Raw genomic sequence first — 54178 nt, forward strand, 5'->3', positions numbered from 1 at the left:
GACGAGCAGAAGAAGGTCGCCGAAGACACCATCGCCGACGTCGAGGCCTCCGGCCTCTGGCCCGGCAAGGTCGTCACCGAAGTCACCCCCGCCGGCGACTTCTGGCAGGCCGAACCCGAACACCAGAACTACCTCCAGACCTATCCGAACGGCTACACCTGCCACTTCCCCCGCCCCGGGTGGAAGCTGCCCAAGCGCGCCTGAGCGAGCTCGGCGTCGCGGAAGGCGGCGGGCGAGAGCTGCCACCACACCACCGCGGCGCCGACCAACTGGATCAACGCGCTCATCACCCACACCGCGCGCAGACTCACGTGCGCGGCGACGAACCCGCCCGCGAGCGCGCCCAGGGGCGTCAGTCCCCACGCCAGCGCACGGTGGCTGGTGAGCACACGGCCCAGCAACGGCGACGGCGTGAAGCGCTGGCGTGAGGACTGGGAGCAGACGTTCCACACGAGCGTGGTCGCCGTGAGGAACACGAGCACCAGCCCCACGACCGGCGGCCACGGCGGCACCAAAGCGATGGCGAGCTGCGCCACCACGCCGCAGCTCTGCGCCAGCCGCATCGACCACGAGTAACCCAGCCGCCGCACCACCAGGTCCACCACGAACGACGACGCGACCCAGCCGACGGCCAGGCACGCGAGCAGCCCGCCGTAGCCGACGGGGCCGAGGTGCAGCACCTGCGTCGCGAAGAGCACCAGCATCGCGTTGCCCGCGCTCGCCGCGAACGACCCCAGCGCGACGGTGATCGTGATCGACCGCAGCAGCGGCGTGCCCACCAGGTACCGCAGCCCTTCGCCGATGTCGCGCAACGGATGCGCCGGCGACTTCACCGGCGGCGCCGACGGAATCCCGCGTACCAAGGCGAACGCCACGACCGCCGCCGCCGTGGCGCCCCACGCCGGAATCCCCGCCCCGATCCCGAGCAGCACCCCCGTCGCCGGCGGGACGACGAACTGCACCAGCCCCCGGTCGATCACCTGCAACCGCGCGTTCGCCGCCGCCAGCCGGTCGGGCCCCACGACGTCCGGCACGAGCGCGCCGCTGGCGCCGTCGCCGAACACCTGCGCCGTGGTGACCACGAACGCCACCACCGCCACCACGGGCAGGCTCAGTTCGTGCAGCGATCCGGCCGCGGCGAGCGCCACGGCGGCCGCGGCGAGCACGGCGTACGCCCCCGCCAGCACTGCCGTCCGCCGCACCCGGTCGATCACCACGCCCGCGAACAACGACAACAGCAACCACGGCGCCTGCCCGGCCACCGTCACCAGCGAAATCTCCCGCGGGTCCGTCGTGATCGAAACGGCCAGCAGCGGAATCGCCGAGAGCACCAGGCCTTCCCCCGCCGATCCGAACACCGCGACCAGCTGCAACCGCCCCCACGACCCCATACCGGCGAGTCTGGTGGCGGGGTCAAGTGATTTTCTTGCCGGCTAAGCCTTTCCGACGGCGAGAAGGTGCGCGCTGGCGTTGATCAGGTGGGAATCCCGCTCGACCAGCCGGGCGCACTGCAGCGCCGATTCCAGGTGCTCGTCCCGGATCGCCGCGCCCGCCACGTCGAGCGCGGCCCAGGCGGGGCCTTCCACGCCGAACACCTCGACGTCCCGCACGCCGGCGGTTCGGACCTCGCCACCCAGCTCCGCAGCGGTGTGGAAGTGCGCGGGGACGAATCCGACGTGCCCGTCGTACTTTCCCGTGCCGATGACCTCGCCGACGGCGCCGGCCATCCGCGCGTCGAGGCGCCCGGTCGTACTCACCTCCAGAAGGGACAGGTAGCGGCTGATCGCCGCGGCGCACAGGAGGCCACCAGGACGGAGTACGCGCAGCGCTTCGGCCAGCGCCAACGTTCGGTCCTCGGCCTCGACGAGGTGGTAGAGCGGCCCGAAGAGCAGGACGACGTCCGCGCTCGCGTCCGGCCACGTGAGCGCCCGCGCGTCGCCGAGTTCCGCTGTGACGCCGGGGATCCCGGCCGCGACCTCGACATGCCGGGGCACCGCGTCGACGACGTGCACGGAGTGACCGTCGGCGGCGAGCCAGCGCGCGTGCACACCGGTTCCACCGCCGACGTCGAGCACCCGCAACGCCTTCCCGTTCAGCGCCCGCCGCACCAACTCCTGCGTCCGCAGGAACTCCAGCTTCCCGTGCGCCGAGCGGGTCAGCCGGGTGTCCTCGTCGGTATCGTGGCCGTAGAACTCAGTGAGGTTTGCCGCCATGGCACCCGAGGATGATCGCTGCCCACATCGCGCCGCAAACGATAATGGTGCCGCTGGTCAGCTTCCGAAGGCCCAGGCCACCATCAGCGGGAACTCCGCGGCCCAGAACGGGCCGCCGTGATCGCCGACCCGTTCCGTCAGCACGACGTCCGCGCCGGCATCGCGCAGCGCGTCCGCCCACCGCGTCGCGTTCCTCGCGAAGAACGGCTCCAGCGTGCCGGCGACCAGGTAGACGCGCGGTAGCGGGCTCGGCATCGCGACAGGCGGGCGGTAGCCGGCGCCCGGCGACGCGGAAAAGACCGCACCGTAGACGTCCGGATGCCGGAGGCCCATCGCCAGTGAGAGCTCTCCACTCGCCGAGACACCGCACACCGCCGTACGTTCGGCGGGCAAGTCGACGCCGAAGCGCGACCGCACCCATCGGCGGACGTCCCCGGTGAAGAACCTCTCGTGCGCCGCGAACCGGTCCTGGTCGAACGACGGCGAATACTCCCGGATGCGCACCGTCTCGTCCTCGTCGGCGGTCCGGTGGGCGCCGACGATCATCGTCGGCGGCACGTCGGCGGCTTCGAGGTGGCCGCCCCACTGCGAGATCAGCTGACCGTCACCGGCGAACACGACCGCCTCCGGCGGATCCGGCGGCACGTACACCGTGACCCGCCGTCCACCGTCGTACTCGAACATCTCGGTGACCAATTCTCCCGCCACCCGACCGGCCCGCGCCGGTTGCGACGCTGCCGCAGGATCGTTGCCGCCCGCAGCCGCTCGATCGTCCATGCCCCACACCTCGATCTTCAGCCCTCGCCGGCCGGTCGACAGCACTTTGCAAGGTAGTCCTGAACGGCCGTGCGGCGAGCGAATCCGGCTCAGCCCACCGGCGACGGCGCCGTCGTGACCCAGCCGCCGTCGACGGTGAGGGTCTGGCCAGTGATGTACGACGACGCTGGGGAAGCGAAGAACAACACGGCGGCAGCGACATCGTCCGGCTCGCCGACCCGGCCCAGCGGCACCGTCTCCAGGTACTTGGCCCGGGCCGAGTCGTCGTCGACGATCCAGGCGCCGAGTGTGGTGCGGACGGCGCCGGGGCTGACGGCGTTGAAGCGGACGCCGCGGGAGCCCCACTCGGCGGCCAGCGCGCGGGTGGCGGCTTCGGCGCCGGCGCGGAGTCCACTGTAGACGGACAAGCCGGGCAGGCCCTGGTGGGCGGCGCCCGACGACAAGGTGACGACACTGCCACTGCCGCGCGCGGCCATGCCCGCGGCGGCGAGGCCGGACAGCACGATCGGGGCGCGCAGGTACACCGCCCAAGCCTCGTCGACGTCGGCGAGCCGTAGCCGGTCGGCAAAGCCCGCGCCTGTGCCGCTGCCTGCGTTGTTGACGAGGACGTCGACCGAGCCCGCCGCGGCGAGGATCTCGGCTGGGGCCTCCGGGCACGCCAGGTCGGCGGCGACCACGTCGGCGTCACCCGGGAGCTCGCGCGCCACCGCGGCCAGGGTCTCCGCGAACCGGCCGACCAGCACCACCCGCGCGCCCGCCTCCGACAGCACCCGGCTCACGGCGGCGCCGATCCCGCGGCTCGCTCCGGTGACGAGGGCGGTCCTGCCGGTCAGGTCGAACAGTTCGGTGATCTTCATGCGACCCACGCTAGAACCGCCGAGCCGGACGAGTGTTACCTTCGGGTCCGCAATCGTTGTCTGATCGTCCAGGAGCCCCCATGGATCCGGTGGAGGACGTGCTCACCGCGATGCGGATCGAGCAGTCGCGGTACGTGCGGATCGAGGCCGGCGCGCCGTGGGGCATCGCCTTCCACTCGCCCGAGACCACCCGCCTCGTGCTGATCGCCTCCGGTTCGTGCGTGCTCACGGGCGACGCCGTGGGCGAACCGCGCCGGCTCGCGGCGGGCGACTGCTTCGTCGTCCGCGCCGGCGCGCGGTTCACGCTCGAGGACGAGCCCGGCCGGGACCTCGTCGAATGCGAATCCCTGTTCACCGACCCGGAACGCACCGTCGCGACGCACGGCGGGAGCGGTGAACGCACCGACATCGTGTCCGGCCGGTTCTCCTTCGACGCCACCGCGGCCGCGCCGCTGTTCGCGATGCTGCCCCCGCTGTTCCTGCTCGACCTGCGCGGCGAGGCCGGGGAGCAGCTGCGCGCGACCTTCGACCTGCTCGCCCGCGAGGACGCCGCCGCGGGCCTCGGCTCCCGGCTCGTGACCAGCCGGCTCGCGGACGTGCTGTTCATCCAGGCCGTCCGCACGTTCTGCGAAACCGGAGGCGGCGACCTCGGCTGGCTCGCCGCCCAGCGCGACCCCCGCCTCGCGGCCGCCACGCGCGCGCTGCACGCCGACCTCGCGCACCCGTGGACGGTCGAAACGCTGGCCCGCGAGGCCGGCCTTTCGCGCTCGGCGTTCGCGGCCGCCTTCCGGGCCGTGGTCGGCGAGACCCCGCTGGGCTACCTCACGTCGTGGCGGCTGCACCAGGCCAAGCGGCTCCTGCGCGAGACCGACCTCAGCGTCGCGCAGATCGCCACTCGGGTGGGTTATGAGTCCAACGCCGCACTCACCCGCGTGTTCAGCCGCCGCGAAGGAACGACGCCCGGGGCGTGGCGGCGCCGGTGACCGGTCGCCCGCAAGGGAAACCGATCACCCGCGAGATCACTGCACGGCCAGCTCCAGCGCCTCTCGCTCGACCGCTGCCTTCACTTTGTCACTGTCGACCGCGAGGTTCACGGCCCAGTAGAACACCGCCAGGCTGAACACGATCACCACCAGCAGGTCGATCCACTCCGGCAGGGCGCTGATGTTGCCCGACTCGCCGTAGCGGCCGAAGTAGCCGATGAGCACGTGGCCGGCGAGCAACGGCACGATCCACTGCGCGGCCTTCCAGTCGATCGGGATGCGTTCCAGCTTGGGGCTGGTCACACGGGCGATGAGGAACAGGCCGAAGCCGATCACCACGGCGATCATGATCTTCCACGTGGTGTCGAAACCGCTCCAGTAGATGATCAGGTTCGCGGCCACGAAGCCCGCGGGCGCCAGCACCTTCGGCATCGGCGCGCGGTACGGGCGCGGGCGGTCCGGGTCGCGCCTGCGCAGCGCGATCATCGAGACCGGGGCGAACGCGTACATCAGCGCGGTGGCCGAGGTGATCACGCTGACCAGCGACTGCCAGCTCGGGAACGGCAGGAACGCGATTTCGCCGACCACGAACGACAACCCGATCGACCACACCGGCACCCCGCGCACGTTGAGCTTGCCCAGGCCCTTCGGCAGCGTGCGCTCGCGGCCCATCGCGTACGACAGGCGCGCCGACGTGCCGAGGTAGAGCATGCCCGTGCCGGCCGGGGAGACGAAGGCGTCGGCGTAGAGCACGTACGACAGCCAGCCGGCGCCGGCGAGGGTCGCCAGCGTGGCGTACGGGCCGAAGGAGCCTTGCGCGATCGGGTTGTCCCAGCCCTTGAGCAGCGCGGCCGGGTCGAGCGCGCCGATGAACGCGACCTCCAGCAGCAGGTAGACGATCGTGCCGATGACCATCGCGACGATGATCGCGCGCGACAGGTCCTTCTGCGGGTCGCGCGCCTCGCCGCCCACCTGCACGGCCTGTTCGAAGCCCTGCAACGCGAACACCACGCCGACCGGCAGCGCGGCGAAGATGCCGTGGGCACCGTGCGGCGCGAAGCCGCCGCCCGCGGTGAAGTTGCCCGGGTGGAAGCGCAGCGACAGCAGCACGACCACGGTCAGCACCGGCACCGCGGTCTTCCAGATCACCGTCGCCGAATTGCTTTCCGACAGCAATTTCACGCCGACGAGGTTGATCATCGTGAAGATCGCCATCAGCAGCGTCGCCCAGCCGAATCCGCTCGCGGTGAGCGTGCCCGAGGGACTCAGCAGATTCAGGTGTTCCTTGATCCAGGTGACGTTGTCGAGGTATTCGAGACTCGCCTCGACCTCCACCGGCGCGAGCGCCACCGCCTGCAGCCACGCGACCCAGCCGCCGACGAACCCGCCGAGCACTCCGTACGCGAGCGCGGGGTACCGGGCCGTGCCGCCGGCGACCGGGTAGGCCGCGCCGAGTTCCGCGTGGACCAGGGCAAGCGTGGCCATGATGACCGCGGTGAGCACCCACGACACGAGCGACGCGGGACCCGCCACCTTCGCCGCCTTGAGCGCGCCGAGCAGCCACCCGGAGCCGATGATCGAGCCGAGCGAAACGAACATCAGGCCGTAGAAGCCGACCGATCTGCGCATTTTCGGCGAAGTGCCCGCAGATGCGGTTTTCTGGGCGGGTTCAACCATGGATGAGCCTCGATCCGAATGTTCGGGAACTTTGTCCGAATGATTCGCGCCAGTACCTGTTTTCAGGATTTACGACAAGCCTCCGAATGCTTTTCTGACGCGATCACAACGCGCGATTCTGGCGCGCGCGCCGCCGGAGTGGAACCTTCGCCCCGTTACAAGTTAGTTTCGGTCCAGGAACCCGGACTTCCCGTGAGGTACCGACGTAGTGCTCCAGACCACACCGGAACCGGAACAATCCCGGCGCCGTCGAGGTTGATCTGCGGCAAGACCCGGAGCCAGGAGGAACTGCCGTGCCGATCACCTCGGAACCGTTGCGCAAGCTGGGATTCCTCACGATCGGGCTGTTCGACGAGGCCGATCCCGCCGCCGGCCACGAGTCGACGCTGCAGGTCATCCAGCTCGGCGAGGAGCTCGGTTTCGACAGCGCGTGGGTGCGCCACCGGCACCTGCAGTTCGGCATCTCGTCGCCCGTCGCGGTTCTGGCCGCCGCCACGCAACGCACGAGCCGCATCGAGCTGGGCACCGCCGTGATCCCCCTGGGCTGGGAAAACCCGCTGCGCCTCGCCGAAGACCTCGCCACGGTCGACGTCCTCTCCGGCGGGCGCCTCAACCCCGGCCTGAGCGTCGGCGAGCCGCGCCACTACGACCACCTCGCGCCCGCGCTGTACCCCGACACCGCGTCGGCCGAGGACTTCAGCTATCAGCGCGTGGAACGCCTCCTGGGCTTCATCCGCGGCGAGAAAGCCACGGACTTCAGTGGCACCGAGGGCATCGAGGAGTACTCGCCCCGCGTCCAGCCGCACTCCCCCGGCCTCGCCGACCGCCTCTGGTACGGCGGCGGCAGCACCCGCTCCGCCCGCTGGGCCGGCGAGCACCGCATGAACTACCTGGCCAGCAGCGTCGTGCGCGCCGAGGATCCCGACGCCACGGAGATCGACTTCGCCGCCATCCAGGCCGCGCAGATCCGCGAGTTCCGCGCCCACCACCCCCTCGGCGCCGACGCCCGCGTGTCACAGGGCCTGGTCGTCATCCCGACCGACAGCGCGAGCCCCGAGCAGCGCGCGAAGTACAAGGCGTACGCCGCTTCCCGCCTGCCCCGCGTCGGCAAGGCCCACGGCCCCGCCCGCATGACCTTCGCGGAAGACCTGGTGGGCACCTCGGCTTCCATCGCCGAGCGGCTCTACGCGGACGCCGCGTTCCGGGAGGTGTCGGAGGTCGCGTTCGCGCTGCCCTTCAGCTTCGAGCACGCCGACTACGTGCAGATCCTCACGGACATCGCCACCCGGCTGGGCCCTGAGCTGGGCTGGAAACCGGCCGCCTGATCTTCGGCGCGAGCTCCCTCACGGGGGTGAGTTGCGGCCGGGACAACCCCGCGCGAGACGACCCGCGACTCACCCTGCGCTATGCTTCGTCGCGCACCGTGCGGGCACTGCTGGTGTCGCCCACCCGGCAACCCGGGCGACAGAACCACCGAACAGCACGAACGACTGATCGCACCCTCGTGGGTGCCGGAAAACCATGGCTGGATCCCTCCTCGCCGAGCCGGGCGGTGACGAAGGAAGGACTCTGCCGTGACTGCTTCAGTCTCTGAGCTCGCCTCGGTGCGCCGGCGGTTCACCGGTGAGACGCGCCAAGAAGCCCACAAGGCGATCAGCGCCGACCTCGCGATCACCGAAGCCGCGCGGGAAAGGGCGATTCTCGCAGCGCATTCGCTGCACCAACGGGTGCTCGAGACTTCGCTCCTGCTTGCCGTCAGGTATTCGGCGCACAGGACCGCCGGGCACCGAGTGTTCAAGAAGGTCAGCCCACGCTGCGATGCCCTCGTGGTCAGCCTTGCCGACGATGCCGCGACCCGATTCTTTCGCGCGCTGCTGGCGCCTCTCGAACCGAACGAACGCCGCGACGGCATTCCGGGCCTGCGCTTCACCTTCACCCAGAACAACCTCGAGCTACGCCTGCTCGATGTGGACGGCAGGGTCACTCCCTGCCGTGTTGTGGTCCGCGGCATCAAAGAGGACGACTGGACCCGAATCTGGGGCGCCATCCGGCACACGGCGTACGGCGGAAAGTGCGTGGACCCGCGGCTCGAGTGTTCGCCGCAGCTGAGCTCGGGCGAACGGCACGGTTACGACTTCCACTGGCAGCACTGTGGTCCGGTCGCGCTCGGCAGTGCCATGCTGCGCCGCATCGGGCTGGTCGCGAACGCTGCCGCGATCGACGTCTGGAGCGGTTTGGGCGGGACCGCGCTCCACCTTGAAACAGCGCAGGGTCCTTCGGTGTTCTCGCTGGTCGAAGATCTGTGCGACCCCGTGGCAGGAATCCTCGGGGAAGGCGTCGTTCTCGATGGGACACGAGGACCGGTCGAGCCTTCAGCGAAATTCGCGCGGATCGTCGACCGGAGCCCGACTCCGGACAGGTTCGTCGGCCGGCTGCGCGACCAGGGCGAGCCCCCTGCGCTCGCTCTGCGCACCGTCGGCCGACCGGGTGCGGCGGCGAACCGGTGACCACCGTCCCCCGGGGCACCGACCGCCTCACCTTCCTCCAGTTGCTCGACCGGGTCCTCACTTCCGACGATCGCACCCGGCGCGCGCGGGATCTGGTCCGGACCGTGTCCCTTTCCACGACGGCGCTGCTCGTAGCCCTCGCAGTGCTTGCGGTCAGCCTCGGTTCCACCGGGTTCGTGCGCGTCGCGACCGCCGTCGTTGCGTTGCTGGGTGCGGCGGTCGGAAGCGTCGTCGCCGTAGTGCGGCGTCAGTGGCGGAAGACGACGGCCTCCCAGGGGCGGAGCTGCGCACCCACCGACGCCGGGCCCGGGTAATTGCCCAGAACGAGCGTGGCGGAAGGCCAACCGGCCACCGCGGACGGTGGTACGTCGAGCGGGGTATGCCACAAGTTGGCCAGCACCAGCAACCCGTGGTCGCCGTCCACGCGGGTGAAGGCGAACAGCCGGCGGTGATCAGGCTCCAGCAGCGCGTACCGGCCCGAAACCACCAGCGGCTCCGAATGCCGCAGAGCGATCAGACGGCGGTAGTGGGAGAACACCGACGCCGGATCGTCCACTTGGGACGCGGCATTGATCGTCGTGTGGTTGGGGTTCACGCGCAGCCACGGCGTGCCCGAAGTGAAGCCGGCCTGGGATGAGGCGGTCCACTGCATCGGGGTGCGGGCGTTGTCGCGGGAGCGCGAGCGGAGGGCGGCCAAGACCTCGACAGGGGACTGCCCCAGAGGGCCAGTCGCCTCGAAGTAGTGGTTGCGGGACTGGATGTCGGCGAAGTCGTCGATCGAGGAGAACGGCACGTTGGTCATGCCGAGTTCCTCGCCTTGGTAGACATAGGGCGTGCCGCGGTGCAGATGAAGGACGGTGGCCAACGCGGTGGCCGACAGCTCACGCCAGGGACCGTCGTCGCCCCAGCGGGAGACGATGCGGGGCTGGTCGTGGTTGTTCCAGTAGAGGCTGTTCCAGCCGCGGTCGGCGAGGCCGACCTGCCAGCGAGCGAGGGTGCGCTTCAGAGCCGCCAGGTCGAACGGCCGCACGTCCCACTTCGAGTGGCCCTGGTCGAGCTCCACGTGGTCGAACTGGAACACCATGTCGAGCTCGTGGCGCGCCGGGTCGGTGAGGAGCTCGGCATCGGAAACGGACGTACCGGGCGTCTCGCCGACCGTCAGGAGCCGGTCGGCGCGGTCGGCGAAGACCTCGCGGTGCATCTCCTGCAGGAACTCGTGCAGGCGGGGGCCGTTGGCGTACAGGGATTCCGCGTCGCCGTAGAGGTCGCCGAGGCCGAGCGGCGCATCGGGCAGTGAAACGGGCTTCGCGATGAAGTTGATGACGTCCATGCGGAAGCCGTCGACGCCGCGGTCGAGCCACCAGCGCATCATCCGGTGGATCTCCCGGCGCAGCTCCGGGTTCTCCCAGTTGAGGTCCGGCTGCTTGCGCGAAAACAGGTGCAGGTAGTACTCGCCCGAGTCCGGGTCCTGCTCCCACGCCGGGCCCGAGAAGCGCGAGCCCCAGTTGTTGGGCTGGCGGCGCCACCAGTACCAGTCGTGCCGGGGGCTCGCGGGGTCGCGCGACTCGACGAACCACGGGTGCTCGTCCGAGGTGTGGTTCACCACGAGATCCATCACCACGCGGATGTCGCGCGCGTGCGCTTCGGCCAGCAGCTCGTCGAAGTCGGCGAGCGTGCCGAACACCGGGTCGATGCCGTAGTAGTCACTGATGTCGTAGCCGTTGTCGTCCTGCGGCGACGGGTACACCGGCGAAAGCCACACCACGTCGATGCCCAGCGCGCTGAGGTGGTCGAGCTTGCCGATGATGCCGCGCAGGTCGCCGACGCCGTCGCCGTTCGAGTCGGCGAAGCTGCGCGGGTAGATCTGGTACACGGTGGCGGTCTGCCACCAGCGAGGCGTGTTCATTCCCCTGCTTTCCCGATAGCTCAAGCGAAAACGACGTCGTCGGCGTCGGCGCGGCCCGCGTCCAGCTCCATGCCCAGGCCTGGCGCGTCCGACGGCGAAAGCACCCCGCCGGCCGGGTTCACCGGCGAAGCCAGGAACAGCTGGTGCACCTGGTTCCACTTCACCAGATCCTCCTGGTACGGCGTGTGGGCCGGTGACTGCGTCAGCGAGAAGTGCAGTGTCGCCGTCGCGGAGTGGCCGTGCGGGATCACTTGGAGGTCGTGAGCCGTGCCGTAGGCCGCGATCTTCAGCGCCTCGGAAAGCCCGCCGCACCAATACAGATCGGGCTGCAGCACGTCCAGCGCGCCGGCGTCCACGAACCGCCGGAAGCCCCAGCGCGTGTACTCGTGCTCCGCCCCCGCGAGCGGCACCGCCAGCCGCTGCCGCAGCAACGCGTAGCCGTCGATCCGGTCCGGCATCACCACTTCCTCGAGCCACCGCGGCCGGAACTCGGCGATTCGCGAAGCCAGCTCCGTGACGTAGGTGACGTCCATCGACTGCCAGCAGTCGAACATCAGGTCGTAGTCCTCGCCGACGGCCTCACGCAGCGTCCGGACGAGAGCGACGTTCGCGCGCAGCCCCTCGTACCCGCTCGCCGGGCCGTGGCGGAAGAACCACTTCTGCGCCCGGTACCCGCGGTCCCGGAACTCCACGGCCCGCTCGCGCACGCGGTCCAGGTCCTGCACCGCAAAGCCGAGCATCGACGCGTACGCCGGCACCTCGTCCCGCGTCGGCCCGCCGAGCAGGCGGTACACCGGCTGCCCGAGCCACTTGCCGCGCAGGTCCCACAACGCGTTGTCCACCGCGCTGATCGCCAGCATCGGCTGGCCGCCGCGTCCGTGCACCTGCGCGCGGTGCAGCTGGTCCCACAGCTTCTCCCCCGCGATCGGGTCGCGGCCGAGCAGCAGCGGCCGCAGCTCGTGCGCCACCAGCCACGCCACCGTCTCCGGCACGGGGCCGGCGCGCCCGACCAGGCCCTCGTCGGTCTCGATCTCCACGAAGAACGTGGTGATCTCGAACCCGCCGGGCCGCTGCACGCCGCCCTCGTGGTCGTCGCGGGCGCGATACTCGGGGTAGACGTCGAGCGGGCGGACCAGCCGTTCCTCCCACAGGTCGCCGTCGGTAGGCAGCACACCCTTCAGCCGCCGCAACCGCACTTCGGCGATACGCACGTCAGACCTCCTGCTTCGAAGGCACAGTCACCAAGGCCCGTCGCGCCGGCCGCCAGACGAGCAGGATCACCGTGACCGCCAGGATCGCGACCACCGCCATCGCGGCAAGCCACAGCAGGCCGCCGTCGAAGCTGCCGGTCTTCGCGTCGATCGCCCCGATCACGGCCGGGTTCACGACACTCGAGAGGTTGCCGAGCGCGTTGATCAACGCGATGCCACCCGCGGCCGCCGCCCCGGTGAGGATCGCCGTCGGCAGTCCCCAGAACGTCGGCAGCACGCCGAAGACGCCGAACGCGGCCACGCACAGCGCGACGAGCTTCACCACCGGCGCGTCGAACACCGCCGACGCGACCAGCCCGACCAGCGACACGCCGAGCGCGATGTACAGGCTCGTCGCCCGCAGCCCCGGCCGGTCGGCCAGGCGCCCGAGCACCAGCATGCCGATGAGCCCGAACACGTACGGGATCGCGGCGACGAACGTGGTCGCGGTGTTCCCGAGCCCGAACGGCTTGAGGATCTGCGGCAGGAACGTCGACACCGCGCCGTTGAGGTTCGTCAGGCCGTAGTACGCCACGGCGAACATGAGCACCTTCGGGCTCAGCAGCGTCTTCAGCACCTTGCGCCGGGTGCTGCCGCGCTCGCCCAGCGCCTCGCGTTCGGCGGCCTCGCGGGCGAGAGTGCCGGTGAGCCAGGCGCGTTCCTCCTCGTCGAGGAACTTCGCTTTGTCCGGGCTCTTCGGCAGCAGCCACGGCATCATGATCCCCATCAGCACGGCGGGCACACCCTCGATCAGGTACACCCACTGCCAGCCGTGCAGGCCGAGCCGGCCTTCGAGGTTGAGGATCAGACCCGACAGCGGCGTGCCGATGATCAGGGCCACCGGGATGCCGGCGGTGAACGTCGCCATGATGCGGCCGCGGTGCGCGGCGGGGAACCACAGCGTCAGGTAGAAGATCACGCCCGGGAAGAAGCCGGCCTCGGCCGCGCCCAGCAGGGCGCGCGCGACGTAAAGGCTCGGCACGTCCCACACCAGCGCGTGGGCGGCGGAGATGATCCCCCAGGTCACGAGGATGCGCGCGATCCACCAGCGGGCTCCGAACCTGGCCATCGCGAGGTTCGAGGGCACCTCGAGCAGCACGTACGGCACGAAGAACACACTCGCGGCGAACCCGAACGCGGTGGCGCCGATCCCGAGGTCGGCGTTCATCGTGAGCGCGGCGACCCCCAGGTTCGCGCGGTCGATGATCGCCAGGAAGTAACCGATGATCAAGACGGGCAGCAGTCTCAGCGACAGCTTCCGCACCACACGTGACTCGAGCATGAATCCTCCGCCCACGAGCAACCGGACGCCTCGGCGCGTCCGCCGGAAACGTTACCGGAAACGTTTCCGGTACGCCAGTGAGTGATCGACCCGCGATACTGTGAGCGACAACCTGAAGGGACGGGGGGACGCATGGGCCGGGTCGGGATCCGGGAGCTGGCGGCCGAGCTCGGCATGTCGATCAGCACCGTGTCGCGCGCGATGAACTCCCGCGGCGAGGTCAGCGACGCCACGCGCGAGCGCGTCCGCTCGGCCGCGGAGCGCCTCGGCTACCAGCCGAACCAGTCCGGCCGCACGCTGCGCCGCGGCGAGACCGGCACGGTCGCGCTCGTGATGCAGACCAACACCGCGCGCACCGCGATGGGCGAGACGTTCTACTTCAGCGTCTGCGACGGCCTGCAGCAGGAGCTCGCGAAACGCTCGATGGACCTGGTGCTGCTGCCGGTCGGGCCGGCCAAGGACCCCTACCGGTACCTGGTCAACGCCGTCGACCGGCACATCGCCGACGCGTACGTCATCTCCAACACCCACCGCGTCGACCGGCGGGTGGAGCTGCTCACCGAGCGCGGCGTGCCGTTCGTGGCGCTCGGCCGCGGCGGACCCGAGGGTCACGCGTGGCTCGACCTGGACTTCGAGGGCGTCGCGGCGGAGACGGTGGAGCGGCTCGTGGCCGCCGGGCACACGCGGATCGCGCTGGCCTACGACGACGGAGACGTCAACAGCACCTGGGAGTACACCCGCGGCTGCCGGCAGGCGCTGGCCGCGCACGGGCTCGAGCCCGCCGCCGAGATCCGCCTGCCCGACACGCCCGAGGGCGGCGGGCTGCTCGCCGAACGCCTGCTGGCGATGGCGCCGGCCCCGACGGCCGTGATGCTGGCGCAGGAGACACTCGCGCTCGGGCTCTACCGGCGCTTCGCCGAGGCCGGTGTGCGGCCGGGCGCGGACCTGGCCGTGGTGGGGTTCCGCAAGAACCCGGTGTGCGATTACCTCGTGCCGTCGCTGACCACGTTCGCGGTCTCACTGGAGGCGTACGGGCGGCGGCTCGGCGAGATCGTGCTCGCCCGCGTCGCCTCGGCGAAGGACCCGGTGCAGGAGGTCTGGCCGATGACGATCTCTCCCGGCGACAGCGACACCGCTCCCCCGCGCGTCGCCGAACGGCTGGGCTGAGCCGGGTCGTCCACTTCGGACGGCCCGGCTCCCCGGCTCGGTCGGCTCGCGTTCAGTCAGCCCAGTAGAGCCGCATCGGGTTGTCCACCAACAGCTTCTGCCGCGCTTCGGCGCTCGGTGCGATGCGGGGCACGAAGTCGACCAGCGTGCCGTCGTCGGGCATGTGGCTCTTCATGTTGGGGTGCGGCCAGTCGGTGCCCCACAGGACGCGGTCCGGGAACTCCTCCACGAGCGCGCGGCCGAAGGGCACCACGTCGTCGTACGGCGGTCCGGCCACCGTGAGGCGTTCCGGGCCGGTGACCTTCACGTGGAAGTTCGGGTGCTCGCGCAGCAGGGTGCGGAAGCGGCCGAACTCCGGGCCGTCGACGGGTTTCGTCACGTCCGGGCGGCCCATGTGGTCCACCAGGACCGTGGTCGGCAGCGAGGTGAACAGGTCCCACTTCTCGGCGAGGTCCGCGGCCTCGAAATAGATCACGATGTGCCAGCCCAGCGGCGCGATCCGCGCGACCAGGTCGTGGTAGTACGCGTCGGGCTTCGGGTCCACGAGCCGGCGGACGAAGTTCAGCCGGATGCCGCGCACGCCGGCCGTGTGCAGCCGGGCGAGCTCCTCGTCGGACTCGGTGCCGCGGATCGTCGCGATGCCGCGGGAGCGCTCGCCCGCCGCGTCGAGCGCGTCGACCAGAGCGCTGTTGTCGGCACCGTGGCAGGTCGCCTGCACGATCACCTGGCGCTCGATGCCCAGGAAGTCGCGCAGGGCGAACAGCTTCTCCTTGCCGGCGTCGGTCGGCGTGTACTTGCGTTCCGGCGCATAGGGAAACTTGTCGCCCGGGCCGAACACGTGCGTGTGCACGTCGACGGTGCCCGGCGGAAGCACGAAGGCCGGCTTCGACGGGTCGGGGTCGTAGGAGAGCCAGCCGGGGTCGGCCGTGAACGCGCTCACACGCCCCTCGCCTTCAGCGCCTGGTCCAGGCGCGGGTAGACGCGGCGCACGTTGCCCTCGTACACCTTCGTCTTGTCCTCATCGGACAGTCCGAGCGCGTCGACGTAGCGGCGGGTGTCGTCGAAGTGGTGCCCGGTGCGCGAGTCGATGCCCCGCACGGCACCGACCATCTCCGAGCCGAACAGCACGTTGTCCACGTTGATCACGTCGAAGAGCAGGTTGATGCCCGGCTGGTGGTACACGCACGTGTCGAAGAAGACGTTCGGCATGACACCTTCGTCGGGCTCCGGGCGGCCGAGCATGTCGGCGAGCCCGCGGTAGCGGCCCCAGTGGTACGGCACCGCTCCGCCGCCGTGCGGGATCACGAAGCGCAGTGCCGGGAAGTCGGTGAACAGGTCCGACTGCAGGAACTGCATGAACGCCGTGGTGTCGGCGTTGAGGTAGTGCGCGCCCGTGGCGTGGAAGCTCGGGTTGTCCGAGGCCGACACGTGCACCATGGCCGGCACGTCGAGCTCCACCATGGCTTCGTAGAACGGATACCAGCTCTTGTCGGTGAGCGGCGGCGCGGTCCAGTGCCCGCCGCTCGGGTCGGGGTTGAGGTTGCAGCCCACGAACCCGAGCTCCTCCACGCAGCGGCGCAGCTCGGCCACGGAGTGCTCCACCGGGACTCCCGGCGACTGCGGCAGCTGGCAGACGCCGACGAACTTCTCGGGGTAGAGCGTGGTGACGCGGTGGACGAGGTCGTTGCACACCCGCGCCCACTCGGTGCTCACGGCCTCGTCACCGATGTGGTGGCCCATCGCCGACGCGCGCGGCGAGAACACCGTGAGGTCCACGCCGCGGTCGGCCATCAGCCCGAGCTGGCCCTGCACCGATTCGCGCAGCTCGTCGTCGCCGATCTCCGGGTACGCCGGAGCGGCGGTCCCCGCGTCGTACGCGGCGCGCTGCGCGTCCCGCCAGCTCGTGTGGGCCGCGGGCACGGTCGTGTAGTGGCCGTGACAGTCGATGATCACTCGGTGTCGCCTTTCGGGTCTTCTTCGGACATTCGCGTGCGGACCGCGTCGAGCAGCGGCAGCAGCCGCGACTCCAGGTCGCCGAGGTCTGCGGGCCGGTGGGCCGCCGCCCAGTCCTGGCGGCGTGCGATCGCTTCCGCCATCACGGGCTCGACGCCGGTCTCGGCCACGGTCACGGCGGCTTCCCGCAGCTCCTCGGCCCGGCGGACGCCGTGCTCCAGCGAGCGGGAAATCATGTATGCGGCGAGGCTCTCCCAGTCGTCGCTGGGCAGCAGGTTCGACAGCGACCCGAGGACGCGTCCCTCCACGCCCCACTCGCGCGCGGCGAGCAGAGACTCGGTGAGCAGGGCTTCGACGCCCTTGATCACCACGGAACGGCAGAGCTTGGTGGCCGCGGCCCGGCCGACGACGTCGGCGTAGACCTCCAGCCCGGTGAAGCCGAGCGGACGCGCGAACTCCGCGAACTCCGCCGCGTGCGGGCCGCCGAGCAGCATCGGGGCCGCGAGCCGCTTGGGGTTGATGGGCGACATCACGGCGGCCTCGACGTAGCGGCCGCCGGCCTTCTCGATCACCTCGGCGGAGGCCTGCTTCTGGCCGGGTGCCGCGGAGTTGAGGTCGAGGAACCAGCAGCCGGCGGGCAGCCCGTCGACGATCGACTTGGCCGCGGTGAGGTCGTTGGCCGCGGTCACGGCGCTGATCACCAGATCGGCTTCGCGAACGGCGTCGTGCGCGTCCACAGCGGACACCAGCCCGAACCGTTCGGCGTTGCGCGCCGCGGCGCTCGACGGATCCGCCAGCGCCACGTCCCACGCCGCGAGGTCCACCCCGGTGAGGTCTTCCGCCAGCACGGAACCCACCTCACCGAGGCCCAGCAACGCGATCGTCGTCACGCTGTCACCGCCTTCGGCTGCGGCTGGCCCGCGGCCGCGACGCCGAGGTCGACGTCCTTGGTCTCCGGGCCGATCAGCGAGCCGACGAACACGAGCGCGCCACCGAGCACGAGCAGGGCCGCGGCGGTGAGGCCCGACGGCATGATGTGCCCGAGCCAGTCCTGGTAGTAGGCGTAGAACGAGGTCAGGATCAGCGGCATGCTGTAGCCGAGACCGAAGCCGCTGCCGCGCACGGCGGGCGGGAACCGCTCGCACAGGTACGACGGCGTGACGGCGAACGTGCTGCCACCCGAGATCCGGATCACGAAGGTCAGCAACAGCACCGCGCCGAAGCCCGACCACCAGCCGAGGCTGATCGTGGCGAACGCGGCGGAGCAGACCACGCCGATGCCGATGCCGGACCACGCGAGGAACTTGCGCCGGCCGATCTTCTCCGACAAGGCACCCAGGAACGGGAACAGCACGGAATGGATTGCCTGCACGATCACGAGCGCCGCCGTCACCTGCTGCGCCGACACGTGCGCCTGGAACTGCAGCGCACTGGGCAGCAGGCCGGAAGCGAGGTTCGAGGCGAACCAGATGCCGCTCATGATCACGAACACCTGGAGGAACTGCTTGCGAGAGGAACCCACGAGCACGTCGCGGATCGGCGTGCGCGACTTCTTCGCCGACTTCCACGTCTCGGACTCCTCGACGGTGCGCGAGAAGTACCAGCAGAACACCGCGCACAGCAGCGCGCCCACGAGGAACGGCACGCGCCAGCCCCACTGGGAGTAGGCCGAGTTCACGCCACCGGAGGGCGCGATGCGCAACATCACGAAGGTCACCAGCGAAATGGCGCAGTACGAGATCGGGAAGCCCATGCCCACGAGGCCGCCGTACCAACCGCGTTTGCCGGTCGGGACCGCCTCCATGGCGAGCGGGGTGGCGCCGGTGTACTCGCCGCCGAGGAACACGCCGTCGATCAGGCGCAGCACCACCAGCAGCACCACGCCGAGCAGGCCCACGGCGTGGTAGCCGGGCAGCAGCGCGATGAGCAGCGTGCAGATGCCGCAGCCGGTGATCGACCACAGCGTCACGCGGCGGCGGCCGACCTTGTCGGCGAGGCGGCCGAAGATCATCGAGCCGAGCGGCCGCCCGAGCAGGGTGGCCACGAAGATCAGCGAAGTGATCACGGCCCGGCTGCCCGCGGAAACGGAGGGCGGGAGGAAGTAGTTCATCGCGGGCGTCAGCGCCACCACCGGCAGATACACGTCGAACATGTCGACGAAGAAGCCGAAGGAGGCGCCGATGACGGCGTTGCGGGTCGAAGTCTTGGCCCACGAGGCGGCGGGCGGTGACGTGGCCGGTCCGGTCATCGTCGTGATCATCTCCTGTCGTGCCGGGCGCGTCATCGCGGCCGGAGTGGTCCGAGGGAAGGTAACTCGTGGACCCAGATCGTCACAAGAGTCGTCTACGAAATTGTTGACAATCTCGTATGGGATGCTTAGCGTCATCCATCGAAGAGAGGAGCCGGGATGCCCACCACGCCGAAGGAAGGGGAGGTCGGCAAGCACGCCGCGCTCGACGCGCTGCGGGCCGCCCTTTTGGCGGGCGACGTCGTCCCGGGGCAGCGCCTGGTGGAGGCCGAGCTGGCCGAAACCTTCGGCGTCACGCGCGCGAGCATGCGGGCCGCCCTGATCGACCTGACCGCGGAAGGCCTGGTGGAGCGTATTCCGCACCGCGGGGCCCGGGTGCGGGTGGTGTCGATCGAGGAGGCCGTGGCCATCACCGAGTGCCGCATGGTGCTCGAAGGCCTGTGCGCGGCCAAGGCGGCCGAGAAGGTAAGCGACGACGAGATCGACTCGCTGCGTGAGCTGGCGAAGCGGCTGCAGGCCGCCGTCGACGAGGGCGAGTCGATGAAGTACTCCGAGCTGAACCGCGAGCTGCACCGCACGGTGCGGGAGATCGCGGGTCAGTCCGTGGCGGCGGAGCTGCTGGAGCGGCTCCACGGCCAGATCGTCCGCCACCAGTTCCGGCTCGCCATGCGCGCGGGCCGGCCGCACGTATCGCTGCCCGAGCACCTGGCGATCATCGACGCGATCGCCCGCCGCGACCCGGACGCCGCCGAGCAAGCGGCCCGGGCGCACCTGCGCAGCGTGATCACCGCGCTGCGCGAGACCGACAACTGAGCGATGGAGCAGGCTGAATGAACAACGTGGTGGTGACCGACGTCCCCCGGGCGCCCGGCGGCAAGATCGACGAGCTGGCCGGCTTCGGGGTCGCCACGGTGCACGAGGCGCTCGGGCGCGTCGGCTACGTCGGCACCGAGCACCGCCCGCTGCACCGCGGCTCCCGCATCGGCGGTTCGGCCGTGACGGCGCTGTGCTGGCCCGGCGACAACATGATGATCCACGCCGCGGTCGAGCAGTGCCAGCCGGGGGACATCCTCGTCGTCACCACCGCTTCCCCTTCGACCGACGGGATGTTCGGCGAGCTGCTCGCCACGTCGCTGGTGTCGCGCGGCGTGCGGGGTCTCGTGATCGACGCGGGCGTGCGTGATGTCGCGGAGCTCAAGGAAATGGGCTTCCCGGTGTGGTCGCGGGCGATCAGCGCGCAGGGCACCGTGAAGGCGACGGCCGGTTCGGTCAACGTGCCGGTGACCGTCGGCGGACAGACCATCCACGCCGGCGACGTGATCCTGGCCGACGACGACGGCGTGCTGCGAGTCGCGCAGATCGACGTCGAACGGGGCATCACCGCTTCGAAGGCGCGTCTGGCCAAGGAGGAAGCCACACGGGCGGCCCTCGCCGGCGGTGAGCTGGGGCTCGACCGCTACGGGCTGCGCGAGAAACTCACTTCGCTGGGCGTGCGGTGGGTGACCGCCGAGGAGTACGCGAAGGAGCAGGCGTGACGACCGCCGACGAACTCCCTCCCGCGGAGGCGGCATGAACGCCGTCCCCTGCCTGCTGATGCGCGGCGGCACGTCCAAGGGCGCGTACTTCCGCGCCGAGGACCTGCCCTCCGACGCGGCGGAGCGCGACGACCTGCTGCTGCGCATCATGGGCAGCCCCGACCCGCGCCAGATCGACGGCATCGGCGGCGCCCACCCGCTCACCAGCAAGGTGGCCGTGGTGTCGCCGAGCACGACGCCCGGCGCGGACGTCGACTACCTGTTCCTGCAGCTCGGCGTGGCCGAGGCGACCGTGACCGACCGGCAGAACTGCGGCAACCTGCTCGCGGGCGTCGGCCCGTTCGCGGTGGAACGCGGCCTCGTGCCGGCCGGCGACGGCGAGACGACCGTGCGGATCCGGATGGTCAACTCGGACAGCACCGCCGTCGCCCGCTTCCCCACTCCCGGCGGGGTCGTCGACTACACGGGTGACACGGCGATCTCCGGCGTGCCCGGTACCGCGGCGCCGGTGGTGCTCGACTTCGCCGACACCGCCGGCTCGACGGGCCACGGCCTGCTCCCGACCGGGCACCTCGTGGACACTGTGGACGGTGTGCCGGTGACCTGTGTGGACAACGGCATGCCGGTGGTCGTCGCGCGGGCCGCCGACTTCGGGCTCACCGGCTACGAAACGCCTGAGCAGCTCAAGGCCGACACCGCGCTGCGGGACCGGATCCAGTCGCTGCGATTGCGGGCGGCCGAGCTGATGGGCCTCGGCGACGTGCGCGACAGCTCGGTCCCGAAGACCACGCTCGTCGCGCCGCCCGTCGACGGTGGCACGATCTGCACCCGCACGTTCATCCCGCTCGAACCGCACACGTCGATCGGGGTGCTCGGGGCCGTCAGCGTGGCCACGGCGCTCCTGCTGGACGGCGCCGTCGGGCACGAGCTGGCGAAGCTGCCCGGCACCTCGCGCATCGACGTCGAGCACCCGACCGGCCACCTGCAGGTCGAGGTCGAGGTGGACCCGGGCGAGACCCCGCCGCGGGTGCGCCGCAGCGGGGTCGTGCGCACGGCCCGGAAGCTGTTCGACGGCACGGTTTTCCCGCGCTGACGCCTTCCCCGGGGGTGCCGCTCAGGCGCCCCTGGGGAAAGCGTGCCTGCGGCCGCCGACCACCGCGACCGCCGCGAAGACCAGCAGCACCAATGAAGCCCACGTGATCGACGCCGTGCCCAGGCTCGCGATCAAGAGCCCGCCGACGAGCCCGCCGAGAGCGATCGAGCCGGAGAAGAACGAGATCACGATCGACTGCGCGACGTCGGCGGCTTCGGCCGTCGCGGTGATCGCGCCGCCGATGAACAGGCTCGGCGAACTGCCGAACGCCAGGCCCCACGCCGCGGCGGCGAGGTAGACGAGCGCGGGCACACCCGAGAGCACCGCCAGGACCAGCACGCTCACCGCGAACAGCAGTGTGCTCGCGACGATCAGCTTGCGCAGGTGGTGGTCGATGTGCGCGCCGACCACGCCCACGCTCAGCACCGACGTGACACCGAAGGCGAACAGCACCCACCCGGCCTGGCTCTCCATGCCGGCAAAGCGCAGGAAGTCGGTCACGTAGGTGTAGAGGATGTTGTGCGCCACCATGTACGTGGTGAGCGCGAACAGGATCGTGCGCAGCCCGGGCATCGCGAGGACCTGGCGGAGCGTGAAGCGTTCGTGGCCCGCTTGGCCGGACAGGTTCGCGAGGTTCACCACGAACCAGAGCATGTTCAGCACGCTCAGCGCCGCCGAGACCCAGAACGCCGTCTGCCAGCCGCCGAAGGTGCTCAGCCACGTGCCCACCGGCACGCCGAGGGCCAGCGAGATCGGCGTGCCCGCCAGCGCGATGGCGATGGCACGGCCCTGCACGCTCGGCGGCGACAGGCGCGCGGCGTACCCGGCGAGCTGCGTCCAGACCAGCGCGGTGCCGAGGCCGGCGACGAAGCGGATCACCATCGTGAGGGTGTAGTCGGTGGACAACGCGGTGAGCGCGTTGGTGATCGCGACGGTGCCCAGGGCGACCTGCAGCACGGTCTTACGCGACCACTTCGCGGTCAGGCGCGAGAGCGGGATCGCGGCGAGCGCGGTGGCGGCGGCGTAGATCGTGACGATCTGGCCGGTGGCCGCGACGCTCGTGTGCAGGGTCCGGCTGATTTCCGGCAGCAGACCGGCGGGCAGGCACTCGGTGAGGATGCCGATGAACCCGGCGAGGAAGAGGCCGAAAAGGGCCTTGCCCGGGAGCCGGTCCCGGCCACGCGCGGTGGCGGGCGAAGTTGTGGTTGTCTCGGTCATCTCACTGATCCCTCTCATTGGTGCCGGGCCGCTCGGCGGGCACTGTTCACTGTGCGCCGGGCCCGAGGGGTTACCCAGGTGCCCGTTTCGCGTACGTCCCGCGTGCCTACTACTGGCAGGGACAGGCTCAGGAGCAGCGATTAGTCGGTTCGGGCGCGATACTGAGGGACATGGCCACGCACCCCCGCACCGAGCAGGCGCTGGATCCACGCGCGGAGCTGAGCGAGTTCCTGCGCTCACGGCGCGCCCGCCTGAAGCCGGCCGATGTGGGCCTGCCCGAGTACGGCCGGCGCCGGCGCGTGCCGGGGTTGCGGCGTGAGGAGCTGGCGCAGCTGGCCGGGGTTTCCGTCGCGTACTACACGCGGCTGGAGCAGGGCAACGGCCGCAACGTCTCGCTCGAAGTGCTGACTGCGATCTCCACCGCGCTGAACCTGTCGGAGACCGAACACGCGCACCTGCTGCACCTGGCCAAGCCCCAGCAGCGCAAACGGCCCGCGCCGCGGCAACGGCAGCAGGTGCGGCCCGTGCTGCAGACGATGCTCGACGCGATCGAGAGCGTGCCCGCGTACGTGTGGGGCCGCCGCACCGACGTGCTCGCCTGGAACAGCACGGCGTCGGCACTCTTCGGCGACTGGGCCGCGCGGGCGCCGGAAGACCGCAACTGGGCCCGCATCGTTTTCCTCGATCCGGCCGCGCACAGCCTGTACGCGGACTGGCGCACCAAGGCGGCCGACGTCGTCGGGCAGCTGCGGCTCGACGCCGGGCAGCATCCGAACGACCCGCTGCTCACCGAGCTGGTCGGGGAACTGTCGGTGAAGAGCGACGAATTCCGCACGCTGTGGGCCGCGCGCGACGTGAAGCGCAAGACGCACGGAACGATGCGGTTGCGGCACCCCCTCGTGGGTGAGCTGACGTTGTCCTACGAGACGTTCACGCTGCCCGAGGACCAGGACCAGGCGTTGTCGGTGTACCACACCGAGCCCGGTTCGAAGTCGCAGGAAGCGTTGCGGCTGCTGGCGAGCTGGGGCCCGGACGCGGCCGCCGCGGTCGATCACGCTCGCGCGTCGGAGGCTTCGAACCACTAGCCTGGACCGCGTGACCTCCGACTACACGTCCACAGTGGACATCGCCCGGCCCGCCGGCGACGAGCGCACCGCCGAGCAGTGGGCGCGAGCCGTCTGGGAAGACGCGCCGGCGCCGCTGCGGGCGTTCCTGCGCGTGGGCTGGCGGTGCCTTGGCCTGCAGACCCAGCCCGGGCCGGGCCGGGTGCTCGGCTGGACGGTCGTGAGCTCCGAACCCGGCAGCGTGGTGCTCGAAGCGCCGTCGGCGTTGGTGACCACGCGCAATTCCGTCGACGTCGGCTCGCGGGTGCGCTGGACCACCACCGTGCGGTTCGACCGTGCGCCGGCCCGGGCGTTGTGGGCACTCGCGGCGCCGATCCACGCGGTGGTCATCCCGTGGCGGCTGCGCGAGGCCGCCCAGCGCGGCAGCGGATGGCACCGGCTGGTGACGACGTTTCAGCGCCGCGTCGGCAACCCCGTGCTGTCGCGGCTGCCCGGCCAGGTCCTGCTGGAAACCACGGGCCGCACGTCGGGTCTCCCCCGCCGCACGCCCGTCGGCGGCCGGCGCACCGGCGACGAGTTCTGGCTGGTGTCGGAGTTCGGCACCCGCTCGCAGTACGTCCGCAACCTGCAGGCCGACCCGCGCGTCCGCGTGCGGCTTCGCGGGCGCTGGCACCGCGGGACCGCCCACGTCCTCCCCGACGACGACGCCGTGGCCCGGCTGAAGTCGTTGCCACGCTTGAACAGCGCCGGGGTGCGGACCTTGGGCAACAACCTGCTGACGGTGCGCGTCGACCTGGAGTGAGCGCTAGCGGGCCAGCCGTTCGGCGAGCCATTTGAGGGCCGGCGGGTAGCGGTAGTCGATGCCGCCGTGGCCGGCGTCGAAGAGCTCGAAGTGCAGGCGGTCCTCGGGCAGGCCGGCCTTGAGGAGCTCGTCGCGGAACGCGGCGGCGCCGAGGTCGAGGAACCACTCGTCGCGGGTGCCGGCGTCGATCCAGACCGAGTCCAGGGAGCGCAGCGTCTCGGCGTGCGCGGGAGCCATGCGGACCGGGTCCCACGCGAGCCAGCGGTCCCAGACGTCCGGTTTGAGCACACCGGTCACCGGGTCGAAGGGCAACTCGGGCGTGCCGTCCGCGCGCGCGGAGAAGCACGCGGCGACGCCGAGGGCCACGAGCAGCGACTCGTCACCCGGTTTGGTGAACGCCGGGCGTGAGCGGAAGTCGTCCCACCAGCGGAAGATGTCGTGGTCGTACTCGCGCAGCACGCGCGCGGCCTTGCCGAACTCGGGCACGTAACTGAGCTCGTAGAGCGTGTCTCCGGCGTGCGTGGCGAGCGCGCCGAACAGATCGGGGCGCAGCATCGGCGTGATCATCGCGCCGAAGCCGCCGGACGACTTGCCGGTGATCGCGCGTGACTCGCGCGCGGGGATGGTGCGGTAGTGCGCGTCGACCCACGGCACGATCTCGTCGCAGAGGTACGAGTGGTAGCGGCCGGTGCCGGGTGAGTCGACGAACTGCGAGCCGCCGTAGGAGGTCCAGGCGTCGACGTAGACCACGACGCAGGGCGGCGCGCCGTCGGCGAACACCGCGTCGGCCGTTTCGAGGTACGGCTGACGGAACGCGGTGCGGTTGGCCCACATCGTGACCTGGCCGGTGTAGCCCTGGATCACGTAGATCACCGGGTAGCGCGCCTCGGAGTCGTCGTAGCCAGGCGGGACGTACACCCACAGGGGCCGCTCGTGCGGGTCGCCGAGCGGGTTGTCCCGCAGCAGCTCCGAGGTGATCGTGTGACGGTCGAGCCGGCCGGCGAGCGGGGCATCCCAGGGCAGCATGGCGACAGTCAACCAGGTCCGCGCGGTGAGTGGCGGCGTTCCACAGTGGATTCGGGCCCGTTCCGGGTTCTTGACACACGCGAGTTTGCCCGACCATGCTCGCGTCCGGGCGTGGTGCCCCCTCGACGGTGGGAGGCACGGCGGGCCATGACGGTTCTCGGGTGGCTGCGAAGCCGGGACAACAACCTCTCGGCGCTGCGCCGCACGGGCCGGGCCGCGATCATCCTGCCGTCGCTGTTCGCGGTCGGGAACCTGGTGCTGGGCAGCGCGCTGACGGGCCTGTTCGCGTCCGTCGGCTCGGTGGCGCTGCTGCTGTTCGTCGACTTCGGCGGGCCGATCCGCGACCGCGTGTTCGCGCAGGGCGCGCTCGTGCTCGCCGGCGGCTTCCTGATCTCGCTGGGCACGCTGGTGTCGCGGGTCGTCTGGCTCGCGGCGGTGACCACGGTGGTGGTGGCGTTCGTGGTGCTGTTCGCCGCAGTGGTGAGCTCCGTGATCGCCAGTGCGACGACGTCGCTGCTCGTGTCGTTCATCCTGCCCGCGACGCTGCCCGGCTCGCTCGCCACGCTGCCCGACCGGCTGCTCGGTTGGGGCATGGCGGGGGTCGTGTCGATGGCCGCCATCGCCGTGCTGTGGCCCTCGCCGGTACGCAACCCGCTGCGGATCGCGACGGCCCGCGCGTGCGCGTTGCTGGCGCAGCGGCTGCGGACCGAGGTCGAGTGCGTGCGCTGCGGATTCCTGCCGAACCTGGTGGCGCAGGTCGACGACATCGTCGCGGAGTCGAGTGCCGCCGTCGCCGCGCTGCGGGACTCGTTCTTCGGCACGCCCTACCGCCCGACGGGGCTGACGACCTCGACGCGCACGCTCGTGCGGCTCATCGACGAGGTCGTGTGGCTCGAGGAGATCCTGGCGCGGATGCCCGTCGCCGAAGGTCACGGCGCCACGACGGCGGCGGTGTCGGAGGTCAAGCTGGCCGCCGCCGTGCTGCTCGACCACGGCGCGGGGCTGCTGAAGGCGGTGGCTTCGGCGCCCGACGACCTGGTGGCCGAGCTCGCGCGGCTGCGGGACGCGCGCGGGGAGATGGAAGCCACCGCGACGTCGGCGCTGCCGGACCCGGACACCGCGGAGTTCGTGACGTCGCTCGAACCGAGTTTCGGCGCCCAGGAGATGAGCTTCGCGATCTCGGAGATCGCGCAGAACATCGAGCTGACCGTGGCGGCGCGGCGGCGGACCTGGTGGGAGCACCTGATCGGGCGGCGCCCGGACGGCGCCGGTTCGGCGTTGTCGTCGGTGCAGGAGCGGACCGGCGCGCACGTCGCCTGGAACTCGGTGACGCTGCACAACAGCCTGCGCGGCGGCATCGCGCTCGGGGCGGCCGTGCTGATCGCGGAGCTGACCGGGGTGGAGCACTCGTTCTGGGTCGCGTTCGGCACGATGGCCGTGCTGCGGTCCAACGCGCTGAGCACCGGGCAGAGCGCGGTGCGGGCGCTGCTCGGCACGGTCGCGGGAATCGTGGTCGGCAGCGTGCTGATCCTGCTGCTCGGCCACGACACGACGGTGTTCTGGGCGCTGCTGCCGATCGCGGTGGTGTTCACCGGGCTCGCGCCCGCCGTGATCTCGTTCGCCGCCGGGCAGGCCGGGTTCACGGTCGTGCTGTTGCTGCTGTTCTCGCTCATCCAGCCGGCCGGGCTGCGGATCGGGCTGGTGCGGGTGGAGGACGTGGCGATCGGGTGCGCCGTGAGCCTCGTGGTGGGGTTCGTGTTCTGGCCGCGCGGCGCCGCGGCCGAGCTGCGGCGCGCCGTGGCGGACGGGCTCGCCGACATCGCCCGCTACCTGCGCGGCGCCGTCGAGTACGGCGTGAGCCGCTGCGACGCGCTGGTCCCCGCGACCGCCGAGCCCGGCGACGAGAACCGCCGCGCCGCCGCCGCGGCCCGCCGCCTGGACGACGCCTTCCGCGTGTTCCTCACCGAGCGCGGCCCGAAGCACGTGCCCCTGGCCGACGTCGCGGCGATGATCACGGCCGTCGCGGTCCTCCGCTTGACGGCGGAGGCCGTGCTGGACCTGTGGCGCCGCGAGACCGGCGGCGCCGTCGGCGACCGCACCGCCGCGCGGGTGGAGGTCCTCGCGGCGAGCGACGAACTGGCCCGCTGGTACGAAGCCACCGCCGACGCCCTCACCGGCTCCGGCATCGTCCCGCCGCTGAAGTCCCGCGACCCGGCCGCCGACGCGCGCCTCCTGACGGCCGTCCACCGCGACCTCTCCGGCGACGACCACCAGGGCACCGCGACCGCCGTGAAGATGATCTGGACCGCCGACCACCTCGACGCGGCCCGCCGCCTGCAGCCCACCCTGGTCAGCCCGGTGACGACGGCTTCGCGGCATTCGTCGTTGATGAGCTGAGGAGCGCTACTCCGTCGCCTTCCCCACCAGCGTCGCGAGCCCCTTGCCCAGCGCCCCCACCGCGGCCGCGCTGCCGTCGCCCAGGTTGTGGCGCTCGGCGAGCCACGTGGCGTCGTTGTAGGTGACGTGGACGGCGCCCTGGTCATCTTCCCAGGCGAGCGCCTTCAGCGGCAGATCGAGGCCGCTCGTGGGGCCGTCGGCGAGCAGCGGGGTGCCGCCGCGGCCGTGGCCGAACACCAGCAGCTGCATGGGCCGAAGCTCGAGGCCCGCGGCGACCGCGTTGGCCGCGTGGTCGATGCGCGCGAACACGATCAGCCCCGCGTTCTCGGCCAGCTCCACGAGCCGGTCCACGGTCTCCCCCACCGGCCGGCTGCTCGCGACCGTCACCAGGCCTTCTCCCGCCATCACCACTCCCTCGTCCACGCCGGGTTCCCGCGTGGACGCTACTCCCCCGCGTTATTCCCGATCGGGCAGGAAAACCCCGGCTTTCCCAATGGCTGGTTCCGGCTGCCGCACCCGCGTGTCCCGGCGCACACTGCGAAGGCAGGCCGAGCGGAAAGGACGCGCACATGGCAGGTGGACCCTTGCTCGCCGTCGCACTGGAGGGAGCCGGCTGGCACCCGGCGGCGTGGCGGGAGCCGGCGGCACGGCCGGCCGAGCTGCTCACGGCCGGGTACTGGACCGGCCTGGTGCAGGAGGCCGAAGCGGCGAAGCTGGATTTCGTCACCTTCGAGGACTTCCTGTCCCTGCGCGCCGACGCCCGCGGCCCGTTCGAGGACCGCACCGACGTCGTCCAGGGCCGGCTCGACGCGGTGCTCATCGCCTCGCGCGTCGCACCGGTGACCTCGCGCATCGGCCTGGTGCCGACGGCTGTGGTCACCCACACGGAGCCGTTCCACCTGTCGAAGGCCATCGCGACGCTCGACTACGTCAGCGGCGGCCGGGCGGGCGTGCGCGTGCAGGTGTCGCGCCACGAGGAGGAGTACCGCAACTTCGGCCGTCGCGAACCGGCCGACGCCGCGGACCTGTTCGACGAGGCCGCGGACTACGTCGAGGTGCTGCGCCGGCTCTGGGACAGCTGGGAGGACGACGCGGAGATCCGCGACGTCGCCACCGGCCGGTTCGTCGACCGCGAGAAACTGCACTACATCGACTTCGAGGGCCGCTGGTTCTCGGTGAAGGGCCCGTCGATCACGCCGCGGCCGCCGCAGGGCCAGCCGCCCGTCGCCGCCTTGGCGCACAACGACCGTGCTTACCGGCTGGCCGACAAAGCCGCCGACCTCGTGTACGTGACACCGCAAGACCGGGCGGACGTCACGAAAATCCGCGCCGCCGTGGACGAGCGCCTGCGAGTGTTCGCCGACCTCGTGGTGTTCCTCGACGACAAGCCGGGCGCCGCCGCCGACCGCAAGGCGCGCCTCGACGACCTCGCCGGCACCGAGTACACCTCCGACGCGCACGTCTTCACCGGCACGCCCGCCGAGCTCGCCGACCTGCTGCTCGACTGGCACGCCGCCGGCCTGACCGGGTTCCGGCTGCGACCGGGCGCGCTGCCCGACGACCTCACCGCCGTCACGCGCGGACTCGTGCCCGAGCTGCGCGGGCGCGGCGCGTTCCGCCACGACTACGAAGCCGCCACGCTGCGGGGCCTGCTCGGCCTGCCCCGCCCCGCGAACCGCTACGCCGCCTGAGGAGGGACCCGATGACCGAGCCGAAGCAGATCCACCTCGCGGCGCACTTCCCGGGCGTCAACAACACCACTGTGTGGAGCGACCCGGAGGCGGGCAGCCACATCGAGTTCAGCTCGTTCGTGAAGCTCGCGCAGACGGCCGAGCGCGCCAAGTTCGACTTCTTCTTCCTCGCCGAAGGCCTGCGGCTTCGCGAGCAGAACGGCCTCATCTACGACCTCGACGTCGTCGGGCGCCCCGACACGTTCACGGTCCTCTCGGCGCTGGCCGCCGTCACCGAGCGGCTGGGGCTCGCGGGCACGATCAACTCGACGTTCAACGAGCCGTTCGACGTGGCGCGCCAGTTCGCGTCGCTGGATCACCTCTCGGCCGGGCGCGCGGCGTGGAACGTCGTGACGTCGTGGGACGCCTTCACCGGCGAGAACTTCCGCCGCGGCGGGTTCCTGCCGCAGGACCAGCGGTACTCGCGCGCCGAGACGTTCCTGCGCACGGCCTGGGAGCTGTTCGACTCCTGGCGCGGCGACGAGGTCCTCGCGGACAAGGCGAGCGGCCGCTTCCTGTCCGACGCCCACGCCGGCGCGTTCTCCCACCACGACCAGCACTTCACCATCGACGGTCGCTTCCCCGTGCCGCGTGGCCCGCAGGGCCGGCCGGTCACCATCCAGGCCGGCGACTCCGACGAGGGCCGCGAGTTCGCCGCCGCCACGGCCGACGCCATCTTCAGCCGCTACGGCACGCTCGAGACCGGCCGGCCGTTCTACCGCGACGTGAAGGGCCGCCTCGCGAAGTACGGCCGCACGCCCGACCAGCTCGTGATCATGCCCGCCGCGACCTTCGTGCTCGGCGACACCGACGCCGACGCCCACGAGAAAGCCCACGTGGTGCGGCTGCAGCAGGTCAGCGAGCAGACGGCGATCAAGTTCCTCGAACAGCTCTGGAACACCGACCTGTCCGAGCACGACCCGAACGGCCCGCTGCCCGACTTCGACCCGGTCGTCGGCGAGGACCTGATCTCGAAGGGCCGCGCCAGCGTGCGGATGTACCGGGACCCGCTGGCCACGGCGAAGGAGTGGCGCCAGCTCGCGGAGGCCAAGAACCTGACCGCGCGGGAGGTCATCATCGAGGTCACGGGGCGCCAGACGTTCATCGGCTCCCCGACGACCGTCGCGACCGCCATCAACGACCTCGTGCAGAACGATGCCGCCGACGGGTTCATCCTCGTGCCCCACGTGACGCCGGGCGGGCTCGACGAGTTCGCGGACACCGTGGTGCCGCTGCTGCAGGACCGCGGGGTGTTCCGGACGGAGTACTCGGGTACGACGCTGCGAGACCACCTGGGACTCTCGCAGCCCTGACACCGCAGGTGCGCCGGCGACGCCCCCTGTGGGCCGGCCGCGCCCTCACGCACGCGGACGCGGCCGGTGTCAGGAGCGCAGCCGCGACACGATCCCCAGCCACGCCTTCGCGTCGGACAGGTCGCGGTGAACCTGCAGCACGCGGTCGAGCGCGAGCATCCGCAGGGGACGCAGCACCGCGACCCGGCCGGTGACGATCGCGTAGGGCACCGCGGCGACGCGGGCGGCCTCGTGGGCCCGGACGAGGGCGCTGATGCCGTCGGACGAGCAGAAAGTGACCTCACGCAGGTCGATGAGCAGCACGGGGGGCCCGAGCTCGAGCTCCACGGCCAGCTGCTCGGCGAGCCGGCCGGCGATCGTCGCGTCGACGTCGCCGCGGACCACCACGGTCGTGTCCTCGGCGGTGGTGAGCACGACGACGACCGGCGGGTTCGCGGCCACGTCCGGGAGGGGTTCCGCCACGGCAGGCCTCCCTCCACGCATCGGCGGAGACGCCAGGTACGCGGGCCCGGCCGGTCTCCGCAGTCCTCGGCACGGCCGGGACGACGGCAGACGGCTTCTTGGTGAACCGCGGTCACCGGAGCCTACGCCGGTCACGGCCGAGGTTGAGCCTCGCTCGCGCCGGGGTACCCGGCCGGCATGAAAAAGACGCTGTACAAACCTTTGAACTTCGCCGTCAGCGCCCTCGGCGGTCTGGTCGCCGGGCAGGTTTTCAAGCTGCTGTGGCAGCGGATCGCCGGCGAGGACGACGCCCCGAGCGCGACGGACAAGCACCGCGGCTGGCAGGAGATCCTCATCGCCGCGGCCGTGCAGGGCGCGATCTTCGGCGCGGTGAAGGCCGCCGCCGAGCGCGCCGGCGCCGTCGGCTACGAGAAGGCCAGCGGCGAGTGGCCCGGCGACGACTGACCAAGGGAGCGACCGTGGACGAGGAACGACCCACCCTCGAACTCCACCGCGTGGCCGCCGACGAGGACTCGAGCGGCAACCGTCCGCCGCCTTCGCGGTGGGCCGAACGGGAAACGCCGCTGGAGGACGAGCACGGCCGGTCCCGCCGCGGGACGGAGAACTTCCGCGGCGGCGACTGACCGATCCGACCCCCAGCGCTGTCCGACGCCGGCGCCCTCGCGCTGCGCCGGTCACCGGTTCGAGGTCGGCGGGGCGCTCGGCGTGAACGCGGTTCACCGACGCGTCGCACGATCTGCACTCGAATGTCCACATCGGACTTTCTTGGGCCCAGGATCGCCTGAACCTGCTGGCCTTTCGAGGTGCAGGGGCGCCCGTGGGCACCTCCGGATCATTGTGGAACGGCGGGTACTCGGGCGGCGCCGCCGGCCTGCCGGGCCGGGGTCGACGGGTCGCCGGCCGAATGCGCAACCCCTCACCTTCCGGGTGAAGCGGAGTCGCGTTTGCTTGCCGCGGGGGCGGGTATCCGGAATCGTTGTGGGGCAAAGAGAACGGAGGCAACCATGACCATGGCCGAACAGGAGACCCGACAACAGCCGGACGCGGACGCCGAACCCACGCCGCGGGCCGCCGAACTGCCCGGGCAGAACCGCCGGGAAACCGGCAACGAGATCCGGATCGCCGCGCAGCGCGCCGGACGCGAATGGCAGCAGCCGGAAACCGACTGACCTGCCGATTCGTCCACTCCCCGTCCCCAAGCATCATTCTTCGGCGTGGCCTGACCGCCCTTGCGGTGCACCCTCGGCGGACCGCCATCGACCGTGCGCGACACGGGCGGAACGGCCGGGTGACCGCGGCCGCGCGGTGCGGGCCGTCCGGCTCGGCACCGCCTGCCAGGACCGCCGCGGCCGACGGTGGCGGCCGCCCACGAAGCGGCCGCGCCGGCTCGCCGACGTCGAGTCGACCTCGTTGCGCGAACGGCTGCCCGGCCCGGCTGGCCGGCGCTGATCCCCGGCACGTGGCGCTGGGCTCCGCAGCGCCTGGCGGTGACGAAGTCCTCGGGCTCGCCGAGGGCTACCTCGACGCCGGGCCGCTCCGGCAGCGCCTCGCCCGCCACGGCGTGCACTACCGTCGCACCGCGGCCGGGCCTTCACGGCCGACGATCTCGCCGGCGCGTTCGGGCCCCGAGGCGCCTGATCGCCACACCCGACCAGCGGCTCGTCGACCGTCCGCTCGCCGGGCTCGACCCTCGCCACCTCGACTCGACGGTCCTCAATGGACTGACGGGCAAATCCGCACTTCGGAAACGGGACTTGCCCGCCCGAGACTCGCTCCGTCTGACCGTGCTCGCCGGCCGGGTCACCGCCGGAGGCCGAGCGTCAGAAGACGAACTGCTGCCCACCGTCGATGTCGTACGTTGCGCCCGTCAGCGCCGTGTTGGTCATGAGGTGCACGGCGAGCGCGCCGACGTCCACCGGGGTGACGACGCGGCCGATGGGCAGCGTGGCGCGCAGTTCGGCGCGGCGCTCGTCCAGGCCCTCGCCCAGCAGTGACGCCGACAACGGCGTGTCGACGAACCCCGCGGCGATCAGGTTCACCCGCACCGGTGCGATCTCGAGGGCCAGCGTCGCGGCGAACGGGGGCAGCGCGGCGGTGGCCGAGGACACGATGCCGAGCGCGCGGTTCACCCGCCGGCCGCCGGTGCCGCCCATCAGGACGAGCGAGCCACCCGGGGGCATTTTCGGGGCGGCGCTGCGGGCGACTTCGAGGCCGACCACGAGGTGGTCGCTCAACGCGTCGCGGATCTCCGCCGCGGACATCGCCAGCAGCGGCCCGTAGCGCGGCGCCCCAGCGGTGATCATGACGTGGTCGACGGCGGCCAGGCCCTGGAAAAACGCGGCCATCGCCGCGGGGTCGGTCGCGTCGAAGGCCGCGGTGTCCTGCGCGCCGACATCGGCCGCGGCCTTGTCGAGCTTCTCCGGATCGCGCCCGGTCAGCACGACCTGCGCACCCTCGGCCCGCGCGAGCCGCGCGGTCTCCAGGCCGATCCCCGCGCTGCCCCCGATGACGACGACGGTCTGGCCCGCCAGACCCCGCCCCCGCTCGACGTCCGCCATCCGTCCTCCGTGCTCGTGAAAGCCCCCTCGTGAAATGCCGCCTCGTGAAATCCCTCAGAGCGGCAGTTCCGTGCCCGCCCGCTCCGCCACCATGTACCGGCTGTACCACTCCGGCCAGTTCGCGTCGGCCTGGCCGGTGCGCTTCTCGTGCTCGCCGTGCGCCACCTCCGCGCGGCGCATCGCGTCGGCCAGGTCGCTCACCGACGCGAACGACGTCTCCGCCGCGTCGACCCGCCCGGGCAGCCGCGTGGTGATCTCCTGCAGCTGCCACTGGTTCCCGTCGGGATCGGCGAACGTGGCCTGCGACCGGTAGCTGGTGCGATCCGGGTCCACCCCGGGCTCCGGCCCGTCCGGGCCGAAGTGGACGATCTCGCTCATGGCGACGCCGGCAGCGACCAGCGCGGCGCGCGTCGCCTCGATGTCGGAGACGACCACGTACCCCTTCGCCGACCCGGGTTTCGCGTCCGTGAGGTTCGCCCCGAACTGCACCGAGCACGGCGACCCGTGCGGGGTCAGCTGCACGATCCACGGCGGCGTCTCGTCCAGGCGCCAGCCGATTCCCGTGTAGAACGCCTTGGCCCGCTCGACATCCGCGACGGGGATCACGAGCACCTCGACCTTCATGTCGACGTTCTCGAGCCCGCTCTCCGACGTGGTCATCCCGGCCTCCCGTGGCAACGCAGGCGCCCCAGCGTAGCCGTTGTGCCCGGAAGCGGGCCCGGCGTTGAAAATCTTCCCGCCGATCGGGTCCAGGTGTGGCTCACCGGCGTCTGAGCAAGCGCGGCGCGACACCCCAGAACACGACGAAGAGCAACAGCGCGAAGCCGGCCACGCCGAACATCGCCGCCGCGCCGTAGACGACCTTCGCGATGAGCGCGACCGTCACCGTGATGGCCAGAGCCAGGCAGACCAGCCCGGCGACCACCACGCGGTTGCCCACGGTGAGGATGTGCTCGCGGCTGCCCGTCCGGAACAGCAACCGGTGCCAGGCCGCGGGTGCGGTGAGCATTGCCGTCGCTGCCACCGCGAGCACGACGGCCGCCATGTGCAGGCCCTTCTCGAACCCGCTGGCCTCGCGGAACAGGGAGGTGAAGACCACCGAAAGCAGGAACCCGAACAGGATCTGCACCCCGGCCTGGGCCACCCGCAGCTCCTGCAGGAGCTCACTCACGTTCCGCCCGAGCTTCTCATCGCGGGTCTCGCCGGAGTGCTCCGTCACCCATCCGAGTGTAAGCACGACCAGCGAAGACGGCAGCGCTTCGCACGTCCCGGCAAGGTTTCACCCCCGCGAGACGGGGTACCCGAATTTCAGGCGCGGCACGCGGTCCCAGCCAGGTCGCGCCGACCGGGCGTCGCCGGTCCACGAGGTCGGCGACGCCCTTCGACCTGCCCGGAGAACCGGGGAACCGACTGTCCTCATCGGACTGTTTCGAGATCATCTCCTCTGCGGCGGAGATTCACCCCCGGGGTACCGGGAGCGAATCTCCGCTACGGAGCTCACCACGCGCTCGGGACCATGGTGCTCACACCGAGGATCAAGCGTTCCGCGTCGCGGTCAGCGCCTCCAGGTCCACGGTCACGCCGTACACGTCGAGCGCCTCCTCCACGGAAAGCAGCTCGTCACGCACGTCGCGCAGCACCGCCTCGACCGGACGGTCCGCAGGGGACCCGTGCCCACCGCCGCCGGCCGTGCGGAGGGTGACCGTCGGAGCACCGGCGTCGAACGGCAGTGCCCCCAACCGGGCCGAAGTCTCGGACACTGGCACCGCGACGCGCCACCCCGAGCTGTCCGGGGCCGAGATCGCCCGCCACGTGGGCCGTGAGCGCAGCCAGATCTCGCGGATGCTCAAGGCGTTGTCCGCCCACGGGCTGGTCGAGCAGAACCCCGAGACGCGTGGGTACCGGCTCGGCTGGCAGCTGCACGTGCTCGCGGCGCACGCCGGCGACCAGCGGCTGCTCGGCAGCGGCACGGCGGTGCTGCGCGCCGTGGTCGCCGAGACGGGCGAAAGTGCGCTGCTGTCGATCCTGCAGGGCGACCAGTCGTTCACGATCCTGCGTGAGCGCTCGCCCCACACCGTGCAGGCCGGCGGCTGGGTCGGGCGGACCTCGCCCCTGCACGTGACCGCGTCGGGCCGCGCGCTGATCCTCGACCACGAGGACGACGACATCCGCGCGCTGCTGTCGCGCACGCCGCCGGGCGAGTTCGGCCCGCGCGCGCTGCGCAGCGTGGCCGAGGTGCTCGAACGGCTGCACCACGAGCGGCAGGAGAGCTGCACCGTGGCGATCGACGAGCTGGAGGGCGGGCTGCTGTCGGTCGGCGCGCCCGTGCGGGACGCGACCGGGCGGATCATCGCGTCGCTCAACGTGTCCGCGCCGACGAGCCGGGCACTGGACCGCCTGACCGAGCTCAGCGCGACGACCAAGGTCGCCGCGCGCCGGCTCAGTGCCATCATGAGCCGAGCGTCCTGACGGCGTGCTCTCAGAGCATCACCACGTGACGGTACAGCCACCACACGCCTAGACTCGCCGGCGATTCCACTGTGGACCGTCGAGGAGTGCCTTGTCATGACCGAAGCAGTCGCCCTGCACCACGACGCCCTGCACCACGACGCCATGCACCACGACGCCGTGGTCGCGGACGCGCACAACGACCTGCTCATGCTCTGCTCGCGCTACCCCGCCGCCCGGCAGGCCGCGTACTTCCGCAGCGTATGGCTGCCGCAGCTGCGCGCCGGCGGCGTCGACCTCCAGGTGCTGCCGGTGTTCCTCGAACCCGAGTTCCGCCCCGAAGGCGCGCTGCGCCAGGCGCTGCGGATGATCGAAACCGCCTGGCGCGTCGAGGCCGGCAACCGCGATGCCGTGCGGCTGTGCCTCACCGGCGACGACATCCGCGAAACCCTCGCCGACGGCCGGATCGCCCTCGTGCTGGCGCTGGAGGGCTGCGAAGCCGTGGGCCTCGACGTCGGCCTGTTCGAGACGCTGCACCGGCTCGGCGTGCGGATGGCGTCGTTCACGCACTTCGGGCGCACAATGCTCGCCGACGGCTCGGCCGAGGACGACACGGGCGGCCGCCTCACGAGTGCCGGCGTGGACGCCGTGGCGGTGTGCGAGGAGCTGGGCATCATGCTCGACGTCTCCCACCTCGGCGCCACGTCCACCGACCACCTGCTGGAGCTCGCCACCCGGCCGCTGGTCGCGTCCCACTCCTCGGCCTTCGCCGTGCGCGCCCACCACCGCAACCTCACCGACGCCCGCCTGCGCGCGATCGCCGACGCCGGCGGGGTCGTGGGGATCAACGTCCTGGCCCAGTTCGTCGACGAGCACGAGCACACCGTCGCCCGCGTCGCCGACCACATCGAACACGCGGCGGACGTCGTCGGCGTCGCCCACGTCGGCCTCGGCCCCGACTTCATCAAGGAGGTCTCCGACAGCCTCCGCCGTGCCGACGAACGCTCGTGGGACGACCGCACGGCGCGCGAGTTCGTGCCCGGCCTCGAAGGCCCGGCCGGGCTCCCCCGCATCACCGCCGAGCTCCGCCACCGCGGCTGGGCCGAGCCCGACGTGCGCCAGGTGCTCGGGCTCAGCTTCCACGACCTGTTCCTGAAGGAGCTCGGAGTTCCGGGAGCCGCACGCTAGCCGGTCCCGGACCGTCCACTGTGGTCAGCGGCCTCAGCCGAGCATCTTCTGCGTCTCGTCCCACAGCCGCGCCGCGAGTGCCGGGTCGATCGCGTACGGCGCGACACCCTTGCCGTCCGGGGTGGGGTTCGGCTGGACCGGCGCGAGGACGGTGTCCTCGAAGTAGCGGCCCGTGATCCCCTGGACCAGGGGCGAACCCGCGAGCAGCACCGACGTCGACGCGCCCTGGTCCGGAGTCTTCCAGCCCGGCGGGACGGCGAGGACGTTGCCGTGGTCGTCGAGGGCGCCGACGAAGCCGAGCTGCGTTTCGTCGAGGTGGCGCTGCAGGTTGGTCATGATGCCGCCCGGGTGCAGCGCGTTGGCGGTGATGCCGTCGGCCGCCCAGCGTTCGGCGAGGGCGACGGTGAAGAGGATCATCGCGGTCTTCGAGCGGGCGTAGGCGGTCCACGCTTCGTATGGCGTGCGCTCGAAGTGCGGGTCGTCGAAGTCCACCGCGGCCATGAGGTGGGCCGAGGACGCGACGTTGACCACGCGGGCGCCGCCGGCCTGGGCGAGGGCGTCGTGCAGGCCGAGGGTGAGCGCGGCCGGGCCGAGGTGGTTCACGGCGAACTGCCGCTCCCACCCGTCGGCGGTGCGCGTGAGCTCGGGCAGCGCCATGACCCCGGCGTTGTTGACCAGGATGTGCAGCGGGCCGTCCCACGCGGCGGTGAAAGCCGCGATGCTCGCGCGGTCCGCCAGGTCGAGCTGCACAGCGGGCAGATCCTCGACGGCCTTCGGGTTGCGGACGGCCACGGTCACGTCGGCGCCGGCCGCCGCCAGAGTCCGGGCGGTGACGAGGCCGATGCCGGACGCGCCTCCGGTGACGATGGCGCGAAGGCCGGTGAGGTCGACGCCGTCGAGCACCTCGGCGGCAGTGGATGAAGCCGTGAACGGAAGTGCGGTGTCAGTCATTTTTCCAGCTCTCTTCGATCTTCTCGGCACCCGGGTACCGAAGGTTCAGCGGGGGAAATCGGTGCTGCGGGCCACGTCCTCGCCCGCGTCCAGCTCGGCGAGGCGCGTGGTCAGTGCGGCCCGGATGGCCTCGAAGGCATCGGCGCCGAGGGCGAGGCGGCGCGGGGCCGGGGTGACGCCGGCCGAGTCGATCACGGCCGTCGCGACGCGAGCCGGGTCGCCGGGGGCGTCGCCGGTGAGGTTGCCGGCGCCTTCGAGGTACTGGCGCAGCCGGCCGACGGGCGTGCTCGCGTAGACGTCGAGCGGTTCGGCGACGGACATCGCCGCGCCGAAGCCGGTGCGGATGGTGCCGGGCTCCACCATCGTGATGCCGACGCCGAACGCCGCGACCTCGCCGATCACCGACTCCAGGAAGCCCTCCACAGCCCACTTCGACGCGTGGTACATGCTGCCGCCGGGGCTGGAGATGTGGGCGCCCATCGTGGACGTCTGCACGAACCGCCCGCCGCCCTGCGCGCGCAGGTGCGGCAGCACGGCGCGGAACAGTTGGATCGGCGCGGTGGTGTTGAGCGCGAGCTGCCCCTCGATCGCCTCGTCCGACAGCTCTTCGGCGGCCCCGAACGCCGCGGCGCCGGCGTTGGAGAAGACCACGTCGATGCGCCCGAGCTCCGCGAACGCCTTCTCGACCACGGACCGCAGCTGCGCCGTGTCGGTCACGTCCAGCTGTGCGGTCCACAGCAGGTCCGGGTGTCCCAGGCCGGCCAGCGTCTCCGGCCGGCGCGCCGTGGCGGCCACGCGGTGTCCCCGCGCCAGCAGCTGCTCGGTGACCGCCCGGCCGATGCCGGTCGACGCGCCGGTGACGAACCAGGTGACCATGTCGCGCTCCTTCGATAGTTCCAACTGTTTGGTTTAATCTGCGCAAGACAAAACCAACTGGATGGTTTAAAATCTAGCCACGGCTCCGCCGGATTGTCAACCAGCCAGTTGGTTTATTACCCTGGGGCCATGACGTACGACTCGGACGCGACCCGCGCCCGCCTGCTGGAGGCGGCGCACGACGAGTTCGTCGAGCGCGGCCTTGCCGGTGCCCGGGTCGACCGCATCGCGGCCGCGGCCTCGGCGAACAAGCAGGCCATCTACGCGTACTACGGCTCGAAGAACGCCCTGTTCGACGCCGTCCTCGACGCGCGGCTCGGCGTGCTCGCCGACCTGGTCCCCTTCACGCCCGACGACCTGCCCGGCTACATCGGCGCGCTGTTCGACTACCTCGTCGCCGAGCCGACCGTGATGCGCCTCATGCAGTGGAAGGCGCTCGAGCGCCCCGAAGCGTCGGCCGCGGAGGTGCGCGCCCACCTCGACAAGGCCGCGGAGATCTCCGCCGGGCACGACGTCGACGTCGAGCAGGGCATCGACGTCCTCATGCTCACCCTCGCGCTGGCGCAGTCGTGGAATCTCACCCCGCCCGACATCCGCTCCCCCGCCGGCCACGACTCGGCCGCCCGCCGCAAGCGCCACCGTGAGGCCGTGCTGCGCGCGACCACGGCCGTCGTGGCCGAACTCCTGGGGTCCGACGGTGCAGACTGAGCTCTGATCATCCACGAGCGGAAGGAGCCGCATGAGCCGGTACGCGCGTTTCGAGCACCTCAGGGTCGACGGGCCGGACGAGGACGGCGTGGTCGAACTGGTGCTGGACGGGCCGAACCTCAACGCCGTGAGCGAGGCCGCACACGGCGACCTCGCCGAGATCTGGCGCGAGTTCGACCGCGACCCCGCGGTGAACGCGGTGCTGCTGCGCGGCGAGGGCAAGGGGTTCTCCGCCGGCGGGTCGTTCGACCTGGTCGAGAAGCTGACCACCGATTTCGAGGCCCGCTCGCGCACCATGCGGGAGGCGCGGGACCTCGTCTACAACATCATCGACTGCTCCAAGCCGATCGTGTCCGCGATCCACGGGCCGGCCGTCGGCGCGGGGCTGGTGGCGGGCGTGCTCGCGGACGTGTCGGTGGTCGCGAAAACGGCGAAGATCGTCGACGGCCACACGCGGCTCGGCGTCGCGGCCGGGGACCACGCGGCGATCTGCTGGCCGCTGCTGTGCGGGATGGCGAAAGCCAAGTACTACCTGATGACCTGCCGGCCGATGAGCGGTGAGGAGGCCGAGCGGATCGGCCTGGTTTCGCTGTGCGTGGACGAAGAGGCGGAGCTGCTGCCGACCGCGCGCGGCCTCGCCCGGGAGCTGGCGCTCGGCGCGCCGAACGCGATCCGGTGGACGAAGCAGAGCCTCAACGCGTGGTACCGGCAGATCGCCGGCGCGATCTTCGACTCCTCGCTGGCGCTGGAGTTCTACGGGTTCGCGGGGCCGGAAGTGCGCGAAGGCCTGGCGTCGCACCGGGAACGCCGCAAGCCCGACTTCACCGGCCGGGGCGGCGCCGATGCCTGAGGCACTGCTCGACGGGCTGCGGGTAGTCGAGATCTCCAGCTACGTCGCCACTCCCCTGTGCGGCTTGACCCTGGCCCAGCTGGGCGCCGACGTCGTGCGCGTCGAACCGCTGGGCGGCGCGCCCGACCGCACGCGCTGGCCGCTGGCCGACTCGGGCACGAGCCTGTACTGGACCGGGCTCAACAAAGGGAAACGCTCGATCGCGGTGGACCTCGCGTCCGAAGTGGACCGACAGCGGGTGGCGGACCTGATCGTCCACGGTGGACCGTGTGTCGTCGTCACCAACACCGATCGGCATCCCGAGCTCACGCACTCCGCGCTGTCCGCGCGGCGCCCTGACGTGATCCACGTGCTGCTGGAAGGCCGCTCCGACGGGGGCGCCGCCGTGGACTACACCGTCCAGGCGGCCACGGGGTTCCCGCTCATCACCGGCCCGCCCGACGTGCCCGGGCCGGTGAACCACGTCCTGCCCGCATGGGACCTCGCCGCCGGCCTGTACCTCGCCACGGGCCTGCTCGCCGCCGAGCGCCGCCGCCTTCAAACCGGCCGGGGCGCGTCGTTGCGCGTCGCGCTGGAGGACGTGGCCCTCGCCACCGCGGGCAACCTCGGTTACCTCGCCGAAGCCCAGGTCACCGACCACGAACGCGCCAAGTCCGGCAACGACATCCACGGCACCTACGGCCGCGACTTCACCACGGCCGACGGCGTGGCCGTCGTGGTTGTCGTGCTGACCGAACGCCATTGGACGAAGCTGCTGGCCGCCACGGGCCTCACCGCCGCCTTCGCCGCTCTCGCCGACTCCCTCGCGATCGACTTTTCCGGCGAAGCCGCCCGCTTCGAACACCGCGACCTCATCTCGGTGCTGCTGGCCCGCTGGTTCGCCACCACGCCGTACGCCGACGCCGCCAAGGCCCTCGACGCCCACCGCATCCTGTGGCAGCGCTACCGCACCTTCGCCGAGGTCGGCCGCGACCCCGAACTGGCGGACCAGGACCTCTTCGCACCCCTCGACCAGCCCGGCGTCGGCCCGCACCTGGCGCCGAAATCACCGCTCGTGGTCGACGGCGCTCGCCTCGACCCGATCCCGGCGCCGTCCGTCGGGGAGCACAACGCGGAGGTCTTCGGCCCGTAGCTCCTGGGTGGTCCTCGCCGATGACCTTCGGCGAGGACTGGGGTGGGGCACGCCGAAAGCCGCGACGGGCCGAAAACCCTTACGCTGAGCCGGAGTCGAGGAGGGGCCCCGATGCGCGAGGCGGACCGGTGAGGACGTACGACGCGATCGTGATCGGTGGTGGGCACAACGGGCTCGTCGCGGCGTTGTACCTCGCCAAGGCCGGGTGGTCCGTGGCCGTCGTGGAGCGCAACGACAGCGTGGGCGGGGCGATCGCCGGCGGGGAGGTGACGCTGCCGGGGTTCGAGCCTGACCTGTACTCGACGAACCAGAACCTGTTCCTCGGTTGCGCCGCCTACGCCGACTTCGGCACCGACCTCACCCGGCTGGGCCTCAAGTTCCGAGTCACGCACCAGCCCTACTCCAACGTCTTCCCCGACGGCCGCAGCCTGCGAGTCCACCACGACCACGAGAAGACGCTCGAAGGCCTCGCCGCCCATTCGCGGGCGGACGCCGAGGGATTCGAGCGCCTTACGCGGTGTACCGTCGGTTCGCCACCCACCTGTTCGCGCTCTACGGCTCGGCGCTGCCGTCGAGAGCCGCCGTCGGAGAAGTCGCGCGACTGGTCCGGAAGCAGGGGGTGCGCGGTGCGCTCGACCTGGCCCGGACGCTGCTGATGAGCACCCGCGAGCTCGGCGAAACCTGGTTCGAGACCCGCGAAGCGCAGGCGATGGCCGCGTGCTGGGGCATGCACCTCGACTTCGCGCCGGACGTCGGCGGGGGCGCGATGTTCCCGCTGCTGGAGCTGTTCGCCGACATGGAAAACGGCATGTCCGTCGTCGAAGGCGGAGCGCAGCGACTCCCGGACGCACTCGCCGCGCTGCTGGCCGAGCACGGCGGCGAAGTCCACACAGGACTCGAGGTCGACGGGGTGCTGCGCGAGGACGACCGTGCCGTCGGGTGCGGACGGCGGACGGCACCCGCCTGCGGGCGCGGGGCGCGGTCGTGGCCAACGTGGGACCCCGAGCGCTGTACGGAAAGCTGCTCGACGTCCCCGAAGACCTGCGGCGCAAGGCGAAGAACTTCCGCTACGGCCCCGCCACGCTCATGCTCCACCTCGCACTCGACGGCCCGCTCCCCTGGGCCGCCGGCGAAGACCTCGCCGAGTTCGGTGACGTCCACGCCGCGCCCTACGTCGACGACCTCGCCAAGACCTACACCGAAGCCCAGGCCGGCCTCCTGCCCGCCGACCCGTTGCTGGTCGTCGGCCAGACCACGGCCGTCGACCCGACACGCGCCCCCGCCGGCAAGCACGTCGCGTGGCTGCAGGTCCGCACCGTGCCCTCGGTGATCCGCGGCGACGCGGCCGGCACGATCCGCGCGACGACCTGGCCCGAAGCGGCCGAGCCGATGGCCGAACGCGTACTCGCGAAGCTCGAGCGCTACGCACCCGGCGCGTCGGCCCGGATCGCGAAGTACGCGGTGCACACACCCCAGGACCTCGAATCCGCAAACCCGAACCTGGTCGGCGGCGACAGCGTCGGCGGCAGCCACCACCTGCCGCAGAACTTCGTCTTCCGCCCGCTCGGCTGGGGCCACCACAGCTACCGCACGGCGGTCGACGGGCTCTACCTCACAGGCGCGGCGACCTGGCCGGGCGCCGGCACCAACGCGACGTCCGGCCGGCTCGCGGCCCAGCGCGTGCTCCGGGACGCGAAGCGCCGCCGCTGACGGCTCACGCGCGGTCCTTGTTCACCACGCGCAGCACCAGCCACTGGTCGAACCACGCACCCACGGTCGTCACCACGAGCATCATCAGGCCGAGGATCAGGTGGGTGTAGCTGTGCAGCGGCGCGACGCTGTCGGTCAGCCGCGTGAGGCCGAGCTGCACGAGCAGCCGCGCCACGAACAGCGTCGCCACCAGGCCCAGCGCCTGCTTGCGGCGCCACACCGCGCGCAGCAGCCGGCGTCGCCGCGCGAGCATCGTGGACCACAACACCAGGTGGACCGCGAGCACGACGAGCGGCAGCAGCGCCACCCACGGGTACCGGTCCTGGAACTGCACGGTGAGGTCCCCGCTCGCCGCGAGCAGCCCCACGAGCACGAAGTACCACGCGGGCAGCCCGGTGATCCTGCCCTGCGGAAGCCACTGCGGCCCGGGGATGAAGTCCGTCTTCAGCATCGGGGTCTCCTTCGTGTGCCGATGCGTCGAGACTCCCGCAACCGGCGACGGCGAAGATCGACCGCGCGAACGAACCTCGGCCGCCGTCTCATACCTCCGGACGAGACGCGCGCAGCACCTCCACGAGGTCCCGCTCGCCGAAGCCCGCCTCGCTCGCGACCACGCGCAGCGACCGGTGGGCAGGCGCGCGCTGGCCCAGCTCGTAGAGCCACGTGCCGAGGCGGTAGCGGTGTCCGTCGCGCTCCGGCAGCTCGCATTCGACGAGCTCCTGCACGAGCCGGTGGACCGTCGCCTTCGGCAGGCCGCTGCGGCGGGCCAGCCCGCTGATCCCGAGCACGGACGAGCTCGCGTCCAACGACCGCAGGATCGCCCGCGCGCGGCGCAGCACCGCCTTCGCGGGCGGGGTGCCGAGGGGTTCGCTGCCGGCCGCCATCCCGCCTGCCGCCGCGACCGCTGATGCGAGGTGGTTTCCCGGCCGCCGCACCCGTCGTCACGGGCCCGCGCTCAGGGGCGCGAGCCCCTCAACCAAGACGTCAGCGTGGACTTCGCCGTCTCCACGCGCGACGGCGTGGTGAGGCTCTGGGCGACGAGGTGGCCCGAGCCGCCGCCGAGCCCGGCGCCCGGGTGAGTCGACGCGCCGATGTGCCACAGCCCCGGCACCGGCGTACGGTGGTGGGCCGCGCTGGGCAACGGGCGCCACAGGAAGCTCTGGTCGACTTCGGCGGCGCCGCCGTACGGGTCGCCGGCGACGGCGTTGACGTTCGCGGCTTCGAGGTCGGGCGGGGTGATCACGTCGACGGCCAGCACCTTGTCCCGCAGCCCGGGCGCGTGCCGCGCGATCCGGTCCAGCACGCGGTCGGCGTAGGCGGAGGCGAGCCGCGACGTCCAGCCGTCCGTGACGTCGAGCTCCCCCGCCGCGTCACCGACCGGGGCGAACGGCGTTTCCTGCAGCTGCAACCACAACGCGGCCGCGCCCTCGGGCACGCGTGAGGGGTCGAGCAGGTACTGCTGGCCGACCACGATCGTCGGGCGGTCCGGCAGCAGGCCGGCTTCCGCTTGGGCGCAGGCGATGCCGGTGCTCGCCGAACCGTCGGAGACGTGGACGAGCGGGATCTCGCGCAGCCGCTCGTCGCGCCAGTCCAGTGGCGCGGACAAGGCGACGTGGATCTGCAGCTCCGCACGGCCGTAGCGGAAGCGGCGGGCCTCGTCGGTGACCCGCTCGGGCACGGACCCGGCCGGCAGCAGCTCGCCGTACAGCGCCGTCGGAGTCACCGACGCGACCACGGCCCGCGTGGCCCGCAGGGTCTCACCGCCGGCCACGACACCGACCGCGCGGCCGCCTTCGACGAGGATGCGTTCGACCGGCGCGCCCGTGCGGATCTCCACACCCCGAGCTTCGAGCAGCGATCGGAACGCCTCGACGAACCGTCCGGCCCCACCCTCGACCACGGGCAGGCCGAACCCGTGCATGGTCGCCGCCAGCACCGGCACGAGGAACCCGCCCGAGGCCTGGTCGGGGGCCAGGCCGGCGTGCAGCAGCCACGGGATCCACAGGTGGTCGACCTCGGAGCCGGTGAACTCCCGCGCGCACCACGAACGGCCGCTGCTCACGAAGTCACGCAGCCAGCGTTCGGTCCCCGTGCGGCCGAGGCCTCGCGCGAGCCCGCCGGCGTGCTTCAACAACAGAGGCGAGCGCAGCTCCGAACCCATCAGCCCGCCGACGGGGCCGGCGTGGTCCAGGAAGTCCTGCAACGCCTTCAGGTACCGGGTGCGGTCCTCGGCGTGCGCGAACTCCGCCGCGGTCTGCTCCGGGTCGCGGTGCGCGACCACGGCGTGCCCGTCGTCGGCGATGCTCGCGACGAGCGGCCCGTCGGCGTTGCGGTAGACGAGCCCGTGCCGGTGCAGCTCCTCCCCCAGCGCCGCGTACGCGCCGCCCGAGACGAACAGCGGGTGCCAGGAGGAGAACGTGTCGTGCACGTAGCCCGGGAGCGTGCGTTCCTCGCTCGCGATGAACCCGCCGAGCCGGTCGTTGCGCTCCACGAGCGTCACCGACCAACCCGCACCGGCCAGTTCCGCCGCCGCCACCAGCCCGTTGACGCCACTGCCGATCACGATCGCGTCCGGCATCTACTTCCCCTTCACGCCGTCCTCGTCACGACAGGTGGGCCCGCACCGCGTCCCGTCGCGGATCGGTCCAGCCCTTGCTCTCAGCGTAAACGATCATCTTCCCGAACGCTTCAGTCCACTGTGGATCGTCACCTGGTCCTTCGCCCCGCAGCCACGCCACCGACAGCCACGCGTGCCCGCCGGCCGCGGTGCCGGCTCCGGCGCCGCGCAACGCCGCGTCGACGTCGGCTTCGGTGACTCCCTCGGCTCGTTCGACCGACAGCGACCTCAGCTCCTCGGCTTCGACCACCGTCGGCCGAAGCTCCGCACCGATGACGACCTTCACGCCTTCTCCTCCCGTTCGACCTGCTGCGGCAGGTGGGTTCCGAATGCCCGGTTGTGGTAGGTCAGCGGCTCGTCCAGCCGCGGCACCGCCGAAAGCCGCACGCGGGCCAGCACCCTCGAACCGGTGTCCAGTGCGACGCTGACCAGCGGCGGATCGGCCGAGAGCGCCGCGAAGGCGCTGACCATGGTTTCGTGGGGAACCCCGTCGTGCAGCGTCGTCACGATGGACACCGGCGCGCACACCCCCGCCATGGCCTCGCGGAACAGACCGCCGTCGACGCCGGCGGTTCCCGTGGTCACGCTCATGACACTCCTCTCCGAGCGGCGTCCCGAGTCTGCCTCACCCGCCCGCGGTGAGCCCGACGATCGTGTTGAACGCCTCTTGCCGAAGCACGCGATGGATTCGTCTTTCCTGCACGACGTCCGGCGCGGTCAGGCAGATCGCCGCGAGGGCGAGCCGTTCGTCGGCCTGGGTGGGTTCGAGCGCACCGAGCAGCACCACAGTCCGTTGTGGACCTCGCCCTGCTCGAAATGCAGGCCGTCCTTCACCCCGGTCTTGATCACGCTCTTGAGCCCGGCCGAGTCCACCGGCGTCTGCCCCGTGAGCCGGGGCACCGGTTCCTCCGGCAGCAACGGGCCGCGTTGCGCCGGCGGCCGCTCGCGGTCGCCCACAGCGGGTGCGGGCGGACCACCACGCCGAGCACGTCGGCGCGAACGGCGGTGCGCCGGCGCGGCAGGTGCCACAGCAGCGGCACCTGCTCACCGCCGAGCAGCCGGCTGACCACCACGATCTCCCCGGTCTGGTCCGCGGCGGGGTTGAGCGTGCGCGGCCTGCGCGCGGCGTTCCACCGCGCCGACCTGCCCTCGCCGATGAAGTACCTGCGCGAGCTCCGGGTGCGGCGCGCCCACGAGGAGCTCGTGGCCAAGAGCGCGGAAGAAACCACCGTGACGGCGGTGGCGCTGCGGTGGGGGTTCAGCAACGCCCACCGCTTCGCCGCGCTCCACTGTGAGCTCTACGGCACCTCACCCGGCCGGGCCCTTTCCGGGCGGGATCAGGCCTTCGCGCGCAGCCCGGCCACGAGCTCGTCCGCGGCGCAGCAATCTTCCTCGGTGGCCTCGAAAGTCGAGGTCGCCTTGGTGTAGGAGCGCGTCAGCTCGAGGATCTCGATCGTGTAGTCGTCGAGGATTTCCCGGTGGCCCAACGCTTGCACGGCGCGGTGCTCGGGATCGTCGTACCAAGCGCGCATGTGCTCTTCGGTCTCGAAGTACGCGATGGCCAGCTCACGCCCGTCCGGCACGTCGAGCTTGTGCAGCGCGACGAACCCCGGCATCGCGCAGGCCCGCTCGAACATGCGCGCCCCGATCGCGGCGTACTCGTCGTTCTGCCACTCCGGCTTGACCTTGCCCCAGAAAAGCGCGACGAACATCTCGAACCTCCTGCGAACGGGTCCACGGTGACCGCCCGCGAGCGTATAGCACCCGTGCCGACCGTCACAAGTACGCGATGTCAACCGTGCAGCCTCCCCGGTGGACGGCGCGAGATCAGCCGATCGCCCGCCGCACCAGCGCGGTGATCTGCTTCTCCACCTCGGCGGTCACCTCGGTCACGGCATACGCGACCGGCCACAGCGCACCGTCGTCGAGCTTCGCCAAGTCACTGAAACCGAGCGTCGGGTAGCGCGTCTTGAACTTCGCCGACGGCTGGAAGTGACACAGGAGCTTGCCGTCGAGGGCGTAGGCCGGCATGCCGTACCAGAGTTTCGGCTCCAGCTGCGGCGCCGCGGCCAGGACGACGGCGTGCACGCGCTCGGCCCGCTCCCGGTCCGCCGGGTCCAGCTCCGCGATCTTGTCGAGCACGTCCTGGCGCGCCTGCGCCGCCTTCTCGGCTTTCGAGCCGCCACGCGCGGCCGCCTTGAGGTCCTTCGCGTGGTCCTTCATCGCCGCGCGCTCTTCGGCGCTGAAGCCCTCGCGCCGAGCCGCCTGTCTGGTGGCCATCAGATTCCCCTTCCGTCCAGATCGGCACGGACCGTGCCGATCCGGGCTCAGCATTGCTTCCCCGTCGACACCTGTCAATGGCACGGTCCGTGCCGTTAGACTCCCCAGCCATGGCCGAGGAACCCCGGCGCCGAGGCGCCGCGCGTACCGACGAGCTCCTGCGGGTCACGCTCGACCTCGCGACGGAGGTGGGCTACGCCGGGCTGAGCATGGAGGCGGTCGCGCGCCGGGCCGGGGTCGGGAAGCACACGATCTACCGCCGCTGGCCGTCGAAGTCCGCGCTGCTGCTCGACGCGCTCGCCCGCGTCTGGACGACCGACCTGGACTACCACGACACCGGTGACGTCCGCGCCGACCTGCGCGAGCAGTTCCTCCGCTCGGCACCCGCCCTCTCCACGCCCCCGATCGGGCCCGTGTACCGCGCGGTGATCGCCGAAGCGCAGTCCGACGATGCGCTGCGCGCAACGCTGCACGAGCGGTTCCTGGTGACCGTGGAGAAGAGCACACTCGAGCGCATCACCCTCGCCCAGCGCACCGGCGAGCTCAAGGCGGACGCCGAGCTCGGGTTCGCCGCCGAGGTCCTGTGCGGCACGCTCTACTACCGCGCCCTGCTCTCGACCCGCCCGGTCGACGAAGCCGCGGTCGACGGCCTGATCGACCTGTTCATGGCCGCGTACGCCACTTGATCCTTTGTGGACTCGCCGCCGGTCGGTGCGCGATCCGGCCGTCAGTCGCCCGACGCGCGGCGAAACCCTTCGACCCGCTTGGCCAAGTCGGCCGGGGACAGCAGGTGCTCGGCGAGGTGCAGCGCGTTGTCCACGAGCCGTTCGGCCAGGCGGCCGGACGCGTCCCGTTCGATGATGCCGCCGGGCGGCTCGGGCGTGTCCTCGGTGATGCCGGCGAGCTTGAGGGCGAAGGAGTTCAGGACGTCAAGGCCGGCAGGACCGTGCCGTCCGGCACGTCGAGCGCCGTCGTGCCGGCGCCGATCAACCCGTCGATTCCCTCGCGCCGCCGACTGGTCCCGACCACGGGACCATGCCGCTTCCGTTTCGATCGCCACAGACACGCCACCGCCGATCGAGGGGGTACGGCAGACGAAAACGGCGGAGCACCCACTCAGGGGTGCGCCGCCGCCGTCGTGTCCGGGGTGCCTCAGCCGACCTTCATCTCGCCCAGCTCCGACCAGGTGTCCTGGTCGAGCGTGGTGTTGATGATGTCCGGGGTCTTCTGCAGGTACTGCGGGAAGTCGGCCTGCGCCTTCTTGAAATGGTCCGCGTTGACGTGCGCCGCGGCCGCGTCGTCGGCGAAGGCCTCCACGAGGACGTACTCGTTCGGGTTGTCGAGGCTGCGGGACCAGTCGAACCACTTGTTGCCCGGTTCGGCTCGCGTGGCCTCGGTGAACTCCCGCGAGAGCTCCGGCCACCGGTCCGCGTACTCCGGCTTGATCTGCCACTTCACGGTGATGAAGATCATCTGTTCCTCCTTCGTGCCCTCAGCAGCGTAGCGCCGACGCGGGCGCGTCCGCTGTGGACGGCCGCGCTCACGGGACCAGGATCGCCCGCCCGCGGATGCGGCCGCCGTCGAGATCGTCGAGGGCCTGCTGGAAGTTGTCGAGCGAGTACTTCGTGGTGTGCAGCTTCACCTTGTCCTGCGCGGCCAGCACCATCAGCTCGCACAGGTCGGTGTAGGAGCCGACGAGGTTCCCGATGAAGTTGATCTCGGTGGAGATCACGTCGATCGTCGGGATGTTGATGTTCTCGCCGTAGCCCACCACGTGGTAGTCACCCGCGCGGCGCAGCATCGCCACGCCGTCGCGCGTCGCGCCGCCCTCGCCGACGAAGTCGACCACGACCTCCGCGCCGTGGCCGCCCGTCAGGTCCTGCACGGCCGCCACGTGGCCGCCGTCGGCGACCACGCCGTGGTCCGCGCCGATCGACTCGGCCAGCTTCACCGCGTCGGCGTTGCGGTCGACGACGATCAGCTCGGCCGCGGTCATCGCCTTGAGCACCTGGATGCCGATGTGCCCGAGTCCGCCCGCGCCGATCACCACGCACTTGTCGCCCGGGTGAAGGCGACGCGACGCCTTGGCCGCCGCGTGGTACGCGGTCAGGCCGGCGTCGGCCAACGCCGCGACGTCCGAGGGCTCCAGCGAGTCGTCGAGCTTGACCACGCTGCGAGCCGACGTCTTGAGCACCTGCGCGTAGCCGCCGGCGGTGTCGATGCCGGGGAACTGGCTGTTCTCGCAGTGCACGTCGTCGCCGCGCCGGCACGCCGGGCACAGCCCGCACGTGATCAGCGGGTGCACGATCACCTTGTCGCCCTCGGCCACGTTCGAGACCGCGGAGCCCACGGCCTGCACCCAGCCCGCGTTCTCGTGCCCGATCGTGTAAGGCAGCGTGACGCCGGACTTCTCCGCCCACTGCCCCTCGAGGATGTGGAGGTCGGTGCGGCACACACCCGCCCCGCCGATGCGCACGAGCACATCGTGCGGCCCGGTCACCTCGGGTTCGGGAACGTCGGTCATACGCAGCTTCTCGTCGTACCCGACGACCTGGACAGCCTTCACGAAGCTCGTGCCTCCTCACCGGCGACAGCCGAAACGGACGGGTCGTGCGGCCGGGTCGTCTGGTCGATCTCCGACCCGGGGTAACGCGTGCGAAGCAGACCGCGGCAGAAATGCGCGTTGCCGTCGATCGAGATCCGGATCGACCGGGCGAACCGCAGCCGCAGCGGCACTTCCTCGCGCGGGTAAGGCTCGCCGTGCTCGTCGACGAGCACCGGTTCACCCGGTTCGACGCTCAGGCCGAGCGCCGTCCGCCGCCGCACCAGGGCAGCGGTGGTGCGGCCCGCCGGCAGGTCGCCGAGCTTCACGTCGTGCAGGTCCTCTTCCTTCAACTCCTTGTCCGCGCGCAGCAGGCCCGTCAGCGCTCGCTCCATGGCGGCGGTGTGGGCCTTGCGGCGGAAGGTGAGCCGCAGCTCGTCGAGGTCCTTCTCGGCCTCGGAGCCGAACGTGCCGAGGTACCCGGCGTCGGCGGCGAGTCCGCGGTTGATCAGGTCGGAGTCGTGGTGGTCGTCGAGCTGCACGACCACGCGCCGCTCGCCCCCGACGGCGGTGAGCACGTCCTTCGCGTCCGAAGCCATGAGGTACGCGAAGTTGGGCGAGCAGAACGAGGTCGGCAGCCGCAAGTGCACGGTGAGCTCGTCCTCGGTCGCGGCCACGGAACGCACGAACCCCAGATCGGTGATGGGTTCGTCGAGCTCAGGGTCGTACACCGAGTCGAGCGCACTGCGCGCCAGCTGTTCGAGATCGGGCATCAGGCAACCGCCGCCGCTTCGGCCCTCGCGTCCGCGGGCGGGTTCTTCACCTGCAGCTCCTCGGGCACCGGGATGTCGTACATGGCCGCGGCGTTGAGGCCCAGGATCTTCTTCTTGATCTCCGTGGTGAGCGGCGCGTACTCCGTCATGTCCTCGGGGATCTGGAAGTCCACGAACTTCTCGACGAGCCACTTCGGCGTCCAGATCGCGTAGTCGCTGGAGAACTGGATGCGATTCTCGTCGAGCCAGTAGAGCAGCTCGCCGACGATCTGCGCGAAGTAACGCGGTCGCGTGTGGATGAACGGCATCGCGACGGCGAGGCCGGCGTGCACGTTCGGCTCCTGCGTCGCGATCCAGCAGAAGTCCTCGAGCCGCGGCAGGCCGCAGTGCTCGATCACGAAGTTGAGCTCGGTGAAGTCGGTGGCGACCTTGTCCACGTCGGCGACGTCGAACGCGTCGCGGTCCAGGGGCCGGATGGTCGGGCCCTTGTGGATGTGGATGTTCTTGATCCCCAGCTCCTGCGCGGCCTCCAGGTACTTGTAGCTCCACTTATCGTCGAGCTTCCAGCCGCGCGAGTCACCGAACCACTCGGCCGTGTAGAGCTTCGCGCCCTTGAGGTTGAAGCGCTTGGCGTCCTCACGCAGCTGCTTGAGGCCGTCCTCGCCGTAGCGCGGGTCCCAGCAGTGGTTGTAGGTGAGCTTGTCGGGGTGCTTCTGCGCCAGCGCGAACGCCTCGTCGGTCTGCCCGAAGTTGTTGTTGTAGAAGGCGGGCAGCGCCGCGGGCTGGAAAATGGCGTGGTCCACGTACCCGTCGGTGAACAGGTCCTTCATCAGCCGCTCGCCACCGTAGTAGAGGTAGTCCTCGTACGACCACACCTCGGACTCGGGGCTGAGGTTGCGGTGGTAGTCGTAGAAGCAGTCGATAAACTGTTTGCCGTGGATGTTGCGCTGGTTCTCCGGCCGCGCGTCCCAGAGCGCGACGTGCGCGTCGAGGATGAAGTACTTCTCGCCGTCCTTGCTGTACATGGGCTTTCCTCCGCATTCGTGACCACATCGGCACGTCAAGACCGGAACTTAGGGCGATCATTGCCGGTGGAGGTGGCCCTTGCTGTCTCGATTTGAGACACGAGACTGCGGCGGCGGCTACCCTGGGTCTTCTAGCCTTGCCCAAGCCGGACGCACGATCGGCCTAGACGCAGTGTGGCGTCTTCCGGGAGGTGGCATGACACGCGGTGAGGGGCTCGAGGCCCGCGGCGACACCACGCCGAGGCTGCGGGCGTCCTGGCGGCGCAGCGCGCGCTACGGGGTGCCCGACGACGAGGTGAAACCCGTGTTCACGGCCACGGTCGACACGGGCTCGCTGCTGTTCGAATGCGGCAACGAGGTGCTGCGCGGCTTGCACGCGACGCTGGCCGACGAACCCATCAGCCTGATGCTCACCGACAGCGAAGGCCTGGTGCTCAGCCGGCTGTGCGGCGACCCGGGGATGACCCGGTCGCTGGATCGGGTGCACCTCGCGCCCGGGTTCTCCTACGCGGAGAGCAACGCCGGGACCAACGGCCTCGCCCTGGCGCTCGCCGACCGCACGCCGTCGCTGGTCCGCGCGGGTGAGCACTACTGCACGAGCCTGCGCGGCTACACGTGCGCCGCCGTGCCGGTACTCGACCCGATCACGGGGGCGCTCGCGGGCAGCGTGAACCTCACGACGTGGTCCGAGCAGTCGTCGGGCCTGCTGCTCGCTCTCGCCCAGACGGCCGCCGGGCACACCTCCTCGCTGATGCTCGCGCGTGCCTCGGGCCGCCGCCCGCGCCCCGCCCCGCGCGGCGAAGTCTTCCGCGTGTACGCCGACCGCATCGACCCGCCCGAGCTCTCGGCCGCGTGGCAGCACGCGCTGCTGGAGGCGATGGACACGATGGGCCGCGGCCGCACCGTCGCGGTGGTCGGTGAGCCGGGCGTCGGCAAGACGGCGCTGGCCGCACTGGCCCGTCGTGAGCTGCACCCGCGCGAGCGCGTGCTCAACGCACGACCGCCCGCGCCCGACGACGTGGACGCGTGGCTCGCGATGTGGGCCCCGGAGGTCGGAAAG

At 71.3% G+C, this 54178-nt stretch carries 60 protein-coding genes (1 of these 60 cut by a window edge); 26 read left to right on the forward strand and 34 right to left on the reverse strand.

What is annotated here, in order from left to right; translation table 11 throughout:
- On the forward strand, positions 1-204 hold a 204-nt coding region (locus AB0H62_RS42505; RefSeq protein ID WP_360592077.1), incomplete at its 5' end, for a peptide-methionine (S)-S-oxide reductase.
- On the opposite strand, the gene AB0H62_RS42510 is transcribed toward AB0H62_RS42505, so the two are convergent.
- The 4 genes from AB0H62_RS42510 to AB0H62_RS42525 form a co-directional block, all read right to left on the reverse strand.
- The gene (locus AB0H62_RS42510) at positions 153-1391 is read right to left on the reverse strand and encodes an MFS transporter (RefSeq protein ID WP_360592078.1); all 1239 of its coding nucleotides are present in this window, start codon (positions 1389-1391) and stop codon (positions 153-155) included. The two genes, AB0H62_RS42505 and AB0H62_RS42510, sit on opposite strands and share 52 nt — an antisense overlap.
- A 42-nt stretch (positions 1392-1433) precedes the next feature.
- Complete coding sequence (locus AB0H62_RS42515) at positions 1434-2213, reverse strand: class I SAM-dependent methyltransferase (protein ID WP_360592079.1); 780 nt, start codon at positions 2211-2213, stop codon at positions 1434-1436.
- A gap of 57 nt (positions 2214-2270) precedes the next feature.
- The gene (locus tag AB0H62_RS42520; protein WP_360592080.1) at positions 2271-2990 is read right to left on the reverse strand and encodes an alpha/beta hydrolase-fold protein; all 720 of its coding nucleotides are present in this window, start codon (positions 2988-2990) and stop codon (positions 2271-2273) included.
- A gap of 89 nt (positions 2991-3079) precedes the next feature.
- Complete coding sequence (locus AB0H62_RS42525) at positions 3080-3847, reverse strand: SDR family oxidoreductase (RefSeq protein WP_220240481.1); 768 nt, start codon at positions 3845-3847, stop codon at positions 3080-3082.
- Between the two features lie 80 nt (positions 3848-3927).
- Here AB0H62_RS42525 and AB0H62_RS42530 point away from each other — a divergent pair, with 80 nt between their 5' ends.
- On the forward strand, positions 3928-4830 hold the full coding sequence (locus AB0H62_RS42530) for an AraC family transcriptional regulator (protein ID WP_360592081.1): 903 nt from the start codon (positions 3928-3930) through the stop codon (positions 4828-4830).
- A 36-nt stretch (positions 4831-4866) separates the two neighbouring features.
- Here the strand turns inward: AB0H62_RS42530 and AB0H62_RS42535 are convergent, their stop codons facing one another.
- Positions 4867-6459 (reverse strand): APC family permease, encoded by a 1593-nt coding sequence (locus AB0H62_RS42535; RefSeq protein ID WP_360592082.1) that lies wholly within the window; start codon positions 6457-6459, stop codon positions 4867-4869.
- A 341-nt stretch (positions 6460-6800) separates the two neighbouring features.
- Between AB0H62_RS42535 and AB0H62_RS42540 the strand changes: the two genes are divergently transcribed.
- Both AB0H62_RS42540 and AB0H62_RS42545 read left to right on the forward strand, forming a co-directional pair.
- Positions 6801-7832 carry an LLM class flavin-dependent oxidoreductase gene (locus tag AB0H62_RS42540; RefSeq protein ID WP_220240479.1) on the forward strand — a complete coding sequence of 344 codons (1032 nt, stop codon included), beginning with the start codon at positions 6801-6803 and terminating at the stop codon, positions 7830-7832.
- 279 nt (positions 7833-8111) lie between these two features.
- A complete protein-coding gene (locus tag AB0H62_RS42545; RefSeq protein WP_360592083.1) occupies positions 8112-9014 on the forward strand; it encodes a hypothetical protein in 903 nt (300 codons plus the stop codon).
- Between the two features lie 247 nt (positions 9015-9261).
- Here AB0H62_RS42545 and AB0H62_RS42550 read toward each other — a convergent pair whose 3' ends face one another.
- Genes AB0H62_RS42550 through AB0H62_RS42560 form a run of 3 tightly spaced genes read right to left on the reverse strand, consistent with a single transcriptional unit; the run spans position 9262 to position 13452 of the window.
- Positions 9262-10920, reverse strand: coding sequence for an alpha-glucosidase (locus tag AB0H62_RS42550; protein ID WP_360592084.1), 1659 nt, complete (start codon positions 10918-10920; stop codon positions 9262-9264).
- A 20-nt stretch (positions 10921-10940) separates the two neighbouring features.
- The gene (locus tag AB0H62_RS42555; protein ID WP_360592085.1) at positions 10941-12131 is read right to left on the reverse strand and encodes an enolase C-terminal domain-like protein; all 1191 of its coding nucleotides are present in this window, start codon (positions 12129-12131) and stop codon (positions 10941-10943) included.
- Position 12132: 1 nt separating this feature from the next.
- Entirely contained in the window at positions 12133-13452 is a 1320-nt protein-coding gene (locus AB0H62_RS42560) for an MFS transporter (protein WP_220240476.1), read from the reverse strand.
- Between the two features lie 132 nt (positions 13453-13584).
- Here AB0H62_RS42560 and AB0H62_RS42565 point away from each other — a divergent pair, with 132 nt between their 5' ends.
- A complete protein-coding gene (locus AB0H62_RS42565; RefSeq protein ID WP_220240475.1) occupies positions 13585-14619 on the forward strand; it encodes a substrate-binding domain-containing protein in 1035 nt (344 codons plus the stop codon).
- Between the two features lie 52 nt (positions 14620-14671).
- Here AB0H62_RS42565 and AB0H62_RS42570 read toward each other — a convergent pair whose 3' ends face one another.
- The 4 genes from AB0H62_RS42570 to AB0H62_RS42585 are packed head-to-tail and all read right to left on the reverse strand — an operon-like array spanning position 14672 to position 18820.
- Positions 14672-15559, reverse strand: coding sequence for an amidohydrolase family protein (locus AB0H62_RS42570; protein ID WP_220240474.1), 888 nt, complete (start codon positions 15557-15559; stop codon positions 14672-14674).
- Positions 15556-16572, reverse strand: coding sequence for an amidohydrolase family protein (locus AB0H62_RS42575; protein WP_220240473.1), 1017 nt, complete (start codon positions 16570-16572; stop codon positions 15556-15558). The genes AB0H62_RS42570 and AB0H62_RS42575 overlap by 4 nt, the downstream gene beginning before the upstream one ends.
- Entirely contained in the window at positions 16569-17462 is an 894-nt protein-coding gene (locus tag AB0H62_RS42580) for a DUF1932 domain-containing protein (RefSeq protein ID WP_360592086.1), read from the reverse strand. The genes AB0H62_RS42575 and AB0H62_RS42580 overlap by 4 nt, the downstream gene beginning before the upstream one ends.
- Positions 17459-18820, reverse strand: a complete 1362-nt coding sequence (locus tag AB0H62_RS42585; RefSeq protein ID WP_360592087.1) for an MFS transporter — start codon at positions 18818-18820, stop codon at positions 17459-17461. The genes AB0H62_RS42580 and AB0H62_RS42585 overlap by 4 nt, the downstream gene beginning before the upstream one ends.
- A gap of 159 nt (positions 18821-18979) precedes the next feature.
- Between AB0H62_RS42585 and AB0H62_RS42590 the strand changes: the two genes are divergently transcribed.
- The 3 genes from AB0H62_RS42590 to AB0H62_RS42600 are packed head-to-tail and all read left to right on the forward strand — an operon-like array spanning position 18980 to position 21448.
- On the forward strand, positions 18980-19633 hold the full coding sequence (locus AB0H62_RS42590) for a GntR family transcriptional regulator (RefSeq protein WP_220240470.1): 654 nt from the start codon (positions 18980-18982) through the stop codon (positions 19631-19633).
- 17 nt (positions 19634-19650) lie between these two features.
- Positions 19651-20355 carry a 4-carboxy-4-hydroxy-2-oxoadipate aldolase/oxaloacetate decarboxylase gene (locus AB0H62_RS42595; RefSeq protein WP_220240469.1) on the forward strand — a complete coding sequence of 235 codons (705 nt, stop codon included), beginning with the start codon at positions 19651-19653 and terminating at the stop codon, positions 20353-20355.
- Between the two features lie 34 nt (positions 20356-20389).
- Positions 20390-21448 (forward strand): 4-oxalomesaconate tautomerase, encoded by a 1059-nt coding sequence (locus AB0H62_RS42600; protein ID WP_360592088.1) that lies wholly within the window; start codon positions 20390-20392, stop codon positions 21446-21448.
- Between the two features lie 21 nt (positions 21449-21469).
- On the opposite strand, the gene AB0H62_RS42605 is transcribed toward AB0H62_RS42600, so the two are convergent.
- Positions 21470-22666 (reverse strand): MFS transporter, encoded by a 1197-nt coding sequence (locus tag AB0H62_RS42605; RefSeq protein WP_360592089.1) that lies wholly within the window; start codon positions 22664-22666, stop codon positions 21470-21472.
- 170 nt (positions 22667-22836) lie between these two features.
- Between AB0H62_RS42605 and AB0H62_RS42610 the strand changes: the two genes are divergently transcribed.
- Both AB0H62_RS42610 and AB0H62_RS42615 read left to right on the forward strand, forming a co-directional pair.
- Complete coding sequence (locus tag AB0H62_RS42610; RefSeq protein ID WP_255638002.1) at positions 22837-23751, forward strand: helix-turn-helix domain-containing protein; 915 nt, start codon at positions 22837-22839, stop codon at positions 23749-23751.
- Between the two features lie 10 nt (positions 23752-23761).
- On the forward strand, positions 23762-24532 hold the full coding sequence (locus tag AB0H62_RS42615) for a nitroreductase/quinone reductase family protein (RefSeq protein WP_360592090.1): 771 nt from the start codon (positions 23762-23764) through the stop codon (positions 24530-24532).
- Between the two features lie 3 nt (positions 24533-24535).
- Here the strand turns inward: AB0H62_RS42615 and AB0H62_RS42620 are convergent, their stop codons facing one another.
- The gene (locus AB0H62_RS42620; RefSeq protein WP_360592091.1) at positions 24536-25558 is read right to left on the reverse strand and encodes an alpha/beta hydrolase-fold protein; all 1023 of its coding nucleotides are present in this window, start codon (positions 25556-25558) and stop codon (positions 24536-24538) included.
- 147 nt (positions 25559-25705) lie between these two features.
- On the opposite strand from AB0H62_RS42620, the gene AB0H62_RS42625 reads away from it, so the two are divergent.
- Complete coding sequence (locus AB0H62_RS42625) at positions 25706-27955, forward strand: FUSC family protein (RefSeq protein WP_360592092.1); 2250 nt, start codon at positions 25706-25708, stop codon at positions 27953-27955.
- Positions 27956-27961: 6 nt separating this feature from the next.
- Here the strand turns inward: AB0H62_RS42625 and AB0H62_RS42630 are convergent, their stop codons facing one another.
- Positions 27962-28378: a DUF302 domain-containing protein gene (locus tag AB0H62_RS42630; RefSeq protein WP_255638001.1), complete on the reverse strand. Its 417-nt coding sequence runs from the start codon at positions 28376-28378 to the stop codon at positions 27962-27964.
- Between the two features lie 146 nt (positions 28379-28524).
- Between AB0H62_RS42630 and AB0H62_RS42635 the strand changes: the two genes are divergently transcribed.
- Complete coding sequence (locus AB0H62_RS42635; protein ID WP_220240463.1) at positions 28525-29646, forward strand: LLM class flavin-dependent oxidoreductase; 1122 nt, start codon at positions 28525-28527, stop codon at positions 29644-29646.
- An 11-nt stretch (positions 29647-29657) separates the two neighbouring features.
- Positions 29658-30998: an NtaA/DmoA family FMN-dependent monooxygenase gene (locus tag AB0H62_RS42640; RefSeq protein ID WP_360592093.1), complete on the forward strand. Its 1341-nt coding sequence runs from the start codon at positions 29658-29660 to the stop codon at positions 30996-30998.
- A gap of 69 nt (positions 30999-31067) precedes the next feature.
- Here the strand turns inward: AB0H62_RS42640 and AB0H62_RS42645 are convergent, their stop codons facing one another.
- The gene (locus AB0H62_RS42645; protein ID WP_360592094.1) at positions 31068-31460 is read right to left on the reverse strand and encodes an STAS domain-containing protein; all 393 of its coding nucleotides are present in this window, start codon (positions 31458-31460) and stop codon (positions 31068-31070) included.
- 177 nt (positions 31461-31637) lie between these two features.
- On the opposite strand from AB0H62_RS42645, the gene AB0H62_RS42650 reads away from it, so the two are divergent.
- From AB0H62_RS42650 to AB0H62_RS42660, 3 genes are all read left to right on the forward strand, one after another.
- The gene (locus AB0H62_RS42650) at positions 31638-31904 is read left to right on the forward strand and encodes a DUF4235 domain-containing protein (protein ID WP_220240460.1); all 267 of its coding nucleotides are present in this window, start codon (positions 31638-31640) and stop codon (positions 31902-31904) included.
- A gap of 14 nt (positions 31905-31918) precedes the next feature.
- Positions 31919-32083, forward strand: a complete 165-nt coding sequence (locus AB0H62_RS42655; RefSeq protein ID WP_360592095.1) for a hypothetical protein — start codon at positions 31919-31921, stop codon at positions 32081-32083.
- A 381-nt stretch (positions 32084-32464) separates the two neighbouring features.
- A complete protein-coding gene (locus tag AB0H62_RS42660) occupies positions 32465-32629 on the forward strand; it encodes a hypothetical protein (RefSeq protein WP_220240458.1) in 165 nt (54 codons plus the stop codon).
- Positions 32630-33280: 651 nt separating this feature from the next.
- On the opposite strand, the gene AB0H62_RS42665 is transcribed toward AB0H62_RS42660, so the two are convergent.
- From AB0H62_RS42665 to AB0H62_RS42675, 3 genes are all read right to left on the reverse strand, one after another.
- The gene (locus tag AB0H62_RS42665) at positions 33281-34018 is read right to left on the reverse strand and encodes an SDR family oxidoreductase (RefSeq protein WP_360592096.1); all 738 of its coding nucleotides are present in this window, start codon (positions 34016-34018) and stop codon (positions 33281-33283) included.
- 54 nt (positions 34019-34072) lie between these two features.
- Positions 34073-34678 carry a VOC family protein gene (locus AB0H62_RS42670; protein ID WP_220240456.1) on the reverse strand — a complete coding sequence of 202 codons (606 nt, stop codon included), beginning with the start codon at positions 34676-34678 and terminating at the stop codon, positions 34073-34075.
- 100 nt (positions 34679-34778) lie between these two features.
- Complete coding sequence (locus AB0H62_RS42675) at positions 34779-35237, reverse strand: DUF6328 family protein (RefSeq protein ID WP_220240455.1); 459 nt, start codon at positions 35235-35237, stop codon at positions 34779-34781.
- A gap of 479 nt (positions 35238-35716) precedes the next feature.
- On the opposite strand from AB0H62_RS42675, the gene AB0H62_RS42680 reads away from it, so the two are divergent.
- Together AB0H62_RS42680 and AB0H62_RS42685 are read left to right on the forward strand one after the other, a co-directional pair.
- Complete coding sequence (locus AB0H62_RS42680; protein WP_220240454.1) at positions 35717-36487, forward strand: IclR family transcriptional regulator; 771 nt, start codon at positions 35717-35719, stop codon at positions 36485-36487.
- 96 nt (positions 36488-36583) lie between these two features.
- On the forward strand, positions 36584-37654 hold the full coding sequence (locus tag AB0H62_RS42685) for a membrane dipeptidase (RefSeq protein ID WP_360592097.1): 1071 nt from the start codon (positions 36584-36586) through the stop codon (positions 37652-37654).
- A 33-nt stretch (positions 37655-37687) separates the two neighbouring features.
- Here AB0H62_RS42685 and AB0H62_RS42690 read toward each other — a convergent pair whose 3' ends face one another.
- Together AB0H62_RS42690 and AB0H62_RS42695 are read right to left on the reverse strand one after the other, a co-directional pair.
- On the reverse strand, positions 37688-38605 hold the full coding sequence (locus AB0H62_RS42690; RefSeq protein WP_360592098.1) for an SDR family NAD(P)-dependent oxidoreductase: 918 nt from the start codon (positions 38603-38605) through the stop codon (positions 37688-37690).
- Between the two features lie 45 nt (positions 38606-38650).
- Complete coding sequence (locus tag AB0H62_RS42695) at positions 38651-39481, reverse strand: SDR family oxidoreductase (RefSeq protein ID WP_220240451.1); 831 nt, start codon at positions 39479-39481, stop codon at positions 38651-38653.
- Positions 39482-39610: 129 nt separating this feature from the next.
- On the opposite strand from AB0H62_RS42695, the gene AB0H62_RS42700 reads away from it, so the two are divergent.
- From AB0H62_RS42700 to AB0H62_RS42720, 5 genes are all read left to right on the forward strand, one after another.
- Positions 39611-40189, forward strand: a complete 579-nt coding sequence (locus tag AB0H62_RS42700) for a TetR family transcriptional regulator (protein WP_220240450.1) — start codon at positions 39611-39613, stop codon at positions 40187-40189.
- Between the two features lie 31 nt (positions 40190-40220).
- The gene (locus AB0H62_RS42705; RefSeq protein WP_220240449.1) at positions 40221-41039 is read left to right on the forward strand and encodes an enoyl-CoA hydratase/isomerase family protein; all 819 of its coding nucleotides are present in this window, start codon (positions 40221-40223) and stop codon (positions 41037-41039) included.
- Positions 41032-42171 carry a CoA transferase gene (locus AB0H62_RS42710; RefSeq protein ID WP_360592099.1) on the forward strand — a complete coding sequence of 380 codons (1140 nt, stop codon included), beginning with the start codon at positions 41032-41034 and terminating at the stop codon, positions 42169-42171. The genes AB0H62_RS42705 and AB0H62_RS42710 overlap by 8 nt, the downstream gene beginning before the upstream one ends.
- 128 nt (positions 42172-42299) lie before the next feature.
- A complete protein-coding gene (locus tag AB0H62_RS42715; RefSeq protein WP_360592100.1) occupies positions 42300-42827 on the forward strand; it encodes an FAD-dependent oxidoreductase in 528 nt (175 codons plus the stop codon).
- 283 nt (positions 42828-43110) lie between these two features.
- Entirely contained in the window at positions 43111-43881 is a 771-nt protein-coding gene (locus tag AB0H62_RS42720; RefSeq protein WP_220240446.1) for an NAD(P)/FAD-dependent oxidoreductase, read from the forward strand.
- 4 nt (positions 43882-43885) lie between these two features.
- On the opposite strand, the gene AB0H62_RS42725 is transcribed toward AB0H62_RS42720, so the two are convergent.
- From AB0H62_RS42725 to AB0H62_RS42750, 6 genes are all read right to left on the reverse strand, one after another.
- Positions 43886-44332: a hypothetical protein gene (locus tag AB0H62_RS42725; protein ID WP_220240445.1), complete on the reverse strand. Its 447-nt coding sequence runs from the start codon at positions 44330-44332 to the stop codon at positions 43886-43888.
- A gap of 88 nt (positions 44333-44420) precedes the next feature.
- The gene (locus AB0H62_RS42730; RefSeq protein WP_220240444.1) at positions 44421-44765 is read right to left on the reverse strand and encodes a helix-turn-helix domain-containing protein; all 345 of its coding nucleotides are present in this window, start codon (positions 44763-44765) and stop codon (positions 44421-44423) included.
- A 71-nt stretch (positions 44766-44836) separates the two neighbouring features.
- Positions 44837-46459 carry an NAD(P)/FAD-dependent oxidoreductase gene (locus tag AB0H62_RS42735; protein WP_360592101.1) on the reverse strand — a complete coding sequence of 541 codons (1623 nt, stop codon included), beginning with the start codon at positions 46457-46459 and terminating at the stop codon, positions 44837-44839.
- Between the two features lie 25 nt (positions 46460-46484).
- Positions 46485-46784 carry a hypothetical protein gene (locus AB0H62_RS42740; protein WP_220240442.1) on the reverse strand — a complete coding sequence of 100 codons (300 nt, stop codon included), beginning with the start codon at positions 46782-46784 and terminating at the stop codon, positions 46485-46487.
- Positions 46781-47089, reverse strand: coding sequence for a flavin reductase family protein (locus AB0H62_RS42745; RefSeq protein WP_220240441.1), 309 nt, complete (start codon positions 47087-47089; stop codon positions 46781-46783). Before AB0H62_RS42745 ends, AB0H62_RS42740 begins: the two co-directional genes overlap by 4 nt.
- A gap of 34 nt (positions 47090-47123) precedes the next feature.
- Positions 47124-47285, reverse strand: a complete 162-nt coding sequence (locus AB0H62_RS42750) for a hypothetical protein (RefSeq protein WP_220240440.1) — start codon at positions 47283-47285, stop codon at positions 47124-47126.
- A gap of 8 nt (positions 47286-47293) precedes the next feature.
- Between AB0H62_RS42750 and AB0H62_RS42755 the strand changes: the two genes are divergently transcribed.
- Positions 47294-47926: a helix-turn-helix domain-containing protein gene (locus AB0H62_RS42755; protein WP_360592102.1), complete on the forward strand. Its 633-nt coding sequence runs from the start codon at positions 47294-47296 to the stop codon at positions 47924-47926.
- On the opposite strand, the gene AB0H62_RS42760 is transcribed toward AB0H62_RS42755, so the two are convergent.
- Both AB0H62_RS42760 and AB0H62_RS42765 read right to left on the reverse strand, forming a co-directional pair.
- Positions 47836-48210, reverse strand: coding sequence for a hypothetical protein (locus AB0H62_RS42760; protein ID WP_220240438.1), 375 nt, complete (start codon positions 48208-48210; stop codon positions 47836-47838). The genes AB0H62_RS42755 and AB0H62_RS42760 overlap by 91 nt on opposite strands.
- A 115-nt stretch (positions 48211-48325) precedes the next feature.
- Positions 48326-48778, reverse strand: a complete 453-nt coding sequence (locus AB0H62_RS42765; RefSeq protein WP_220240437.1) for a DUF1801 domain-containing protein — start codon at positions 48776-48778, stop codon at positions 48326-48328.
- A 110-nt stretch (positions 48779-48888) separates the two neighbouring features.
- Here AB0H62_RS42765 and AB0H62_RS42770 point away from each other — a divergent pair, with 110 nt between their 5' ends.
- Complete coding sequence (locus tag AB0H62_RS42770) at positions 48889-49464, forward strand: TetR/AcrR family transcriptional regulator (protein ID WP_360592103.1); 576 nt, start codon at positions 48889-48891, stop codon at positions 49462-49464.
- 41 nt (positions 49465-49505) lie between these two features.
- Here AB0H62_RS42770 and AB0H62_RS42775 read toward each other — a convergent pair whose 3' ends face one another.
- The 5 genes from AB0H62_RS42775 to AB0H62_RS42795 all read right to left on the reverse strand — a co-directional run bounded on the left by AB0H62_RS42775 (position 49506) and on the right by AB0H62_RS42795 (position 53118).
- Entirely contained in the window at positions 49506-49838 is a 333-nt protein-coding gene (locus AB0H62_RS42775; RefSeq protein ID WP_360592104.1) for an amidohydrolase family protein, read from the reverse strand.
- Positions 49839-49930: 92 nt separating this feature from the next.
- Positions 49931-50251 (reverse strand): putative quinol monooxygenase, encoded by a 321-nt coding sequence (locus AB0H62_RS42780; RefSeq protein ID WP_220240434.1) that lies wholly within the window; start codon positions 50249-50251, stop codon positions 49931-49933.
- Positions 50252-50318: 67 nt separating this feature from the next.
- Positions 50319-51344: an NAD(P)-dependent alcohol dehydrogenase gene (locus tag AB0H62_RS42785; protein ID WP_220240433.1), complete on the reverse strand. Its 1026-nt coding sequence runs from the start codon at positions 51342-51344 to the stop codon at positions 50319-50321.
- The gene (locus tag AB0H62_RS42790) at positions 51341-52093 is read right to left on the reverse strand and encodes an iron-sulfur cluster assembly protein (protein WP_360592105.1); all 753 of its coding nucleotides are present in this window, start codon (positions 52091-52093) and stop codon (positions 51341-51343) included. The genes AB0H62_RS42785 and AB0H62_RS42790 overlap by 4 nt, the downstream gene beginning before the upstream one ends.
- Entirely contained in the window at positions 52093-53118 is a 1026-nt protein-coding gene (locus tag AB0H62_RS42795; RefSeq protein WP_220240431.1) for an amidohydrolase family protein, read from the reverse strand. The genes AB0H62_RS42790 and AB0H62_RS42795 overlap by 1 nt, the downstream gene beginning before the upstream one ends.
- Positions 53119-53314: 196 nt before the next feature.
- Between AB0H62_RS42795 and AB0H62_RS42800 the strand changes: the two genes are divergently transcribed.
- Positions 53315-54178, forward strand: the 5' portion of a protein-coding gene (locus AB0H62_RS42800; RefSeq protein WP_360592106.1) for a helix-turn-helix domain-containing protein. The gene runs 564 nt beyond the window's last position; the window shows 864 of its 1428 coding nt (coding positions 1-864); the start codon lies at positions 53315-53317; the stop codon falls past the right edge of the window.

Source organism: Amycolatopsis sp. NPDC050768 (assembly GCF_040654155.1).
In the GTDB taxonomy this organism is placed as follows: domain Bacteria; phylum Actinomycetota; class Actinomycetes; order Mycobacteriales; family Pseudonocardiaceae; genus Amycolatopsis.

Coding starts and splice junctions, on each gene's coding strand:
- AB0H62_RS42510 (WP_360592078.1), bottom strand. CDS start 1,391: ATGGGGTCGTGGGGGCGGTTGCAGCTGGTCGCGGTGTTCGGATCGGCG.
- AB0H62_RS42515 (WP_360592079.1), bottom strand. CDS start 2,213: ATGGCGGCAAACCTCACTGAGTTCTACGGCCACGATACCGACGAGGAC.
- AB0H62_RS42520 (WP_360592080.1), bottom strand. CDS start 2,990: ATGGACGATCGAGCGGCTGCGGGCGGCAACGATCCTGCGGCAGCGTCG.
- AB0H62_RS42525 (WP_220240481.1), bottom strand. CDS start 3,847: ATGAAGATCACCGAACTGTTCGACCTGACCGGCAGGACCGCCCTCGTC.
- AB0H62_RS42530 (WP_360592081.1), top strand. CDS start 3,928: ATGGATCCGGTGGAGGACGTGCTCACCGCGATGCGGATCGAGCAGTCG.
- AB0H62_RS42535 (WP_360592082.1), bottom strand. CDS start 6,459: ATGCGCAGATCGGTCGGCTTCTACGGCCTGATGTTCGTTTCGCTCGGC.
- AB0H62_RS42550 (WP_360592084.1), bottom strand. CDS start 10,920: ATGAACACGCCTCGCTGGTGGCAGACCGCCACCGTGTACCAGATCTAC.
- AB0H62_RS42560 (WP_220240476.1), bottom strand. CDS start 13,452: ATGCTCGAGTCACGTGTGGTGCGGAAGCTGTCGCTGAGACTGCTGCCC.
- AB0H62_RS42565 (WP_220240475.1), top strand. CDS start 13,585: ATGGGCCGGGTCGGGATCCGGGAGCTGGCGGCCGAGCTCGGCATGTCG.
- AB0H62_RS42585 (WP_360592087.1), bottom strand. CDS start 18,820: ATGACCGGACCGGCCACGTCACCGCCCGCCGCCTCGTGGGCCAAGACT.
- AB0H62_RS42590 (WP_220240470.1), top strand. CDS start 18,980: ATGCCCACCACGCCGAAGGAAGGGGAGGTCGGCAAGCACGCCGCGCTC.
- AB0H62_RS42595 (WP_220240469.1), top strand. CDS start 19,651: ATGAACAACGTGGTGGTGACCGACGTCCCCCGGGCGCCCGGCGGCAAG.
- AB0H62_RS42600 (WP_360592088.1), top strand. CDS start 20,390: ATGAACGCCGTCCCCTGCCTGCTGATGCGCGGCGGCACGTCCAAGGGC.
- AB0H62_RS42605 (WP_360592089.1), bottom strand. CDS start 22,666: ATGACCGAGACAACCACAACTTCGCCCGCCACCGCGCGTGGCCGGGAC.
- AB0H62_RS42610 (WP_255638002.1), top strand. CDS start 22,837: ATGGCCACGCACCCCCGCACCGAGCAGGCGCTGGATCCACGCGCGGAG.
- AB0H62_RS42620 (WP_360592091.1), bottom strand. CDS start 25,558: ATGCTGCCCTGGGATGCCCCGCTCGCCGGCCGGCTCGACCGTCACACG.
- AB0H62_RS42625 (WP_360592092.1), top strand. CDS start 25,706: ATGACGGTTCTCGGGTGGCTGCGAAGCCGGGACAACAACCTCTCGGCG.
- AB0H62_RS42635 (WP_220240463.1), top strand. CDS start 28,525: ATGGCAGGTGGACCCTTGCTCGCCGTCGCACTGGAGGGAGCCGGCTGG.
- AB0H62_RS42640 (WP_360592093.1), top strand. CDS start 29,658: ATGACCGAGCCGAAGCAGATCCACCTCGCGGCGCACTTCCCGGGCGTC.
- AB0H62_RS42650 (WP_220240460.1), top strand. CDS start 31,638: ATGAAAAAGACGCTGTACAAACCTTTGAACTTCGCCGTCAGCGCCCTC.
- AB0H62_RS42660 (WP_220240458.1), top strand. CDS start 32,465: ATGACCATGGCCGAACAGGAGACCCGACAACAGCCGGACGCGGACGCC.
- AB0H62_RS42665 (WP_360592096.1), bottom strand. CDS start 34,018: ATGGCGGACGTCGAGCGGGGGCGGGGTCTGGCGGGCCAGACCGTCGTC.
- AB0H62_RS42670 (WP_220240456.1), bottom strand. CDS start 34,678: ATGACCACGTCGGAGAGCGGGCTCGAGAACGTCGACATGAAGGTCGAG.
- AB0H62_RS42685 (WP_360592097.1), top strand. CDS start 36,584: ATGACCGAAGCAGTCGCCCTGCACCACGACGCCCTGCACCACGACGCC.
- AB0H62_RS42690 (WP_360592098.1), bottom strand. CDS start 38,605: ATGACTGACACCGCACTTCCGTTCACGGCTTCATCCACTGCCGCCGAG.
- AB0H62_RS42695 (WP_220240451.1), bottom strand. CDS start 39,481: ATGGTCACCTGGTTCGTCACCGGCGCGTCGACCGGCATCGGCCGGGCG.
- AB0H62_RS42700 (WP_220240450.1), top strand. CDS start 39,611: ATGACGTACGACTCGGACGCGACCCGCGCCCGCCTGCTGGAGGCGGCG.
- AB0H62_RS42705 (WP_220240449.1), top strand. CDS start 40,221: ATGAGCCGGTACGCGCGTTTCGAGCACCTCAGGGTCGACGGGCCGGAC.
- AB0H62_RS42710 (WP_360592099.1), top strand. CDS start 41,032: ATGCCTGAGGCACTGCTCGACGGGCTGCGGGTAGTCGAGATCTCCAGC.
- AB0H62_RS42725 (WP_220240445.1), bottom strand. CDS start 44,332: ATGCTGAAGACGGACTTCATCCCCGGGCCGCAGTGGCTTCCGCAGGGC.
- AB0H62_RS42730 (WP_220240444.1), bottom strand. CDS start 44,765: ATGGCGGCCGGCAGCGAACCCCTCGGCACCCCGCCCGCGAAGGCGGTG.
- AB0H62_RS42735 (WP_360592101.1), bottom strand. CDS start 46,459: ATGCCGGACGCGATCGTGATCGGCAGTGGCGTCAACGGGCTGGTGGCG.
- AB0H62_RS42745 (WP_220240441.1), bottom strand. CDS start 47,089: ATGAGCGTGACCACGGGAACCGCCGGCGTCGACGGCGGTCTGTTCCGC.
- AB0H62_RS42760 (WP_220240438.1), bottom strand. CDS start 48,210: ATGTTCGTCGCGCTTTTCTGGGGCAAGGTCAAGCCGGAGTGGCAGAAC.
- AB0H62_RS42765 (WP_220240437.1), bottom strand. CDS start 48,778: ATGGCCACCAGACAGGCGGCTCGGCGCGAGGGCTTCAGCGCCGAAGAG.
- AB0H62_RS42770 (WP_360592103.1), top strand. CDS start 48,889: ATGGCCGAGGAACCCCGGCGCCGAGGCGCCGCGCGTACCGACGAGCTC.
- AB0H62_RS42780 (WP_220240434.1), bottom strand. CDS start 50,251: ATGATCTTCATCACCGTGAAGTGGCAGATCAAGCCGGAGTACGCGGAC.
- AB0H62_RS42790 (WP_360592105.1), bottom strand. CDS start 52,093: ATGCCCGATCTCGAACAGCTGGCGCGCAGTGCGCTCGACTCGGTGTAC.
- AB0H62_RS42795 (WP_220240431.1), bottom strand. CDS start 53,118: ATGTACAGCAAGGACGGCGAGAAGTACTTCATCCTCGACGCGCACGTC.